The organism is Actinoplanes sp. NPDC051411 (genome assembly GCF_040682075.1).
In the GTDB taxonomy this organism is placed as follows: domain Bacteria; phylum Actinomycetota; class Actinomycetes; order Mycobacteriales; family Micromonosporaceae; genus Actinoplanes.
Genome location: NZ_JBFBAD010000071.1, coordinates 1 through 54,891, shown reverse-complemented (window position 1 = coordinate 54,891; position 54,891 = coordinate 1). Strand labels below are relative to the sequence as shown.

44 protein-coding genes and 1 pseudogene are annotated in these 54,891 nt (G+C 71.7%); 23 read left to right on the top strand and 22 right to left on the bottom strand.

Annotation, left to right across the window (positions count from 1 at the left end; all coding sequences use genetic code 11):
• Window positions 1-92: 92 nt before the first annotated feature.
• Window positions 93-836 carry a trypsin-like serine protease gene (locus tag AB0M88_RS33000; protein ID WP_364109346.1) on the bottom strand — a complete coding sequence of 248 codons (744 nt, stop codon included), beginning with the start codon at window positions 834-836 and terminating at the stop codon, window positions 93-95.
• Between the two features lie 114 nt (window positions 837-950).
• Here AB0M88_RS33000 and AB0M88_RS32995 point away from each other — a divergent pair, with 114 nt between their 5' ends.
• Both AB0M88_RS32995 and AB0M88_RS32990 read left to right on the top strand, forming a co-directional pair.
• Window positions 951-1,610, top strand: a complete 660-nt coding sequence (locus AB0M88_RS32995) for a response regulator transcription factor (RefSeq protein ID WP_364109344.1) — start codon at window positions 951-953, stop codon at window positions 1,608-1,610.
• The gene (locus AB0M88_RS32990) at window positions 1,607-2,689 is read left to right on the top strand and encodes an ATP-binding protein (RefSeq protein ID WP_364109342.1); all 1,083 of its coding nucleotides are present in this window, start codon (window positions 1,607-1,609) and stop codon (window positions 2,687-2,689) included. Before AB0M88_RS32995 ends, AB0M88_RS32990 begins: the two co-directional genes overlap by 4 nt.
• Before the next feature lie 53 nt (window positions 2,690-2,742).
• Here AB0M88_RS32990 and AB0M88_RS32985 read toward each other — a convergent pair whose 3' ends face one another.
• Complete coding sequence (locus AB0M88_RS32985) at window positions 2,743-3,978, bottom strand: nucleotide disphospho-sugar-binding domain-containing protein (RefSeq protein ID WP_364109340.1); 1,236 nt, start codon at window positions 3,976-3,978, stop codon at window positions 2,743-2,745.
• A 714-nt stretch (window positions 3,979-4,692) separates the two neighbouring features.
• Here AB0M88_RS32985 and AB0M88_RS32980 point away from each other — a divergent pair.
• The 3 genes from AB0M88_RS32980 (at window position 4,693) to AB0M88_RS32970 (ending at window position 8,391) form a co-directional block, all read left to right on the top strand.
• Complete coding sequence (locus tag AB0M88_RS32980; RefSeq protein ID WP_364109338.1) at window positions 4,693-6,018, top strand: epoxide hydrolase family protein; 1,326 nt, start codon at window positions 4,693-4,695, stop codon at window positions 6,016-6,018.
• Between the two features lie 405 nt (window positions 6,019-6,423).
• Window positions 6,424-7,113, top strand: a complete 690-nt coding sequence (locus AB0M88_RS32975; protein ID WP_364109336.1) for a hemerythrin domain-containing protein — start codon at window positions 6,424-6,426, stop codon at window positions 7,111-7,113.
• A gap of 579 nt (window positions 7,114-7,692) precedes the next feature.
• A complete protein-coding gene (locus tag AB0M88_RS32970; protein ID WP_364109348.1) occupies window positions 7,693-8,391 on the top strand; it encodes a nicotinamide mononucleotide transporter family protein in 699 nt (232 codons plus the stop codon).
• Between the two features lie 25 nt (window positions 8,392-8,416).
• Here the strand turns inward: AB0M88_RS32970 and AB0M88_RS32965 are convergent, their stop codons facing one another.
• The 7 genes from AB0M88_RS32965 to AB0M88_RS32935 form a co-directional block, all read right to left on the bottom strand.
• Entirely contained in the window at window positions 8,417-9,949 is a 1,533-nt protein-coding gene (locus AB0M88_RS32965; protein ID WP_364109334.1) for a peptide-N4-asparagine amidase, read from the bottom strand.
• Between the two features lie 28 nt (window positions 9,950-9,977).
• Complete coding sequence (locus AB0M88_RS32960; protein ID WP_364109332.1) at window positions 9,978-10,262, bottom strand: hypothetical protein; 285 nt, start codon at window positions 10,260-10,262, stop codon at window positions 9,978-9,980.
• Window positions 10,252-11,142 carry a hypothetical protein gene (locus tag AB0M88_RS32955; protein WP_364109330.1) on the bottom strand — a complete coding sequence of 297 codons (891 nt, stop codon included), beginning with the start codon at window positions 11,140-11,142 and terminating at the stop codon, window positions 10,252-10,254. Before AB0M88_RS32955 ends, AB0M88_RS32960 begins: the two co-directional genes overlap by 11 nt.
• 267 nt (window positions 11,143-11,409) lie before the next feature.
• A complete protein-coding gene (thrS, locus tag AB0M88_RS32950) occupies window positions 11,410-13,386 on the bottom strand; it encodes a threonine--tRNA ligase (protein WP_364109328.1) in 1,977 nt (658 codons plus the stop codon).
• Between the two features lie 80 nt (window positions 13,387-13,466).
• Window positions 13,467-14,396 (bottom strand): hypothetical protein, encoded by a 930-nt coding sequence (locus AB0M88_RS32945; protein ID WP_364109326.1) that lies wholly within the window; start codon window positions 14,394-14,396, stop codon window positions 13,467-13,469.
• The gene (locus AB0M88_RS32940; protein WP_364109324.1) at window positions 14,393-14,734 is read right to left on the bottom strand and encodes a hypothetical protein; all 342 of its coding nucleotides are present in this window, start codon (window positions 14,732-14,734) and stop codon (window positions 14,393-14,395) included. Before AB0M88_RS32940 ends, AB0M88_RS32945 begins: the two co-directional genes overlap by 4 nt.
• A gap of 47 nt (window positions 14,735-14,781) precedes the next feature.
• Window positions 14,782-15,597, bottom strand: a complete 816-nt coding sequence (locus tag AB0M88_RS32935; RefSeq protein ID WP_364109321.1) for an SAM-dependent methyltransferase — start codon at window positions 15,595-15,597, stop codon at window positions 14,782-14,784.
• 237 nt (window positions 15,598-15,834) lie between these two features.
• Between AB0M88_RS32935 and AB0M88_RS32930 the strand changes: the two genes are divergently transcribed.
• Window positions 15,835-17,391 carry an alpha-L-arabinofuranosidase B gene (locus AB0M88_RS32930; protein ID WP_364109316.1) on the top strand — a complete coding sequence of 519 codons (1,557 nt, stop codon included), beginning with the start codon at window positions 15,835-15,837 and terminating at the stop codon, window positions 17,389-17,391.
• Between the two features lie 124 nt (window positions 17,392-17,515).
• Complete coding sequence (locus AB0M88_RS32925; protein WP_364109311.1) at window positions 17,516-18,682, top strand: RtcB family protein; 1,167 nt, start codon at window positions 17,516-17,518, stop codon at window positions 18,680-18,682.
• On the opposite strand, the gene AB0M88_RS32920 is transcribed toward AB0M88_RS32925, so the two are convergent.
• The gene (locus tag AB0M88_RS32920; RefSeq protein ID WP_364109309.1) at window positions 18,669-19,559 is read right to left on the bottom strand and encodes a LysR family transcriptional regulator; all 891 of its coding nucleotides are present in this window, start codon (window positions 19,557-19,559) and stop codon (window positions 18,669-18,671) included. The two genes, AB0M88_RS32925 and AB0M88_RS32920, sit on opposite strands and share 14 nt — an antisense overlap.
• 97 nt (window positions 19,560-19,656) lie before the next feature.
• On the opposite strand from AB0M88_RS32920, the gene AB0M88_RS32915 reads away from it, so the two are divergent.
• The 7 genes from AB0M88_RS32915 to AB0M88_RS32885 all read left to right on the top strand — a co-directional run bounded on the left by AB0M88_RS32915 (window position 19,657) and on the right by AB0M88_RS32885 (window position 32,655).
• Window positions 19,657-20,319, top strand: a complete 663-nt coding sequence (locus AB0M88_RS32915; RefSeq protein ID WP_364109306.1) for an MFS transporter — start codon at window positions 19,657-19,659, stop codon at window positions 20,317-20,319.
• Between the two features lie 41 nt (window positions 20,320-20,360).
• A complete protein-coding gene (locus AB0M88_RS32910) occupies window positions 20,361-20,522 on the top strand; it encodes a hypothetical protein (RefSeq protein WP_364109304.1) in 162 nt (53 codons plus the stop codon).
• Window positions 20,523-20,585: 63 nt separating this feature from the next.
• Window positions 20,586-21,431 carry a DUF4132 domain-containing protein gene (locus tag AB0M88_RS32905; protein ID WP_364109301.1) on the top strand — a complete coding sequence of 282 codons (846 nt, stop codon included), beginning with the start codon at window positions 20,586-20,588 and terminating at the stop codon, window positions 21,429-21,431.
• Window positions 21,428-26,032 (top strand): hypothetical protein, encoded by a 4,605-nt coding sequence (locus tag AB0M88_RS32900; RefSeq protein WP_364109299.1) that lies wholly within the window; start codon window positions 21,428-21,430, stop codon window positions 26,030-26,032. The genes AB0M88_RS32905 and AB0M88_RS32900 overlap by 4 nt, the downstream gene beginning before the upstream one ends.
• Window positions 26,029-27,132, top strand: coding sequence for an AAA family ATPase (locus tag AB0M88_RS32895; RefSeq protein WP_364109296.1), 1,104 nt, complete (start codon window positions 26,029-26,031; stop codon window positions 27,130-27,132). The genes AB0M88_RS32900 and AB0M88_RS32895 overlap by 4 nt, the downstream gene beginning before the upstream one ends.
• A complete protein-coding gene (locus AB0M88_RS32890; RefSeq protein WP_364109294.1) occupies window positions 27,125-30,526 on the top strand; it encodes a DUF5682 family protein in 3,402 nt (1,133 codons plus the stop codon). Before AB0M88_RS32895 ends, AB0M88_RS32890 begins: the two co-directional genes overlap by 8 nt.
• Complete coding sequence (locus AB0M88_RS32885; RefSeq protein WP_364109291.1) at window positions 30,523-32,655, top strand: hypothetical protein; 2,133 nt, start codon at window positions 30,523-30,525, stop codon at window positions 32,653-32,655. The genes AB0M88_RS32890 and AB0M88_RS32885 overlap by 4 nt, the downstream gene beginning before the upstream one ends.
• On the opposite strand, the gene AB0M88_RS32880 is transcribed toward AB0M88_RS32885, so the two are convergent.
• Genes AB0M88_RS32880 through AB0M88_RS32855 form a run of 6 tightly spaced genes read right to left on the bottom strand, consistent with a single transcriptional unit; the run spans window position 32,573 to window position 39,832 of the window.
• Window positions 32,573-33,457, bottom strand: a complete 885-nt coding sequence (locus tag AB0M88_RS32880) for a DMT family transporter (protein WP_364109289.1) — start codon at window positions 33,455-33,457, stop codon at window positions 32,573-32,575. The two genes, AB0M88_RS32885 and AB0M88_RS32880, sit on opposite strands and share 83 nt — an antisense overlap.
• Window positions 33,454-33,864 carry a DUF2000 domain-containing protein gene (locus AB0M88_RS32875; RefSeq protein ID WP_364109287.1) on the bottom strand — a complete coding sequence of 137 codons (411 nt, stop codon included), beginning with the start codon at window positions 33,862-33,864 and terminating at the stop codon, window positions 33,454-33,456. Before AB0M88_RS32875 ends, AB0M88_RS32880 begins: the two co-directional genes overlap by 4 nt.
• Window positions 33,827-34,687, bottom strand: a complete 861-nt coding sequence (locus tag AB0M88_RS32870) for an AraC family transcriptional regulator (RefSeq protein WP_364109284.1) — start codon at window positions 34,685-34,687, stop codon at window positions 33,827-33,829. The genes AB0M88_RS32875 and AB0M88_RS32870 overlap by 38 nt, the downstream gene beginning before the upstream one ends.
• A gap of 2 nt (window positions 34,688-34,689) precedes the next feature.
• Entirely contained in the window at window positions 34,690-36,048 is a 1,359-nt protein-coding gene (locus AB0M88_RS32865) for an FAD-binding oxidoreductase (RefSeq protein ID WP_364109282.1), read from the bottom strand.
• 11 nt (window positions 36,049-36,059) lie between these two features.
• Window positions 36,060-39,149 (bottom strand): BTAD domain-containing putative transcriptional regulator, encoded by a 3,090-nt coding sequence (locus AB0M88_RS32860; RefSeq protein ID WP_364109279.1) that lies wholly within the window; start codon window positions 39,147-39,149, stop codon window positions 36,060-36,062.
• 59 nt (window positions 39,150-39,208) lie between these two features.
• Window positions 39,209-39,832, bottom strand: coding sequence for a hypothetical protein (locus AB0M88_RS32855; RefSeq protein ID WP_364109277.1), 624 nt, complete (start codon window positions 39,830-39,832; stop codon window positions 39,209-39,211).
• 44 nt (window positions 39,833-39,876) lie between these two features.
• Here AB0M88_RS32855 and AB0M88_RS32850 point away from each other — a divergent pair, with 44 nt between their 5' ends.
• Window positions 39,877-40,257 carry a hypothetical protein gene (locus AB0M88_RS32850; RefSeq protein WP_364109275.1) on the top strand — a complete coding sequence of 127 codons (381 nt, stop codon included), beginning with the start codon at window positions 39,877-39,879 and terminating at the stop codon, window positions 40,255-40,257.
• A gap of 42 nt (window positions 40,258-40,299) precedes the next feature.
• Here AB0M88_RS32850 and AB0M88_RS32845 read toward each other — a convergent pair whose 3' ends face one another.
• The 4 genes from AB0M88_RS32845 to AB0M88_RS32830 form a co-directional block, all read right to left on the bottom strand.
• On the bottom strand, window positions 40,300-40,713 hold the full coding sequence (locus AB0M88_RS32845) for an arsenate reductase ArsC (protein ID WP_364109273.1): 414 nt from the start codon (window positions 40,711-40,713) through the stop codon (window positions 40,300-40,302).
• A 31-nt stretch (window positions 40,714-40,744) separates the two neighbouring features.
• Window positions 40,745-41,467, bottom strand: a complete 723-nt coding sequence (locus AB0M88_RS32840; RefSeq protein WP_364109271.1) for an MIP/aquaporin family protein — start codon at window positions 41,465-41,467, stop codon at window positions 40,745-40,747.
• A 93-nt stretch (window positions 41,468-41,560) separates the two neighbouring features.
• Window positions 41,561-42,244 (bottom strand): helix-turn-helix domain-containing protein, encoded by a 684-nt coding sequence (locus AB0M88_RS32835; protein WP_364109268.1) that lies wholly within the window; start codon window positions 42,242-42,244, stop codon window positions 41,561-41,563.
• Window positions 42,245-42,291: 47 nt separating this feature from the next.
• Complete coding sequence (locus AB0M88_RS32830; protein WP_364109266.1) at window positions 42,292-42,648, bottom strand: metalloregulator ArsR/SmtB family transcription factor; 357 nt, start codon at window positions 42,646-42,648, stop codon at window positions 42,292-42,294.
• 492 nt (window positions 42,649-43,140) lie between these two features.
• Here AB0M88_RS32830 and AB0M88_RS32825 point away from each other — a divergent pair, with 492 nt between their 5' ends.
• From AB0M88_RS32825 to AB0M88_RS32795, 7 genes are all read left to right on the top strand, one after another.
• Window positions 43,141-43,470 (top strand): metalloregulator ArsR/SmtB family transcription factor, encoded by a 330-nt coding sequence (locus tag AB0M88_RS32825; protein ID WP_364109264.1) that lies wholly within the window; start codon window positions 43,141-43,143, stop codon window positions 43,468-43,470.
• Window positions 43,471-43,534: 64 nt separating this feature from the next.
• Window positions 43,535-44,782: an FAD-dependent oxidoreductase gene (locus AB0M88_RS32820; protein WP_364109262.1), complete on the top strand. Its 1,248-nt coding sequence runs from the start codon at window positions 43,535-43,537 to the stop codon at window positions 44,780-44,782.
• 225 nt (window positions 44,783-45,007) lie between these two features.
• Entirely contained in the window at window positions 45,008-46,579 is a 1,572-nt protein-coding gene (locus AB0M88_RS32815) for an ABC transporter ATP-binding protein (RefSeq protein ID WP_364109259.1), read from the top strand.
• Window positions 46,576-48,285 carry an ABC transporter ATP-binding protein gene (locus AB0M88_RS32810; RefSeq protein ID WP_364109257.1) on the top strand — a complete coding sequence of 570 codons (1,710 nt, stop codon included), beginning with the start codon at window positions 46,576-46,578 and terminating at the stop codon, window positions 48,283-48,285. The genes AB0M88_RS32815 and AB0M88_RS32810 overlap by 4 nt, the downstream gene beginning before the upstream one ends.
• 113 nt (window positions 48,286-48,398) lie before the next feature.
• A complete protein-coding gene (locus AB0M88_RS32805; protein WP_364109254.1) occupies window positions 48,399-49,925 on the top strand; it encodes a GGDEF domain-containing protein in 1,527 nt (508 codons plus the stop codon).
• Window positions 49,926-50,043: 118 nt separating this feature from the next.
• Window positions 50,044-51,639, top strand: coding sequence for an MFS transporter (locus tag AB0M88_RS32800; RefSeq protein ID WP_364109252.1), 1,596 nt, complete (start codon window positions 50,044-50,046; stop codon window positions 51,637-51,639).
• A 36-nt stretch (window positions 51,640-51,675) separates the two neighbouring features.
• Window positions 51,676-51,942, top strand: a complete 267-nt coding sequence (locus AB0M88_RS32795) for a hypothetical protein (protein ID WP_364109250.1) — start codon at window positions 51,676-51,678, stop codon at window positions 51,940-51,942.
• Window position 51,943: 1 nt separating this feature from the next.
• Here the strand turns inward: AB0M88_RS32795 and AB0M88_RS32790 are convergent, their stop codons facing one another.
• Window positions 51,944-52,768, bottom strand: a complete 825-nt coding sequence (locus tag AB0M88_RS32790; RefSeq protein WP_364109248.1) for an EamA family transporter — start codon at window positions 52,766-52,768, stop codon at window positions 51,944-51,946.
• A gap of 202 nt (window positions 52,769-52,970) precedes the next feature.
• Entirely contained in the window at window positions 52,971-54,056 is a 1,086-nt protein-coding gene (ugpC, locus tag AB0M88_RS32785) for a sn-glycerol-3-phosphate ABC transporter ATP-binding protein UgpC (protein WP_364109246.1), read from the bottom strand.
• 454 nt (window positions 54,057-54,510) lie between these two features.
• Between ugpC and AB0M88_RS32780 the strand changes: the two are divergent.
• Window positions 54,511-54,891, top strand: a pseudogene (locus tag AB0M88_RS32780) (hypothetical protein); the annotation flags it as partial.

Sequence of the window (54,891 nt, the reverse complement as noted above, 5' to 3'; positions counted from 1 at the left end):
AACTCGACAGGGTGAGGAGCAGGCATGACACGACATCCTTCCTGGAAGCCGTCATCCACCTCACCTCAGGTGTCCGGAAAACTGGGGGAAGCTCAGGCCACGTTATCGGTGCGGGCGCTGAAGTCGGGACCCTCGTGCGGGCAGCTTGGCCCGGTGCTGACCACGCCCACCAAGGTCGGCGTTCCGTGCGGTCGCTCGTGAAAATACGGGCCACCCGAGTCGTGTGGGCATGCGCTGGTGTCCTGACGTGGAGCGCGGCCCGAGATGTCGAGAGTTGAAGGGTGGACCTGGTCGACTACGAATTCACCGGTCTGCAGACGTTGCGGGGTCGTGGATCCGGAGTCGGCCAGGCCGTAGCCGGTCAGGCGTACGGTCTCGCCGGTGACCGGCGGCGCATCGCCGACTGACAGGGGTTCGATGTCGGTGATCGGGGTGCGAAGTTCGGCCAGGGAGACGTCGGCGGTCGGCGACTGGCGCACCGCGACGACGTCGACCACGTGGCCGCCCGGCCGGCCGAGATCCGCGCGCCCGACCGTGGCCGTGGTCCGCCGCGCCACCGGCCGGCTAACCCGCTGATCGTCGGCGTCGCGGAAACAGTGGCCGGCCGTGATGACCCAGCGAGGTGCGATCAGCGCGCCGGAACACCAGCTGTCCCGCGTTCCGTGGCCGGCGGTCGGGATGCCGGTCATGGTCAGCCGGACCGAGAAGCGGTAGTCGCCGTCGGGTGCGTTCTCGCCGTAGGCGATCGCCGACGCCGGCCGTGCGGCGATGGGTGCGACGGTCACAGCCAGCACTATCAGCGTGACGGTGAGCACGTTCGTCAGGGCGCGAGGCATAGTGGCATGGTGCGGATCGGGCCGTCTGAGGGCCGTCAACGGCGTACTTATGAAAGCTTTATCCGAGGTTTGTCAGTCTGGCCCCGATGCTCGACACGGAACGGAGGACGCGGCGTGCGGGTGCTGGTGGCCGAGGACGAGCGGATGCTGGCCGACACGGTGGCCGAGGGACTGCGCCGGTTCGCCATGGCGGTCGACGTGGTCTATGACGGTGACAGCGCCGTGGAGCGGCTGGGCGTCAACCGTTACGACGTGGCCGTGCTCGACCGTGACATGCCCGGGCGCAGCGGTGACGACATCTGCCGCCAGATCACCGGCTCGGGTGTCGGCACCCGGGTGCTGATGCTGACCGCCGCGGTCGGCATCCGGGACCGCGTGGAGGGCCTCGGGCTGGGCGCGGACGACTATCTGACCAAGCCGTTCGCCTTCGCCGAGTTGGTGGCGCGCCTGCAGGCGCTGTCCCGGCGTTCGAGCCCGCCGCTGCCGCCGGTGCTGGAACAGGACGGCGTGGTTCTGGACATCACCCGGCACACCGCGGCCCGCGACGGGCTGATGCTGTCGCTGTCGCCCAAGGAGTTCGCCGTCCTGCACGTGCTGTTGCGGGCCGGCGGCCGCGTGGTGAGCGCCGAGGAACTGCTGGAACAGGCCTGGGACGAGAACGCGGATCCGTTCACCAACACGGTCCGGGTGACGATCATGACGTTGCGCCGCAAGCTCGGCGACCCGCCGCTGATCCACACGGTGCCCCGGGTCGGCTACCGGCTCGGCTCATGAGGATCGGCTCCCCGGCCCGACGGATGCTGCTGGTCGGCGCGGTCATCCTGATCGCCGCCCAGTTCGTGCCGTTCCTGGCCGGCCAGGTGGTCATGATGTGGCGCGAGCTCGGGCCGTCCTGGTGCACCGTGCCGGCGCATCGGGCGCCCGACACCGACACCCCGTTCGTCTGCGTGCAGGTGTTCCGGCACCCGAGCATCCCGCGGACACTGACGGAGGCTCTGGTCCTGGCCGTCCTGGTCGCCTGCGCTGTCCCGGCGATCCGCTGGTGCCTGCGGCCGCTTCGCGACCTGGTCCCACTGATCGCGGACGTCGGGCCGCAGAACCTCGGCCACCGGCTGCGGCCGGGGCCGGGCCGCGACGAGCTGGCCACGCTCGGGCGCGCGATCGACGAGATGCTGGACCGCATCGCGGTCGGCTACGAGGCGCAGCGCCGCTTCGCCGCCGACGCGTCGCACGAACTGCGCACGCCGCTCGCCGTGCAGCGCACCCTGATCGAGGTCGGCATGGCCCACACGTTGACCGCCGAACAGCTGTCGCTGCTGACCGCCCAGCTGCTGGCGACCAACGAGCGCAACGAGCGCCTGATCGAAGGGCTGCTGGTGCTCAGTGAGAGTGACCGCGGGCTGATGTCCTGGTCGCGGCTGCGGCTGGATCTCATCACCGAGGCGGTCGTCGATGCCCATCGTAAGCGCGCCGAGGAGGCGGGCCTCACCGTCACCACCGAATTGCAGCCGCGGGTGGTGCTGGGCGAGCAGGTGCTGCTGGAACGCTTGGTCACCAACCTGGTGCAGAACGCGGTCAAATACAACCGCCCGGACGGCACGATCGACGTACGGGTCGGGAACCAGCCCGCCCTGACCGTGGTGAACACCGGCGACGACATCCCGGCCGACGAGATCCCGGCTCTTTTCGAGCCGTTCCGCCGCCGCTCGGCCACCCGGACCGACCACAGTGGAGGCGCCGGCCTCGGCCTGGCGATCGCCCGCTCGATCACCCGCGCCCACGACGGCACCATCGCCGCGTCGTCCACCGGCCGCGACGGCCTGCGGCTCGAGGTCTCCTTACCGGACGCCTAGCTTGTCGGGGGCGTCCCGGACCACCGTGCAGGCCGGGCCTCGGGCTCCCCTGTTCAGCCGGCCTCGACAACCGCCGCGATGGCGTCGAACGGCTGATACTCGCCGAACTCCTTGCGCAGGGCCTGCGCCCGGCTCCGATACCTCGAATCGCCGACGATGGTTCGAACTGCCTCCCGCACCTCGCTGGAGCGTGGGGTACCGGTCCGTAGGTTCATGCCGACGCCACTCCACTCGACCCTCGCGCCGACCTCGGGCTTGTCCTCACCGGCCCCAGCGGCGACAATCGGCACACCATACTGCAGCGCGACCTGCACGCCGCCGTAGCCGCCATTGGTGACCAGTACATCCGACAGCGGCAGCAGCCGGTCGAACGGAACGAACCCAGCAACGCGGACATTGTCCGGCGTCTCACCGACCGCCTGCCGGAGCATTTCCGGGCCATCCTCGCGTGCCGTTGCCGCGACCACCAGGACGTCGAGGTCAGCCAGGCCGCGAATCGCCGGTGCCAACAGTTCGGTGAAGTCCGCGTTGGCGAAGGTGCCCTGGGTCAGTGCGACAACCGGACGCTGCTGAGACAGTTCCGGCCACCAGGGTGGCAACTCGTAGGTGGCCGCCCCGAGAGCCGGTGGGATCGCTCCGATGAAGCGGAAATGCGACGGGGCATCGCTTCGCGGGTATTCGAAACCGGGCACAGTCAGCTGCAGGTAGTAGTCGCTGTGCCTGAGCACCGTGTCGAACAGGTAGCCGTCGAGGTGGCTTCCGGCCGAAGTGAAGGCCGCGTTCGCAACGGCCTGTATCTCGGCGAAGTTGCGCCTGGCTTCAGCGTTCAGGGCAACGTTGCGCATCACTCCGTCCGGCCCGGGCATCGGCGCTGCGGCAGCGCCGTGCGGCGCGGTGTCGACGCTCTGGAACATCGGGCTGAAGATTCCGAGTGTTACCAACCTCGGCCGTACCTCTCGAGACGCCGCCCGGACCGCTGCCAACGGAGCGAAGAAGGTCTGCTCGCTGATGAGCACGTCCGCCGGAAACGCCGCGAGAATTTCCTGGAGACGGCGCACGTGGCTGGGGATCGATTTGATGGCTATTTCCTTGAGCTCGAAGGCCGCGCGAGCCCGTCCCGGTGGCAGCGCCGCCCGCTCGGGGAAATGAGTGTCGAGGTCCCGGAAGTCGAAGTCGACGCTCTCCGGAAACGCGCGGAATCCGACCCCGGTGGCCTGTACCCGTTCCTCGAATTGGGCGCCGCTGTAGAAGATCACTTGATGGCCCCGGCCGGACAGGTCGCGCGCCACTGCGAGCAGGGGCGCCACGTGGCCGCCAACGGGGTTACTGCAGACGAGGACTCTTGGCATTCACTTCTCGATCCTTCGCGGACTGTTCAGGCCCGGTACCTGGGAATGGGTACGAACACCGTCACCACCTGCCGGAGTACGACGACGTGATCGCCCAGATGTGCGATCGGCGCGGCTTCGACACGACGGGAGACTGCCCCGTCGGGTTCTCCACCGTGAGCCGTCTCACAGCCCGAGAACTCGTCAGAGAGATCGGGTGAACGTCTGTCCCGCAGCCCATCTGTGCTGTTCAACGACATCGCGGCCCAGAGAGTTCGTCTGGCGCCATGCTGACAACGGCATCCGAGGCACCTCCGGCGGGCAGATCGCAGATTCGTACAAGACTCCCGTCCGCGGCATCGGCATCATCTCCGGCGCGAAGCGATGCCCATGCAGCGCTAAATCCTCGGCAGTGCCGCGCTCAGGGAGTGCCCGATGCGATCGCTCAGCGCTTCTTGAGAACGGAGTGCGCCGCCGTTGAGCAGGAAGTGCGTAAAACCCGATCGTTCACGGCGAACGCGGTGAGGAGGTCTACGGCTTGCTTCCGCGAGCCCATCAGCCGGCCGCCTGGTGAGCCGGCGACCCCGGGAGTGCTCAACCAGGGACTTACCCGGGGTCATCGGAGGCAGGCGTCTGGGCATACTTCGGGCCAAACGGACCACGGAGGGAAGACCCATGCGCTCATCCTCGGCCTCCGGGCCCACTCGGCGGACTGTGCTGGCCGGCGGTGTCGCCGCGGGCCTCGCGGTCGGCGCCACCGGTGCGCTCGGGGCCACAACGGCCGCCGCAGCCACCGGAATGCCCGGCCGCTCCGGCTCGCGAGGCGGCACGACCACGATCCGCCCGTTCGGGGTGTCGATTCCCAACGCGGAGCTCACCGCGCTGCGCCACCGAGTCGGTGGCACCCGATGGCCCAGCCGGGAACTCGTCACGGACCGCTCGCAGGGCGTACAGCTGGCTGCGGCCAAGGCTCTCGCGAAATACTGGACTACCAGGTACGACTGGCGCCGATTCGAGGAGAAGCTCAACCGGCTGCCGCAGTTCAAGACCGAGATCGACGGTGTCGACATCCACTTCGTCCACGTGCGCTCGCCGCACCGCGATGCGCTCCCGCTGCTCGTGACGCACGGCTGGCCCGGGTCGTTCGTCGAAATGCTCGACGCCGTCGGTCCGCTGACCAACCCAACCGCGCACGGCGGCAAGGCATCCGACGCCTTCCACCTCGTGGTGCCGTCGATACCTGGTTTCGGCTTCTCCGGCGCGCCGACCGAGACCGGCTGGGAAATCACCCGTATCGCGAACGCCTGGATCGAACTGATGCGGCGCCTCGGCTACACCCGCTACGTGGCCCAGGGCGGCGACGTCGGCGCGGGCGTCACCGACTCTCTGGGCCGCCTGGGACCTGACGGGTTGCTCGGCATCCACCTGAACCTGCTCGTCGACGCGTTGCACGGCGCCCCGGTTCCGACCGGCACTGCCGAGGAGAAGGCCGCCGCCGCGGCGCTCGCCACCTTCAACCTCACCGGTAACGCCTATCTACTGGAGCAATCGACCCGGCCGGAGACCATCGGTTACGCGTTGTCCGACTCCCCGGCCGCCCTCGCGGCCTGGATGCTCGACCACGACACAGACAGCTACACGAAGATTTCGCGTACGTTCCTCGGGGGCACCCCGTCAGGCAACCTCACCCGCGACCACATTCTCGACAACATCACGCTCTACTGGCTGACTGGCACCGGTGTCTCGGCCGCCCGGGTGTACTGGGAGAGCTTCCGGGCGCGCGTCGCCGGCGGTAGCGTGCCCGCGCCGCCGGTGAAGCTGCCGGTCGGGTTCAGTGCCTTCCCCGGCGAGATCTTCCAAGCGCCGAAGAGCTGGGTGGAGAGCAGCTACCCGACGCTGAACTACTACAACCAGCCCGCCCGGGGCGGCCACTTCGCCGCCTGGGAGGAGCCCGGCCTGTTCACCGACGAGGTCCGCGCGGCGTTCCGTTACCTGCGCTGACCGTGCCGACGCCCCCGGCCGCCGTGCCGGGGCTGCCGTCTTTCGTGATCATGGCCTTCCGCGCCTTGCGCCGGCGTCGAGCTCACTGTCGGTGCTTACGTCGGCGAGCCAGGCCCAGTGCCTGCCTGAACCCTGCCTCAGCCGGCAGTGTCTCCGCGGTGGCCGCTTGGCTGCCAACCGCAGAACACCCGATCAGTGCCGAGCGGTCTCACCGACAGCGATCAGCCGGCCAAAAACGGCGGTGATTCGCCGTGACGGCATCGCCGCGGAACCGCCCAGCGGCCCGCACGGAGGCGCCGATCTCCACAAAGTTCACCCCGTTGGGTGGCGAATCTCAACCATGTTGAGCGAACTGGGCCGGGGCGATACTTCGCAAGTCTTGAAAGACCAACAACAAGGAAGACCATGGGAACCACGAACACGCGAATGGCCGACAGCCGCGACATGATCGGGGCACATGTTTGTTTCCGGCGAGAGTTCAGAGACTTGCCTCTCGTCGTCCGCCGCGTCACGGCCGGAGACAAGGCCGATGCCGCCACTATCGCCGCGCACGCCGAGTTCCTGGTGGATCTGATGCACCACCACCACCGCGGGGAGGACACCGGCGTCTGGCCGCTGCTGCACAGGCGCTGCCCAGACGAGACGCAGAAGCTCGTGACCACAATGGAAGAGCAACACGCACACCTCGACCGGGCACTCGAAGACATCAAGTCCAGCGCGCGACAGTGGGGGCTCACTGCAACCACCGCCGACCGCGAAGCCGTGGCGAGGCATGCCGAAGCGCTCCTGGTGCCGCTCGCCGAGCATCTGGACCTCGAGGAATCGAAGGTGCTTCCCCTTATCGACACCTACCTCACCGAGGGTGAGTGGAAGGCGGTCGTCGGAGGCGAAGCGGCAACCATCCCGAAAAAGCAGCTACCGCTGGTCTTCGGCATGATGCTCTACGACGCCGACGATGTGACGCAACGGATGATGAGGACGAACGTTCCCGCATTGCTGTGGCCAGTGTTTTCGCACCTCGCCCGACGTAGCTATGCCAAGTACGCACAGGCCGTCCACGGGACGGCAGCACCACGGCACTTCAGGGCCGGATGATTCAGTCGTCGGCCAAGGCGCCCCAGGTCGACTGCGGGTCGGGGCGGCACGAAGGCGAAGTCGCCGGCCGTTTGTCCAGGGTGGCATCGTCGCCATCGAAGCGCTCACCGCGAGTCGCGGCCAGAGAAGGCGCCTTCGGGCGGCGCCGTAGGCGGCACCCGGATCCGACCGAAGTTATCACGGTCGTCGCAGGGCCCATTTCGGGAAGTTCTTCCGCGACCGACTAGGGATCAGGTACACCGGGTTATCGCGCCGACCGCGGCCAGCAGCCACCGCGCACGCGCTGTCGCGCTCTGCGCCACTCGCTTGGCCGCGCTGCATCTGCATGCCGACCACCTCACGGGAGGGCGCGCCGCCGCCCACCGCGCGCTCGCCGCCGCGTCCGGGCTTCGCTGGGCCCAGATCAGCCGCGATCTGTCCACCGTCAAAGCCGCCGCCGGCACACCACCCGGCCGTTGTCGTAGAGCCACGAAGAGCTCTGGCCGTGCGTCACGTCACCATCATGCCCGAGGTGTGACGCGGAGTAACGCGCGAGAAACGTCGGCCGATCTACCATGAACCGTGACTTGGCTCAATCACCTGCTGACGACGTTCTACGCCGCGAAGTGGCAGGTCACCAGCGACCAGGCGATCTACTACCGGGAGATCGTCGGCAACGCGTTCGGCCTCGGGTCGGCGCTGTTCGGCCTGCGCCGCAGCGCCTGGGCGTGGCCGGTCGGCATCCTCGGCAACGTGCTGCTGTTCACCGTGTTCATAGGACAGGCTGCTGGCAATGATCAGGGAACCCCGCTCTACGGCCAGGCGTCCCGGCAGGTGTTCTTCCTGATCACCAGTGTCTACGGCTGGTGGCGGTGGCAGAGCAACCGGCGGCGCAGTCACGGCATCGCGGTCACTCCGCGCTGGGCGACCCATCGGCAGCGCTTGCTGTACGGCCCCCTCGCGCTGGTCGCCGTGGTCATCTGCTATTTCGTGTTCCGGGCCGTCGGGGCGGGCTTCCCGGTGCCCTGGTGGTATTACCTGGCCGACTCGTGGATCTTCGTCGGTTCGATGCTGGCCACGTACGCGATGGCCCGCGGCTGGGTCGAGTTCTGGCTCTGCTGGATCGCCGTCGACCTGGTCGGGGTGCCGGAACTGCTGCACTTCAGCTATTACCCGTCGGCGATCCTCTACGCCGTCTACGCCGCCTTCGTGATCTGGGGCTTCATCGTCTGGCTCGGCATCTCCCGCACGATCGCCCCCCACCGCCTGGCCGACCCGGCCATCGAGACGGTCGCCTAGGATCGCCCGAGCCGGATCTCGTCACCTAATCAGGCTCTACCACAAAACCGTTCCGGGTACGGACGGTCCGGTCGTAGCGGCCCTGCCGGTAGCGCTCCTCCGAGGTGCCGTTCGCCTGGCGCTGGTCGCGGGGAGCGCCGGCCAGATAGCTTGCCGAGCCCCGGTAGATGTCGCTGCGGCCGAGACCCGCGTCGGTCACGGTCAGCGTGGTCGTCAGGCGGTCGCCAGCGTCCACGGTGATGCGGCCGTCGAGGCCGTAGCGGTCGGCCACGCGCGTGACCCCGGCGAACCGGGATCGCCCGGCCACCACGCCGGTGACGTCGTCGGTCCAGGTGGCCGTCAGCGCGTCCGGGTTCTCACCGTCGCCCCAGGAGTGGATGCTGTCGTTGCCGACCCGCTGACTCACCGTCGTGGTGATGAGGCCATGTGACGTGCGCAGATAGCCGCCGGCGACGAAGGTGTGCGAGGCGTGCAGGCCGACGCGGCCGGGCCCGGTCGTGACGTCGTCGGTCAGCGTGCTCAGGTGCGCGCCGACCAGCGCGCCGGTCACCCGCTTGCCGCTCGGGTCGCGCCAGCCGAGGAAGTTGATCGGGGTGTCCCAGCCGCCCTGGCCCGCCGGCACACCGACGACGTGCACCGACACCGCGTGGGCGGCGCCGTCGGTGAGTCGGCCCAGGAACGGGCTGAGGTCATAGGTGATGGGCCGGATGTCGAAGGCCCGCGGCGCGGGCAGGACATACCAGAGGTACGGGTTGGACCAGCCGCCCGTGTAGACGTGCGGGAAGGGTGCCGCGATCCCGGCCACCTGCCCGTCGACCAGCACCTGCACCTCGCGGTAGGGGCCGGGATCGGCCGGGCAGGAGTAGCCGGTGGGTGACGGGGCGGTGAGATACCAGAACTCCTCGCAGCCGCCGCCCGACCCGGTCGCGTACACCTCGGCGAGCAGGCGCTCGGTGTCGCGCGGCACGATCACGGTGCCGGCCAGGTCCTGCCCGTCGGTGTGCTGATCGGCCAGCGGCAGAACATCATCGGCCACGGCCGAAGGACCAACGGCGGCATAGAAGGTCAAGGTCACTTTGACCTTGAGCACGCCGGTGTACGTGTCGTCGACCGTGTTGCCCAGGTACATGTTCACGGTCTGCGGCCGTTCCAGCAGCGCCGAGTACGCCGTGACGTCCTTCTCGACCGACCACTGGATGCCGTCCGGCGACGGTTCGGGCGTCGACGTCTTGAAGATCTCGACACCGCCCATCGTGAGCCAGCCCAACCGGTCGTACTGCCGTCCCGCCACCGAGCCGTCGAGCCGGAGCACCACCTTGGCCCACGGGCCGCGGCAGGGCGCCGCATAGGATTGGGCGTAGACGTCGTAGTTGTCGAAGGCGTGGTCGACGATCGTGGTCGAGCACGACCGGGTCGGCGGCTTGGCGATCGCCGGGGCGGCCGTCCGCGGGTTGTCCCAGTCCGACCCGAACACGGGGACCGGGGCCGCGGCGTGGGCGGCCGGGGCACCGGCCAGCGCCAGCAGGAGTCCGGCCACGACGGCAATCGATCGACGCATGCCGATCAGGATGCCATCCGGAACGGAGTCAGTCGATATCGGCCAGCTGCTCGCGCGGCCGGTCGGCCCGTCGTGCGGCCGGCACGCCTGGCTTGTCGCGGCCCTGCGTATCGACCAGACCGTCCACACGCCGGTCCGCGCGGAGGCACATCATTCCGAGGGTGGTCATGCCGGCCAGAGACATCACGGTGGCCACAAGAACGACGTACGAAAGGCAACCTCTGAGCGCGAGGGCAGTCGGCACTCCTGCGATGGGGGTGAACATCGCGGCGATGAGTACGGGATTGGTGCCCCGGCCGTGCTTAGCGCCCATGCGGCAGTTGCTCCCAGCCGTCACCGAGGGGATACACCGCCGTAATGCGTACGGCGGTCAGGAGATCGAGCAGGTCGGGTCTGGGCCGGCTCGGCACCAGCACGGTCAGGTGATCGGCCTTGGCATAGCGGGCGTAATCCAGCAGTTGACCGACGGCCATCCGCATATGCTCACGGCTCACCGTGGCTTTCGCCTCGATCAGCGTGCGGGTCGTGAGATCCCAGAGGTCGCAGTACAGCGCTCTCGTCTCCCCGGGTGGCAGAAGCCGGAGCCGATACACCTCGTGGCCGAGCCGGAGCAGGTGCTCCCGATATCGATAGATCAAGTTCGACTCGCGGCGTAGCGACTCCTGGGCTTCCCGGTTGAGGGCCAGGAAGTCGCGCTCGGTGTTGCGTTCCTCGACCGGCACGACTTCCGTCCGCGGGGCCAGATCGCGGGTGAAGGGAGTCTTTGGCATCTCTGCGGGGACGGTGCTCATCGGCCGGAGCCGGAACACCACCACTTGCCGCAGTTCGCCATCCCGGTCGGGCGCGTCGGTGAAGTAGTGGTCGACCAACCGGAACTCGCCGAGATAGAGGACCGATGAGCCGTCGGCGAGGAAGCCCTCCAACGACCGGCCGTCCTCGACATGGTTGAGGATGGCCTTGTTGCCCTGGGCGAGACGTTGATCCCCAACCTGGCCCTCGCCGACGTAGTTGAGTAGGCCGTCGTCGTCCCAGCCGTCGCAGTACCCCGGCCGCCGCCTCGCCGATGACGCCACGAAGAACAGGACGGCGGCCACCTTGGACGATGGCCCGATGCCCGCCTGCAACCTGCCGCCATAGCGAGCGTGCAACTCGGGACGTGACAGCCGATCTCCCAGGGTCAGCCCATCGAGCAAGTTAGCCTCCGATTTTTTACCCTAAATCTGGGGGTAAATTATCAGGTCAAGGTAGACTGAGCAATGGTGAGCGCTTGACACGGCACACCGCCGGTGAGGCCTGTCGGCCGGCCGTCATCGACGTCGCGACGAGTAGGCCGCCACGGCCGAGTCGGGGCATGGGCTGATGGCCGCCGATGGCGCGAGTGCAACGTTCGATCGCCGGGCGCGGCTCACCCGCGTACGGGAAAGGCCGGGAGCGCCGAAGCGCTCCCGGCCCGCAGAGCGTCAGGCCGCGGAGGGTCCGGTGTTGACCCGCGAGCGCACGACCTCGACCACGTGGGCGACCGCCTCGTCGATCGAGACGCCGTTGCGCTGGGAGCCGTCGCGGTAGCGGAAGGAGACCGTGCCGCCGTTGACGTCGTCGTCGCCGGCGATCGCCATGAACGGGATCTTCTGCTGCTGGGCGGTGCGGATCTTCTTCTGCATCCGGTCGTCGCCGTGGTCGACCTCGGCGCGGATGCCTTCCTTGCGCAGGCGAGCGACGAACGACGAGAGGTAGTCGGCGTGCTCCTCGCGGATCGGGATGCCGACCACCTGGATCGGGGCCAGCCAGGCCGGGAACGCGCCCGCGTAGTGCTCGACCAGCACGCCGAAGAAGCGCTCGATCGACCCGAACTTGGCCGAGTGGATCATCACCGGCTCCTGCCGGGTGCCGTCGGCGGCCTGGTATTCGAGGCCGAACCGGGCCGGCTGGTTGAAGTCGTATTGGATCGTCGACATCTGCCAGGTGCGGCCGATCGCGTCGCGCGCCTGCACCGAGATCTTGGGGCCGTAGAACGCCGCGCCGCCCGGGTCGGGCACCAGGTCGAGGCCGGACTCGACGGCGACGTCCTCGAGCACCTTGGTGGCGACCGCCCACTGCTCGTCGGAGCCGATGAACTTGTCGCTCTTGGGATCGCGGGTCGACAGCTCGAGGTAGTAGTCGTCGAGGCCGAAGTCGTCCAGCAGCGACCGAACGAAGTCGAGCAGGTGCTTGATCTCGCCCGGGGCCTGCTCGGCGGTCACGTAGGAGTGCGAGTCGTCCTGGGTCAGGCCGCGCACCCGGGTGAGGCCGTGCACCACGCCCGACTTCTCGTAGCGGTAGACCGAGCCGAACTCGAACAGCCGCATCGGCAGCTCACGGTAGGACCGCCCGCGCGAGGAGAAGATCAGGTTGTGCATCGGGCAGTTCATCGCCTTGAGGTAATAGTCGGCCCCCTCCAGCTGCATCGGGGGGAACATCGTGTCCTTGTAGTACGGCAGGTGGCCCGAGGTGTGGAACAGGCCCTCCTTGGTGATGTGCGGGGTGCCCACATATTGGAAGCCCTCCTCGATGTGGCGGGCCCGCACGTAGTCCTCCATCTCCCGCTTGATCACTCCACCCTTCGGGTGGAAGACGACCAGGCCCGAGCCGATCTCGTCCGGGAAGGAGAAAAGATCGAGCTCCGTGCCCAGCTTGCGGTGGTCGCGACGCTCGGCCTCGGCGAGCCGGTTGAGGTACGCCTTGAGCTCGTCCCGCGACGGCCACGCCGTTCCGTAGATGCGCTGGAGCTGCGGGTTTTTCTCGGAGCCACGCCAGTAGGCGGCGGCCGACCGCATCAGCTTGAACGCCGGGATGAACCGGGTGCTGGGCAGGTGGGGGCCGCGGCACAGGTCGCCCCAGACCCGCTTGCCGTCCTTGTCGAGGTTGTCGTAGTGGGTCAGCTCGCCGTGGCCGACCTCCATCACCTCGTTGGCGTCGACGTCGCCCTTGAGGTCGACCAGCTCCAGCTTGTAGGGCTCACTCGCCAGCTCGATCTTCGCTTCATCGAGCGACTTGTATTCGCGCCGGCGGAACGTCTGGCCCGCCTTGACGATCTCCTGCATGCGCTTCTCGAGCTTGCTCAGGTCGTCGGGCTGGAACGGCTTGGGCACGTCGAAGTCGTAGTAGAAGCCGTCGGTGATCGGCGGGCCGATGCCGAGCTTGGCCTCGGGGAACACGTCCTGCACGGCCTGGGCCAGCACGTGGGCGGCCGAGTGGCGCAGCACGTTGAGCCCGTCCGGCTCGCCGATCGCGACCGGGGTCACGTCGGTGTCGAGCTCGGGCTTCCAGTCGAGGTCGCGCAGCCGGCCGGCGGCGTCGCGGACCACGACGACCGCCTTGGGGCCGCTGGTCGGCAGGCCGGCCGCGGCGACCGCGTCGGCCGCCGTGGTCCCGGCCGGGACGACGAGGGGGTCGGACACGGTCGTTCTCCTTAATACGCAGACGAGACCCGGTGACACCAGGGCCGTTGACGATGCTATCCGCCCGCGTATCGGCGCCGTCAGAACACCCAGAGTGCGTCCCACTTCGGGTCGTCGCCGGCGCTGAGCCGGGTGTGCTGCTCCTTGCCGGGCTGGTAGTCGACCAGGTAGCCGTCCGCCTTCCGCAGCCGCTCGGTGGCGACCAGGTCGATCTGCACCCGCTGGAGGCCGGGGCCGTCGGGCAGCTTCCGCTGTTCGGCCAGCAGCTGGGCGTGGCGCTGCTGGAGCAGGATGCGGTTGGCGGCGTCGCGGTAGCGGCTCGGCAGGCCCTCGGCCGCGCCCACCGCGCCGGGGTATTTCTCGACCAGCTGCTCGCGGGTCAGCGGGTCGAGCACCTGCCACCATTTGGCCAGCTCGGCCGGCGTGCCTTGGGCGAAGGACTCGGCGGTGGCGTTGGTGGGCAGCTGGGGCGCGAACGGCACGGTCTGCAGCTCGACCCCGCCCGGGTCGACCTGGGAGAGCTGGTGCCGGGTCCCGGCGTCGCTCTGGTTGGCCTTGGCGAGGAGGTCGGCGAGCAGCTGGGCGTAGTAGTCGGCGCTCGCCTGGGCCGCCTGCAGCCCGATCATGGGCGCGCCCGCGGCGAGCGGGGCGGTGCCGGTGACCGCGCCGGCGGCCAGGTCGATCCGGAAGCCCTTGCCCTCGGCCTCGGCGACCACGCCGTGCACCATCTGGCGGTATTGGTCGAGGTCGTCGGCGAAGCGCCGGATCACCTGGGCACCCCAGTTGACCGGGTCGTACGCCGTGGACAGCCGCCGGCGCAGGTCGGCGGCCGCCGACGAGGCCGCCGCCGAGCCGGGGCCGGCCGACCAGTAGTTCGGCAGGTCGCGGGTGGCCGTGCCGAGGTCGCCGACCGCCTCGTCGATCTGGTGGGCGAGCCGCTCGTAGTGATCGGCGAACGCGCGGATCTTCGGAGTGTCGGCCGCCATCAGGCCGGCCAGCGTCATCGTCATCGGGGCGCGCCCCCGGCCGGCGGCTGAAGGTGCGCGATGGCCCGCCCGATCCGCTCGCCGGCCACCATGTCGGCGCCGCGGTAGTCGGCGGCGGCCTGGTGCAGGCCGCGCCCGTGGTCCTGGATCGCGCGGGCCAGCATCCCGAGCGAGGAGGGCCAGTGGTCGGCCATCAGGCCGAGCTGGACTTCGCAGGTGGCCGAGCCCTCGACCGCGCCGGCGGCCGAGCCGCGCCAGCCTTCGATGTCACTGGCCGCGCGGGCGAGCCGGGCGCCGACCTCGGCCACGTCGTCGCCGAGGGCCATCAGCTGGGGAATCTCGATGCTCGTGCCGTCGTCCACCCGAATCTCCACTGTTCGTAGTCGTCCGGGCACCGAGCGTATGCCCCTCAGGCAATCCGGGCCACTCCGGCATAGACCGCGGCCTCGGCCGGCGACGGGCGGGTGGCCGGGTCGTCGTCGGGGCGCCACTCGACCACCGGGACGATGCCCGGCTCGACCAGTTCGTGCCCGCGGAAGAAGCGGGCGAACTCGTCGCGGGTGCGGGGCGCGGTCGGCTCGCCGCTGCGCGCGAACGCCGCCGCCAGCGTGGCCGCCACGTCGCTCGGGAGCAGGTCGAACGTGCCGTTGGACATCACCAGGTAACTGCCCGGGGGCATCGCGCCGACCAGCTTCTCGACGATGCCGTAGGGATTCATGTCGTCGGTGATGAAGTGCATGACGGCGACCAGCATCAGCGCGATCGGCCGGCTGAAATCGAGCGTGCCCCGCACGTCGGGATCGTCGAGGACGTCCTGTGGACTGCGGAGGTCGGCGTCGACATAGGCCGTGCGGCCGGCCGCCGAACTGGTCAGCAGGGCCCGGGCGTGGACCAGCACTATCGGATCGTTGTCCACATAGACCACCCGGGACTCGGGCGCGACCCCCTGCGCGACCTCGTGCACGTTGGGCCGGGTCGGCAGCCCGGTGCCGATGTCGAGGAACTGCCGGATGCCCGCCTCGGCGGCCAGCATGTGGACGGCCCGGCGCAGGAATCTGCGGTTTTCGACCGCCGTGGTGCGCGCGGCCGGATAGACCTCGGCCAGCATCTCGGCGTTGGCGCGGTCGGCCTCGAAGTTGTCCTTGCCGCCCAGGTAATAGTCGTATCGGCGGGCCGGGTGCATGCGACTGGTGTCGATGCCCGGCGGTGCCCCACGTTCGCCCATTCTGCGTACCCCCGTCCACAAGCGACTGTCGTCACCTTAGCCGACAAACCGCCCGTACGGCAGCGCTCACATGGCGATCGAAGATCGCTCAGCGTTGCCAAATATGACCGTTGCGTTTCAGCGCGGAGGTCGCTATGTTAACGTTCACATAGACGAGCGTTCCCGCGCCATCCACCGGGCGCGGGCCCGTTCGACCGGTCAGTAGTGCCGATCCCCCCTGCACCGGAAAGGTTTGCAATGGCACTTCGAAATCGACGCCTGCGGAGCACCGCTCTCCTCGTCGCCGCCGCGGGCGCCCTCGTCGCCGGAGTCCTCACCGGCTCGGGCACCTCACAGGCGGCGACGTCGCAGCCGTGCGACATCTACGCCTCCGGCGGCACCCCCTGCGTCGCCGCGCACAGCACCACCCGCGCGCTCTACGGCTCCTACAACGGCTCGCTCTACCAGGTGCGCCGCTCGTCCGACAACGCGACGCTGAACATCGGCCCGGTCGCGGCCGGCAGCTACGCCAACTCGGCCGCGCAGGACTCGTTCTGCTCGGGCACCACCTGCGTCATCACGATCATCTACGACCAGTCCGGGCGGGGTAACAACCTCACCCAGGCGCCGGCCGGCGGGGCCGCCGGCGGCCCCGACAACCTCGCCAACGCGACGTCGGCGCCTACGTCGATCAATGGCCACAAGGTGTACGGCGTGTTCGTCGCACCGGGCACCGGCTACCGCAACAACCACACCTCGGGCATCGCGACCGGTGACGCCGCCGAGGGCATGTACGCGATCTTCGACGGCACGCACTACAACGGCGGCTGCTGCTTCGACTACGGCAACGCCGAGACCAGCAGCAACGACACCGGCAACGGCCACATGGAGGCCATCTACTTCGGCAACATCAAGGTCTGGGGCTACGGCTCCGGCAACGGCCCGTGGATCATGGCCGACCTGGAGAACGGCCTGTTCTCCGGCGTCAACCAGCACCTCAACTCGGGCGACCCGACGATCACCAACCGGTACCTGACAGCGATGGTCAAGGGCGGCCCGAACAAGTGGGCGATCCGGGGCGGCAACGCGCAGTCCGGCAGCGTCTCGACGTTCTACAACGGTGTGCGGCCCAACGTGTCGGGCTACAACCCGATGCACAAGGAGGGCGCGATCATCCTCGGCATCGGCGGTGACAACAGCAAGGGCGCGCAGGGCACGTTCTACGAGGGCGTGATGACCTCCGGCTATCCGTCGGACGCGACCGAGAACTCCGTCCAGGCCAACATCGTCGCCACCAAGTACGCCAACGCGACCGGCGGCGGTGGCGGGACCGGCGGCACCACGCTGACCCCGGGCCAGTCCATCTCGCTGCGGGCGACCACCGCGTGCTGCACCACCCGCTACCTCGACCACTCGGGCACCGACGTGGGCACGATCGTGGTCAGCTCGTCGAGCTCGTCGACCGACAAGGGCAACTCGACCTGGGTCGTGCGGGCCGGCCTCGCCAACAGCTCCTGCTATTCGTTCGAGTCGAAGAACACGACGGGCAGCTATCTGCGGCATCAGAACTACGTGCTGCACGCCCAGCCCAACGACGGCAGCTCGCTGTTCGCCCAGGACGCGACGTTCTGCTCGCAGGCCGGCCTGAACGGCCAGGGCAACTCGTTCTCGTCGGTCAACTTTCCCGACCACTTCATCCGGCACTACAACAACATCGGCTACGTAGCGAGTGACGGCGGCTCCAACGCCTGGGACTCGGCGACCTCGTGGACCGACGACGTGAGCTGGGCCGTCAGCTCGCCCTGGACGCCCTGACCTCTCTTCTGATCCCGATTCGGAGACGCTGTGCCCGGCCCCCGGCACAGCGTCTCCTTTATTGCCGGCGCAAGCCCATTTCGAACCGTTAGCGTGGCGCCACCAGTCAACGGAGGAAGGCGCCATGGAAAAGGTCAACAACCGTCTGCTCAACTGGGCGAGCCTGCTCGAGGCCGACACCCGCACCCAGGCGGAGAAGGCCTCACGGCTGCCGTTCATCTTCCCGCACATCGCCCTCATGCCCGACGCGCACCTGGGCAAGGGCGCCACGGTCGGCTCGGTCATCCCGACGCTGCACGCGATCATCCCGGCGGCGGTCGGCGTCGACATCGGCTGCGGCATGGCCGCGGTCCGCACGCAGTACCACCGGGACGAGCTCAAGCACGACCTGGCCCCGCTGCGCGCCGCGATCGAGAACGCGGTTCCGCTCAGCGCCGGGGTCTACAACACCACCGTGAGCGAGACGGCGGGCAAGCGCATCGGTGAGCTCAAGGCCAAGGCCGAGCGCGCGGGGTTCGATCCGGGTCACTACGCCGGCAACTGGGAGCTGCAGCTGGGCACGCTCGGTTCGGGCAACCACTTCATCGAGGTGACCGCGGACGAGAAGGGCGCGGTCTGGCTCTTCCTGCACTCCGGCTCGCGCGGCGTCGGCAACAAGATCGCCTCGCACCACATCAAGGTGGCGCAGGAGGCGGCGAAGCGCTGGTGGATCAGCCTGCCCGATCCCGACCTGGCCTACCTGCCGGAGGGCACCGACGAGTTCTGGACCTACATCCGTCAGCTGCGCTGGGCACAGGACTTCGCGCTGGCCAACCGTGACGAGATGATGGACCGGGTGATCGCGTGCTTCGGCGAGTTCGTGGGCGGCGAGGTGCGCGAGCTCGAGCGGGTGCAGTGCCACCACAACTACACCGAGCAGGAGGAGCACTTCGGGCGCAAGGTGTGGTTGTCCCGCAAGGGTGCGATCAACGCCGAGAAGGGCCGGCCGGGCCTGATCCCGGGCTCGATGGGCGACGCATCCTATGTGGTCGCCGGCAAGGGCAACCCGGTCGCGCTCAACTCGTCGCCGCACGGCGCTGGCCGCCAGTTCTCGCGGTCGAAGGCCCGCAGGACCTTCACCCGCGAGCAGCTGCGCACGGCGATGAAGGGCATCGAATACCGCGACACCGACGCGTTCCTCGACGAGATCCCGCAGGCCTACAAGCCGATCGACGTGGTCATGCGGGACGCCGGTGACCTGGTCGAGATCCGGCACACGCTGCGCCAGCTGATCAACGTCAAGGGCGACTGACCGCTGTCATCAGGTGCTCGGCGAAGGCGCGGGCGGTCGCCGTGAGTTCCTCGCCTCTCGGCAGAGCCAACTGGAGGTCGCGGCGTGGGCGGTGATCGCTCACGTCGCGGCGCACCAGTCCGGCCATCGCGGGATAGTCGAGGCCGGCCGGGACGAAACCGATGCCCAGGCCGGCCGCGATCAGCTCGACCATCAGCAGCCACTCGTTGACCTCGCAGCGGATCCGCCGGCGCAGGCCCTGCGCGGTGAAGGCGGCGTCGTTGTGGCCGCGGGCCGACCAGCCGGGCCGGACCTCGACGAACCACTCGCCGGCCAGGTCTCTCAGTGCGATCTCGGGCCGGGTCGCCAGCGGATGGTCACGCGGGCAGACCAGGGTCAGGGCCTCGCCGGCCAGGTCGATCATCCGGAGCGCGGTCGGGCGCTCCGGCATCGCGGGCACGACCGCGCAGTGCAGGCGGCCGTCCTCGACCTGCTCCACCATGGACACCGCGGAGCTCTGGGCGAGGTGCAGGTCGACGCCCGGGTGCTCGCGGGCGAAGCCGGCCAGCGTCGACGCCAGAGGCACCAGATATTCGGCCGACTGCATGACGCCGACCCGCAGCGAGCCGGTCAGGGCGGCGCTGGTGTCGCGGACGCGGGCCCGGGCGTCGTCGGCCGCGGCCAGGATCTGCCGGGCCGGGCCGAGGAGCGCCTGGCCGGCGTCGGTCAGCCGGATCGGGCGGGTGCCGCGCACGTAGAGCAGCGAGCCGACGCTGCGCTCGAGGGCGTGGATCGAGTTGGAGAGCCCGGACTGCACGATCTGCTCGCGCGACGCGGCCTGGGTGATCGACCCGGTCTCGGCGAGCGCGACGAAGTGCCGGAGCTGGCGTAATTCCATCTCTCACCCGTCCCATCTGCGATGCAGATGGAAATTATCTCACCACGCTGGCGGCGAGATGGTGTCCCGTACGCCGTAGCCGGTGTGTCCTTGCAGCATGTCACTCACCACCGCCGCCCGGCCCGTCGCGCCCGGCCGCCACCTGACCGGGTTCTGGCTGGTCGCGGCCGCGTTCGCGGGGCTGACCGCGTTCGGGACGATCCCGACGCCGCTGTGGCCCCTCTACGCTCTCAGCCCGACCGACGTCACCACCGCGTTCGCCGTCATGGTCGTCGGGGCGGGGGCCGGGCTCTACTTCCTCGGGCACCTGTCGGACCGGTTCGGCCGGCGCCGCGTCATCGCTCCGGCGCTGGCCACCGCGCTCGCCGCCGACATCGTCATCGCAGTCTGGCCGGTGTTCGCCGGGCTGATCGCCGGGCGGGTGCTGACCGGGGTCGCGGTCGGGCTGATGGCGTCGACCGCCACGACGTACCTGAGCGACCTCTATGCGGCGGCCCGCCCGGGTTCGCGGTCCGGCCGGCCGGCGACCGTCGCCACGCTGGCCAACCTGGGCGGGTTCAGCGTGGGGCCGCTGATCTCGGGGGCGCTGGCCGAGTGGGGACCCGGGGACCGGTTGCGTACGCCGTACGTCCTGATGGGCGCCACTTTGGCGCTGGCCCTGGTCGCAGTGGGGTTTTCGCCGGAAACCGTCGACCTCCAGGCGCGCCTCACGCAGTCCCGCCCGGCCCGGTTCCGCCTCCTTCCGGGCCCGCCGGCCTGACCAGCGCGATCGCGGCGGCCGAGCCGACCGCCCGGGCCGGCGTGCTGGCCATCTTCTTCGTGATCAGCTATCTCGGCATGGGCATCCCGCCCGTGCTGCTCGCCGTGGCCGACACGTTCTGGGCCCCCCGGCTGGTTCTGACGGTCTTCGGCGCGATCGTCGTGACCGCCTCCGGGATCGCGGCCCGGGCTCTCCGCCGGTAGCCCCGAAAATGTCGGTGGGCGCTGGCACAATCCGCCTCACGTTTCGGTGAGGGGAAAACGCGGATGGCTTGGGTGCCGGCGGGGGCCGACCATGAGATCAGTGTCGATCGCGGAAAGGTGGTGGCGCGCACCGCGCAGGGCCAACCGCTGCGGAGCGTGCCCAAGGCACTCAAGGAGCACGACGCGGTGGTCGGCCTCCGGCAGACGACCGAGTGGCTGCGCCGGCACGAGCAGTCCTGCCGGGCCGAGGTCGAGCGCTGGATGATCCGCTCGCTGCCGGTGCCGACCGCCGTCATCGCCCAGGTCTGGGCCGACGAGGCGTGGCGGGCGCTGCTGCGTGACGCGGTCGTCGTTCCGGTCGACGGGGACGCCTGTCCAGCCGGTCTCCTGCGCGATGCCGGCACGGCCACCGGCCTCGGCGTGGTCGACCTCGACGGCGAGTCGGCCCGCATCACCGCCGAGACGGTCGCCATTCCGCATCCGGTGCGCCTGCCCGACCTCGACGACCTGCGCGAGTTCGCCGGCGACCTCGGCGTCGAGCAGGGGCTGCTCCAGCTGTTCCGCGAGGTCTGGCACAAACCGCCGGAAGAGGAGGCACAGCGGGCCGAGCTCCGGCGCTACTCGGGGGCCCGGTTCGAGCAGCTGCGGCACGCGCAGTCCAGGGCGACCTCGGCGGGCTATCAGGTGCAGGGCGGCACGGTGGTGTGCCGGCTGTGGGAGGCCGGTTCCCCGATCGTCGCGTCGGTCTGGATCGGCGACGGTGATCCGGGCGTCGAGGGCGAGACCGGTGAGCTGACCTTCTCCGATGCGGGCGGCCAGTCGCTGGCCCCCGCCGCGGTGCCGGCGGTGGCCTGGTCCGAGGGGCTGCGCATGGCCGCGACCCTGCACGCGGCGGGGGTCGTGAAGTGAGCACGCTCATCGAGGCCGGCGCGATCCTTCCCGGGCCGCCCACGGCGGCCGACCTCGACACGGTGACCGCCCGGTCCTATCAGCACCCGGTGCTCGACGGCCGCACAGTGGTCCGGCTGATCGGCGGGACCGTCGGCCCGGCCGAAGACCTCTCGATGGAGTTCCTCGGCTTCGCACCGGCCGCCGAGCCGGTCGAGGTCGGGCACGCCCGCCGGCAGGCCCTCGGCTTCCCGGCCTGGGCGCTGGTGCACGACCCGGCCAACGGGCGGCACGCGCTGGCCCTGGTCAAAGAGATGGAGAAGCTGGCCCGGGTGGCGCGGCAGAAGCCGGGCAACGCCAAGGACGGCTACGACGCGCTGGCCGAGCGGCTCGGGGCGGCGGCGCCGCAGTTCCTGCCCACGTTCTGGGAGCAGGCCGGCCGGGCCTATCTGGCCGCCGGCAACCAGCGCATGGCCGGCACCTGCTTCACCGCCGCCCGGCGGGCCGAGGAGGTGCACGGGCTCACCGTCGACGAGGACCGGGTGCGCGACGTGCACCTCGAGTTCGCGTTCGCGGGCGCGCTGACCGCGGCCATGCTGACGGCTTATGCGCGCGGCGCGGCCGACCGGCGGCCGGCCCCCGAGGCGTACGCGTTGGTGAAGACGCTGGCCCTGCGCCGGGTGGCGGGCGGGTTGCCGCCGCACACCTCGATGGCGACCGACCTGGCCCGGCTGGCCAAGGCGGCCGGGCTCGACGCCGAGCGGGAGGCCGACGAGGTCGCCGGGCGGCTTCTGACCTATCCGGCGATGCTGCGGTCGCACCCGTCGGTCTGGAAGTCCTATCGCAAGGTGCTGGTGCGGCTCGGCAAACGCGACGGCGCCGTGCGGTCCCGTCTGCTCGAGGTTCTCCCGGAGCCACCCGGCTATGGCACCGACATGTCCGAGCAGTGGCTGGAGCTGCTCGACGCGGCCGGCGCCTTCTCCGACGAGGCGGCCTGGCCCGGCGGCTCGGCCGGGGCCTGGCTCCAGCGGTTTCTGCGCGCCCGGCGGGCGCCGCGCAGCGTCCGGCTTCTGCAACTGGTCGAACGCATGCTGCCCCGCCTGGCGGCCGAGGGCGGCGTCTTCGCCGGCGAACACCCGCGCTCGGTCAACCTCGACGTGCTCGACCTGTGCCGGGCGGCCGGCATACCGGTTCCCCTTCAACCGGTTCCCGACTGGTTCCACGTCGCCGGGTGGGCGCGGGACGGCAATCCGGGCCGCCGCGACCTGGCCGCGCTGGCCGCCGACCCGGCGCTGCGTCCCTATCTCGCGCGCGGCGTGCGGCACGCCGTCACCCAACTGCACGGCGACCGGTCGCTGACCGGCACGCCGCTGCCGTCGGCCACGCTGCGCGAGGCCTTCGGCGCGGCGGGCGTACGCGACGTGTTGAGCGAGTTGCTCGCCTCGGTGACCGCCCGGGCCGGCGACAGCACCGTCACCGACCTCGACGAAGACCTGAGTTTCCTGGCCGCGGTGTGGTCGCCGGAGGGGATGGCGTTCGCGCCCGACGGCTTCCGGCGGCTGACCTCGATCGACGTGGCGGCCGTGCTCGCCCGCACGCTGCGCGGCGGGCTCGGGGCCGAACTCGGCTGGCCGGCCTACGACCGGGTCACCGCCCAGCTCAAGAATGTCCGATTCGGAGTGTCGTGGCCGGAGCTGGTCGTGCACGACGAGCGGACCGCGTTCGTCATCCGGCCCGACGGCGAGATCACCGAGCACGTCTTCCGGCTTCCCCCGGCCGGCCATCCGAAGGCACCGACGTCCTACTCGACCACCGGCTGCCTCTACGCCGACGGCGAGCTGCTGGTGGTCTGGCGAAGCGAGGGCGGCACGGTCGGCTACTGGTCGTCCCGGCCCGGCGAACTGATCGAGGGCGACGGGCTCGACACCCTCGCCCAGGCGTCCGGAAATCGGCCTCCGCTGCCGGTGCCGGGCGGTGGTCTCACCACCGGCGACCGGCCGATCCACGCCGGGGATGCCGGCGTCCCGGGCGTGATGCACGAGCTGATCAGCGACGGACAGGCCTACTGGCGGCTGGAGTCCCCGCCCGGAATCGGGTCCGGCCACGACTGGCAGTGGCGGGAATTCGACCCGCGGACCGGTGCGGCCGGACGCCTCAGCCAACCGGCGTTCCTGGCCGCCGGCCCGTCCGAGGCACGCTGGTCCAGCCTGCGCCCGGCCCCGGCCGCGTTCTCCGAGTCGCCCCTGGGCTGGAAGGACGGCCTGGTCGGGTGGCGCGTGTCGGACGAGGACGCCGAGGGCGTGGACGGCCGGCGGGTGACCGTGCCGGGCACCGCGGGCCGGCACGAGGGATGGGCGCGGATCCCCCTCGGCGCGGTCTCGGTCCCGGGAGCCGACCGGCCGCTGCCGATCACGCACGGGCAGACCTATCCGGCCGTGAGCGTGGCCATCTGGACCCCCGACGGCCGGCACGCGCTGGGCCGCGAGGTGGTGCCGAGCTCGACCCTGCCGCCGCTGGACTGGTGGCACGCGCTGAAACCCCGCGACGAGAAGGGCTCCGCGGCTCTGCGCGGGCTTGACGACCGTACGGCCGAGGCCCTGCTCGACGTCTCGGTGAGCGGCACGGCCCAGGTGCGGGCGGCGGTCGAGGCCAACCTCGCGGCGCACCTGCCGGCGGTCACCGATCGCGCGCTGCTGACGCGTCTGGCCGACGTGGTCGCGCGGGCCGTGCGCCTGCGGCGGCGGCTCGCCTCGGTCTCCGAGCATCTCTCGGCGTCGATTCCGGAGCGGCCCGAGACCACGGTCGCCGACGACACGCTGCGCCGGGCCTGGGGAGGCTTGTGCGAGCCCCCGCGGACCTACTACTACGACGGATCGGGTTCCCGGGACGATCTGCTGCAGCAGGTGCGGGCGGTCGCCGCGCAGCTGCCGGACGTTCCCGCGGCCGCTCCGGTGTGGACGGTGCTGCTCGGCGGGCTCGGCGCGGTCGCGCTGCGGGCGGCGTCCCCCGTCACCGAGGAGGCCCATCGCACGGCGCTGTCCGCCTTCCTCGACACGGTCGCCGGCACGCCGCTGTCCGGGGACGGGCCGCCGGCGCGAGCGGTCGAGGTCAGCCAGTCGAGGATGGAAAGCGGCCGGCTCGAACGATTCGGCACCACCGTGGTCTTCCCGCCCAACGACCGATACCTGCACGGCGGGTCGTTCTGGACGCGGACGGCGATCCAGATCGGCTCGTTCGACCTGCCGAGCGGCATGACGCTGGTTTCCGAGACCCGGCCCAGCCCGCGCTGGCCCGGTGAGCGGCTGCGCCTCTTCACCCAGGTGCTCGCCGCGCGCGGCCCGGCGCCCTGGCGGCCCGAGGCGGCCGACGCGCTGGCCGCGGCGACCGGCATGACCCGGGCCGAGGCCGTCCTGTTGCTGGGCGGCCTGCCGGGGATCGCGGGGCGGGAGGCCAACTTCCTCACCCCGGCCCAGCGGGCGGCCCTCGGCATCAACGCCGCCCAGGCCAAGGTGGCCAAGGCGTCGCTGGCCAAGCTCGAGCCGTGGCAACGGATCGAACTGCTCGACGCGGCGATGCCGTCCGACCCGGCCGCCCTCTGGGAGCAGGGGCCCGACGTCGAGGCGGTCGCGGCGGCCTGGATCCGGTTGCGGGGCAAGCGCATCGCCGTACCGGAAGCACTGGTCGCCGACCTCGCCCGGGTGATCGACAAGTCGCTCGCGGCCAGTGTGCTCCAGGCGATCGCCGCGCCGGCCGACGGCGACTGGCTCAGCACCGACGGACGCACCGAGGTCAAGAACTACCACCTGCGGACCACGGCCGACTCCGGGCAGCCGTTCGAGGGGCGGCACCTGGCCGCCGTGGCCGAGGCACTGCCCTGGCTCGGCTACCACCTGCGGTGGGGCGACCCGCTCCGGGCGGCGCTTCCGTCAGCGCTCCGGCTGGTCCGCGAGCGTCTGGCCAATCCGGCACTCATGGTCGGCCAGGGAAATCACCGGGCAGGCGATCGTCCCGACCTCGGACCGGCTCTGGTCGACGGCCACCGGTGGAGCGACCACGTCTACCACCACCTGGTTCCGGCGCATCTGTCCGGGCCCGACGACCCGGCGCTCGGTTTCATCGACGAGGCGACGGCCGACAACCTGCGGGTCGTGCTGTCCGATTGGATCGACGCGGTGGTGTCGGCGCCTTCCGGCTCGACCGGCTCCCCGCATGATCCCGGTGTGAGCGCACCGGCCCTGATCCCTTCCGTCGCTTCGAGGTTCGGCCTGTCCCTCGACGCCGCCGCCTACTACCTCCAGGTGCTCGCGCTGCCCGATCCGACCGACAAGGCGGTCCAGGGCTGGAACGGGTGGAAACCGGCCCGGCTCAAGGCGGCCCAGCAGGAACTGGTCGCGGCCAAGCTGCTCGTGGCGGCCAAGCGCGAACGAGCCGGTCGCGGGGTGTTCCTGCCCGGCGGATGGCAACCCGACCGCGCACCCCGGCTGCCGATGGAGACCTGGAAACAACCGCTCTATCCGGGCCGGCGCGTGACCCGCTCCCTGCCCGAGCTGTTCGCGGCGGCGTGGGCCCGCATCGTCGAGGGCGATGTGCCGCGCTACCGCGATCTGGAGGAGAAGCCGTGACCGTCGCCCCCCGTCAGATCGATCCACCCGAACACCGGTTCGCCGACGAGCTTGCCTTCCTGGCCGCCGCCGACCCGGGGCCCCGGCCGCCCGGCTGGCTGATGACACCGCGGGCCGTGGTGACGTTCATCGCCGGCGGTTCGGTCGAGGGCCGCGTCATCGAACCGAAGTTCATCGGCGACCGGGCCCTGGTCGAGCGCTGCGTGGTCACGCTGGCCGGCGAACGGGGCCTGCTGCTGGTCGGCGAGCCGGGCACGGCCAAGTCGATGCTCTCCGAACTGCTGTCGGCGGCAATCTGCGGCACCAGCGCGCTGGCCGTCCAAGGTACCGCCGGCACCACCGAGGACCAGCTGCGCTACGGCTGGAACTACGCGCTGCTGCTGGCCTCGGGCCCGTCGCCGGACTCCCTGGTGGCGTCCCCGATCCTGACCGCCATGACAACCGGGGCGGTCGCCCGGGTCGAGGAGATCACCCGCTGCCTGCCCGAGATCCAGGACGCGCTGGTCTCGATCATGTCGGAGCGGCGGATCAGCGTGCCCGAGCTGGCCGGGCAGGAGGGTGCGGTGCGGTACGCCACGCCCGGGTTCTGCCTGATCGCGACGGCCAACCTGCGCGACCGCGGGGTGTCCGAGATGTCGGCGGCGCTCAAGCGGCGGTTCAACTTCGAGGTCGTACCGCCGATCGCCGACCTCGACGCCGAGGTCGCGCTGGTCACCCGGCAGGCCCGGGCCGCGGTCGAACGCGGAGGGGCCACGTTCGCGGTCGACGAGGCGGTGATCGACACGCTGGTGACCGCGTTCCGCGACCTGCGGACGGGAGTGAGCGCCGAAGGCTGGGAGGTGGAGCGGCCGTCGTCGGTGATGAGCACCGCCGAGGCGGTCGCGGTCGGTGCCTCGATCGGGCTGGCCGCGGCCTACCTGCCCGGCCCCGACCCGCTGTCACTGCTGCCGGGGCACCTGCTCGGGGTCGTACGCAAGGACGACCCGGCCGATGCGGCCCGCCTGCTCGCCTATTGGGACGGCGCGTTGCGACGCCGGGCCGAAGCGGGCTCGCGCATGTGGCGGCAGCTGTGGGAGCAGCGGGACGTGCTGCGTGACTGATCCCCGGGCAGCGGTCGAACGGCTGGCCTCCGATGATCGGGTGCAGCTGATCGGCGTACGGCATCATTCGCCGACGCTGGCGGCGGCCGTGCCGGCGCTGCTCGACGCTTTCGCCCCGGCGACGCTGCTGGTGGAGCTGCCGCCGGAGATGCAGCCGTGGTGGCGCTGGCTGGCCGACCCGGCGACGGTCGCGCCGGTGGCTCTGGCCGCGGCCTCCCCGGAAGGTTCTCTGGCGTTCTATCCGTTCGCCGACTTCAGCCCCGAGCTGGCGGCACTCCGCTGGGCTCTCCGGCGGGATGTGCCGGTGATCTGCTGCGACCTGCCGCTGGGCCGGGTCGCACGCCGGTCGCCCGACACGCCGGCCCTTTACGGGCGCATCGCGGCCGGCCTGTCCGGGCGCGCGGGCGACGACCTCTGGGACCGCTGGATCGAGGCGACCGCACCCGGCAGCCCGCCGGATGCGGTCCGGCGGGCGGCGCTGGCGGCCGGGTGGGCACTGCGACAGGGCGAGGTCGACCCGCTCGACCTGCGGCGCGAGGCCTGGATGCGGGGACGGCTGGCGGCCACCGAGGGCCGGGTGTCGGTCGTGGTCGGCGCGTTCCACGCTCCCGTCCTGCTGGACGGCCCGGTCCTGTCGGAAGGTGCCGCCTCCGACGCGGTGATCTCCCTCGTGCCCTATACGTTCGACCTGCTCGACGCCCGGTCGGGTTATCCGGCCGGCATCCGCGATCCGCGCTGGCAACAGGCGGTGCACGACTGCGGCGCCGACCCGGCGCGAATGCAGCGGGCCGCCGACCGGTTCGCCGTCGAGGTCACCCGCGAGCTGCGGGCCCAGGGCCAGCCGGCCGGACCGGGCGAGGCGGCCGAGGTGGCGCGGCTCGCCTCCGACCTGGCCCGGCTGCGTTCGCTGCCCGCGCCGGGCCGGGGCGAACTGGTCGAGGCACTGCAGACGGTGCTGGCCCAGGGCGCGCCGGTGGGACGCGGGCGCGGCGTCGCCCGGGCCATGGAGACCGTCCTCATAGGACGGAGCCGGGGGCGGCTCCCGGCCGGGGCGCCGGTGAGCGGGCTACGCCCGGCGGTCGAGGCCGAAATCGCGCGGCTCAAGCTGCCGGGGCCGGGAGCTCCCGCCCGCGTGATGCGGCTCGACCCGCTCCGGTCACCGACCGACCACGCCCGATCGCTGGCGATCCGGCGGCTCAACGCCTGCGGCGCCGCGTACGGCAGCCCGGGCACGGCCGGGCCGGCGCCGGGCGGCGAGGCGCTGACCACGTCGTGGCGACTCGAATGGACGCCGACGACCGACGCCGGACTCGCGGTGGCCGGCCCGCACGGGGTCACGCTGGCGCAGGCGGCCGAGGGTTTGCTCGGGGCCCGGCGGCGCCGCGAGCAACAGGCCGGCGGGCCGACCGCCGAGCAGGCGCTGGCGGGACTCGCCGACGCGGCCGGCTGCTCGTTGCCGGGGCTGGTGGGTTTGCGGCTCGCCGACGTGCGGCAGGCGGTCGGCCACGGCGGCGACATCTCGCAGATCCTGGCCGCGCTGCGGCTGCTGCGCCGCATTGCCGGCGACGCCGCCGCCGGGCGGCCCGACGGGACGGCACGGTCGGCCGAGAGTGACGCGGCGCAGTCTTCCTTGATTGACGGGGTGCGGGATGACCTGCACGCGGCCGCGGTCGGTGCGGTCGGCGGGCTGGCCGGGTCGAACCGGGTCGAGGACGCGCGGGCGCTGCACGACCTGGTCCGGGAGGCCGACGACGCCGGGCGGGCGCTCCGGCTCGAACAGGCCATCCGGACCCTGGCCCGAGACGGGTCACCGCTGATGCGTGGGGCGGCGTCCGCAGTCGGCGTGCTGCTGGGCCACGAGGAGCCGGCGCCGTTCGGACGGCGGCTCGCCTCCTGGGCCGACCTGCCCGACGCCGGGGCGACCGACCGGCTGCGGGGGGCGCTGAGCGCGGCCGGCGGCCTCCTGCAGTCCGGCGGCGAGGCCCTCGAACCGCTGCTGAACGCCGTCGACCGGATGCCGGACGACGACTTCGTCCGGCGGCTGCCGGCGCTGCGGGGCGGCTTCGACGCCCTCAGCCCGGCCGACCGCGACCGGCTGCTCAGCACAATCGCCGACCGCCACGGCACGGTGCAGGAACATCTGCCGACCGACCCCACCACGGCCGCCGACTGGGTCCGCGCCGACCGGGCGGGGTTGGCGGCGCTACGCGCACTTGGCCTCGACTTCGCCGCCACCGACGCCCCGGGCCAAACCACCGACGCCGCAACGAGCCGGCTTCCCGGCAGCGCTGTGGGGGCGATCTTGCCGACTCAGCGGTGGCGGCTGCTGCTCGGGCGGGAGAAGGAGCAACTGCCGGCCGGGCAGCGGCGGCTGGCGACGGCACTCGACGAGCTCTACGGGGCCGGGCGGGGCGAGGGCGCCTACGCCGTCGGCGGCGGACGCGGTGGGCGGGAACCGGCGTACCCGGAGATCCGGGACTGGCTCGACGATCTCGAGGCGCTGTTCGGCTCCGGCGTACGGGATGAGGTTGTCGCCCGCGCGGCCGAGCGCGGCCGTCTCGACGCCGTGACCGCGGTCGACCCGGCGCGGGTGCGGCCGTCGATCGACCTGCTGCATGCGGTGTTGTCGCTGGCCGGCGGCTTGCCGGAGGGGCGCCTGGCGAAGCTGCGGCCGCTCGTGGCCCGGCTGACCGCCGAGCTCACCGCGCAGCTGGCCCGCCGGATCCGGCCCGCGCTGACCGGCCTCGGCACGCCGAGGCCGACCCGGCGGCCCACCGGGCGGCTCGATCTGGCCGGCACGGTGCGGCAAAACCTTCATACCGTACGCGTCGACCACTCCGGCCGGCCCCGCATCGTGCCCGAGCGGCCGGTGTTCCGCAGTCCCGGCCGGCGAAGCGTCGACTGGCAGGTCATTCTGCTCGTCGACGTGTCCGGTTCGATGGAGGTGTCGACGATCTGGGCCGCGCTGACCGCGTCGGTGCTGGCCGGAGTGCCCGCCTTGCGGACGCACTTCGTCACCTTCTCGACCGAGGTCGTCGACCTCACCGACCGGGTAACCGATCCGCTGTCGCTGCTGCTGGAGATCCGCGTCGGCGGCGGCACCCACATCGCGGCCGGGCTGCGCTACGCCCGCCAGATCACCACCGTCCCGGCCCGCACGCTGGTCGTCGTGATCAGCGACTTCGAGGAGGGCTACCCGATCGGTGACCTGTTGACGGCCGTACGCACCACAGTGGACGACGGCACCACCCTGCTCGGTTGCGCCAGCCTCGACGATCGGGGCCGGGCCCGATACAGCGCCGGGATCGCGCAGCAACTGGTCGCGGCCGGCATGCCGGTCGCGGCCTTGAGCCCGACCGAGTTGGCCCGCTGGATCGGAGAACAGGTCCGATGAGCCTTCCTCCGGTCGCGGCCGACGTCACCGCCGAAGCGGTGGCCGCGCTGCCGGCCCGGCTGCGCGGGCGGCTCGACGCGGCGGTCGAACAGGCCCGGGCCTGGGCCGTCGACCGCTCCGGCAACGTGGTCACGGTGCGCCCGGACGACCAGGTGGCGGTTACGCTGACGCTCCCGGTGGTCCAGGCCGGGAACGCCGTCTGCAGTTGCCTTCTGGCCCCGCGCTGCCTACATCGCGCAGCCGTCCTCAGCGCCGCCCCGATCCTCAAGGATGCGCCCGACCCAGCCGGCGACCGGGACGACGACCCAGCCCTCGACAGCCCAGCCCCCGACAGCCCAGCCTCCGACAGCCCAACCCCCAACAGCCCAGCCTCCGACAGCCCAGCCCCCGGCGGGCCAGCCCCCGGCGGGCCAGCCCCCAACCCGACCGACGGCCCAACCGCCGACCCGGCCGACGACTCCGCGGCCGTCCCGAATGGGGCGTCTGCGCCGAGCGCCGCGACGTCGCCCGCCGCCGGGCTCCGATCTCATGTGGAGAGTCGCGTCGGTGAGGCGCAGATGGAGGCGGAAAACCGCGCCGACAAGGCACGAGCCAAGCGGCAGAACCGCGCCGTTGAGGCGCAGGCGGAGGCGGAAAACCGCGCCAACAAGGCGCAAGCCAAGCGGCAGAACCGCGCCAACGAGGCCCCCGTCAACCAGGCACGAGCAAAGGCGGAAAACGGCGTCAGCGAGGCGCAGGTGGCGGCGGCCGAACTGCTCTGGGGCGCCGCGGCCCGGCTGCTCGGGGTAGGGGTTCCGGGTGGCGGCGCGGTGGCGCAGGCCGACCTGCTGCGGGCTGGTCACGAGGCGCGGGCGGTGGGTTTGCACGCGGCTTCGGCGGCGGCGATCAGGGTTGTCGAGCTGCTGCGGGCGCTCCGGCGGGAGGAGCCGGGCGCCCGCCTGGGCGAGCTCACCGACGACCTGCGGGAGCTGCTCACCACCTGCCATCGGCTGGCCGGGCGGGATGCGGCCGCGATCGGGGTGGCGCGGCGCGGGTACGCCCCGGTGGGGGACCTCCGGCTCTACGGGTTGTTCTGCGAGCCGGTGCAGGCGGCTACCGGGCATGCCGGGGCGGTCACCTATCTGGCCGACGAGCGCGGGCGGATCTGGACGGTCTCCGACGTAAAACCGGCCGATCCCCCGGTCGCCAGGGGCGCGACCCGGGCGTCCGTGCAGCTGGGTGAGGTGCGGCTCAGCCATCACGACCTGGCGCGGGCCGGGCTACGGGCGATCAACGCGCACGCCTCGGACGCCGGGCGGCTCAGTCATGGCCGGGCCCGTCAGGCGGTCGCCGCGGAGGGGGCCGGCTGGTTCGAGGCGCCGCTCGACGCGCTCTGGCAGGTGGATCCGGCCGACCAGGTCGAGCGCTGGCTGGCCACCGCCCAACGGCCGCATCGCGATCGAAGAGCTGGCGGTCCCGCTGCGGCCCACGACCTGGCTTTCCTCGACGGCACGATCGCCGGCCTCGGCCACGACGGGCTGAGACTCCACCAGTCGAGCCCCGACCGGCCCGGGGGTGTCGTCACGGTCACGCCGCCGATCGAGGATCCGGCTTTTCCGTACGTCACGAACCTGCGCCTGCTCGCGGAATACGCCCGCGGCCACCGCGTGCGCCTGGTCGGCCGCTTCACCGGGCCGCGCCAGGTCGCCGCCCTGGCGATCGCCGCCCCGTGGTTGCGTGACCACCACGTCGATCTGGGTGCCCAGACCCTCACCCGCGCCGACCTGCCCGGCGCCCGGACGACGGATGTCACCGAGCCGCCGATGCCGCCCTCTCCCCCGCTTCACCTGCTGCGCCACCTGCTCGAACGTGTGGTGGCGACCGGCCGGCCCGCGCTCCTGTCGGGCACTGCCGACGATGCACGGGTGCTCGCCTCGGCTCAGCTTGGTGCGGCCGCCGCCCTGGTCACCGGGCTCGGCGCGGCCGGCGTCCGGCGGACGCGGGACGTGTTCGGCCGGCTCGACCCGCACGACCCGGGCCGGCTCGCGCTGGCCTGGCTGGCCGCCGCTATCTACGAGCGAGGCGCCACCGGCGAGGTGACTCGGACGGCCTGGCGCCGGCCACGGCCAGGATCGCCCCCGGGAGCATGAGCGCCGCCCCGGCGAGTTGGGTGGCGGTGAAGGATTCGTGGAGCAGCAGGGCCGAGCAGGTGACGCCGAAGAGCGGGACGGTGAACATCATGATGGTCGCGGTGGACGGGCTCACCTTGGCCAGGCCGCGGTAGTAGAGGAGGTAGGCGAGCGCGGTCGGTCCGGCGGCCAGGTAGGCGAGCGCGGCCCACGCCGTACCGGAAACCGCGCCCCAATGGGCGGCCGGGAGTGCCGGCACCGCCGGGATGAGCAGGGCGATCGCGCCGACCCCGGTGGCGATCGTGGTGGCGCGCAACGGGTCCACGCCGGCCAGGACGCGTTTCGACGTGATGCTGTATGCCGCCCACGCGCCCGCGCCGAGCAGGAAGAGCAGGTCGCCCAGCAGGCGCGGGCCGCCGAGGCGGGCGCCGGTGAAGAAGACCACCGCGCCGGTGAGCCCGAAAAGCAGGCCGGCGATGCGGAACGGCGTGGTGCGTTCGGGCCGGGCGAGGACGACCAGGATCGGGCTCATGACCGGCACGATGACGCTGCCGTCGATCGAGGGGGCCAGTGACAGCGCCCAGAAGAAGAACACGTTGTAGGCGAAGACGCCGAGCAGTCCGACCAGGCCGCACCGGATGATCTGGGCGCGGGTCAGCCGGGCGCCCCGCCGGCGGGCGAAGACGACCGTGAGCAGGATGAGGGCGGCACCTCCGAAGCGGAGTACGGCCGCGACCTGGTGCGGAAGCTGTTCGACCACCACCTTCGAGCCGGCGAACGCGCTGCCGAAGAGGGCCATCGTGACGAGAAGCGAAGGGTTCACGGGTGCATCCGGGCGCCCTTGAGAACCTTGTCGACGGCGTTCTTCGGGCCGTGGACGGCCAGCCCGACCAGGTCGAGTTTCTCGGTCGCCACGGCGCGTACGGCGGCCCGGTTGTCGTGGTCGTTGCCGGTGGCGAACAGGTCGGCGGTGAAGATCGCGGTCGGCAGATGCCGGGCGACGGCCCGGGAGTGGGCGGCCTGAAGTACCGCGGAGGCGCCCTCGAAGACCAGCACCGGCTGGCCGAACATGGCGAGGTAGCGCACGCCGCTGCCGTCCTCGTAGGGCGCGCCGACGAGCGCGGGCTGGGCCGAGCCCAGGCCACTGACCAGGAAGGCGGTGACGTTCAGGCGTTGCCAGGTCAGCAGATCGTCACGGAGCAGGACGGCGATCTTGGTGTCGAATTCCATGGGACCGACGATCCGCCGGGAAGGGGCGCCGGGTCTTGTACGAAGTTGACGCGAACGCGCCCGGGCTGACGCCGAGGATCCGCTTGAAGTGGCGGGCCAGGTGCGGCTGGTCGTAGAAGCCGCTGCTGCGGGCGACCGAGCTCAGCGGCTCCCCGGAGAGGATCAGCCGGCGCGCCTCGTCGACCCGGCGTGATGTCAGATATTGGTGGGGCGACATGCCGAATTCGCGGCTGAACGCCCGCACCAGGTGCGACGGGTTGAAGTGCAGCACGCGCCCGGCCTCGTAGAGCGACACCCCGTCGAGAATGTGCGCCTCGAGCAGGTCGCGCAGCAGGTAGGCCGCCGTCTGATCGCCGGCGAAGGGACGCACCTGGTCGCCCAGGTGCGCCCGCACGCCGTCGGTGAGCAGCGCGAGCAGCGACTCGGCCCGCAACAGCTCGAGGGGCTGCCGGAGCACCCCGTGCAGGGCCGAGATCGTCTGCCGCAGGGACCGGTCGGGGAAGCACGGCCCGTCGACCGCCCGGCCGATCAGACTGCCCGACAGATGCCCGCTTTCCAGGTAGATGACCCGCTTGCGGAAGCCACCCGGCGTGGCCGGGGCACCGTCGTGCGGCACGTGAGGCGGCAGGATCGTGACCAGGTCCCGCGAGGCGAAACGCTCGTGGTGATGCAGGTCGTAGCGGACCGCGCCGTCGTCGACGATCAGCAGCGTCCACGTGTCGTGGGCGTGCATCGGGTACGCATGATCGGTGAAGTGGGCGTGCAGCACCTCGGCCACTCCGGGCAGCGAGGGCCGCCACGCCTGCATCTCCGGAGCGGTCATGCCTACGAGCGTATGCCCGACGGCCGGATGTTCTGGTTGAGCTGGAACAGGTTGGTCGGGTCGTACCGGTCCTTGACCGCGACCAGCCGGTCGTAGGTGTCCTTCGGGTAGGACGGCCCCTCCCCGCCGAAGTTCACGTACGCCGCCGCGTCCGGCCCGACCGCGCGAGCCGCCTCGCGCGCCCACGACACCGCCGACGGGTAGCCGGAGGCGTCGGCCGAGCGGGCCACCACGTTCAGCAGGAACGGATGGTTCCGGTTGCCGAACGCGGTCGCGTCGGCCGGCACCCGGCCCATCGCCCCGCCGAGATGGTGGATGTGCAGCTCGGACATGGCGTTGGGCAGCCGCGAGTAGGCCTCGACCAGGGGTGCCGGGTCGAGGTCGTCGAAGAACGCCGACCGGAAGTAGTTCCAGACTCCGCGCGGATACAGCGGGTCGAGCATGCTCTGCATCGCCGAGTAGGGCATCGGGCCGAACAGGTCGGTGACGACCGGCGCCAGCGACCGGAACGGCCGGGTCGCGGCGTCCCCGTCGGCCAGGTTGCCCGACCAGACCCCGAGCACCGCCACTACCGGTTTTCCGTGCACCTCGGCCGGCAGGAACGGCAGGGGCGGCGCGGTGGTCAGGTTGACCGCCAGGGACAGGTCGTCGGACGCGGAGAGAGAGGAGAATCCTTCCAGCACCCGCGCGGCATCCGAGCCGTGGTAGAAGACCAGCCCGGCGAAGACCGTCGGCCCGACCTCGTGCAGCCGGAACTCGAACGACGTGACGACGCCGAAGTTGCCCCCGCCACCCCGCAGGGCCCACAGCAGCTCGGGATGCGATTCCTCGCTGACGTGCAGGTATTGCCCGTCCGCCGTCACGACGTCGGCGCCGATCAGGTTGTCGCAGGTCAGGCCGCATCGGCGGACCAGCCATCCGATGCCGCCGCCGAGCGTGAACCCGGCGATGCCGGTGGTCGAGATCAGGCCGCCGGTCACGGCCAGCCCGAACGCCTGGGCCTCCGCGTCGACGTCGCTCCACAGGCAGCCACCCTGCGCGATCAGCGAATGCCGGGAGGGCGAGACGCGGACACCGCGCATGAGACTCAGGTCGAGGACGATCCCGTCGTCCACAGTAGAGAATCCCGGAATGCTGTGCCCGCCGCCGCGAACCGCGAGCGGCAGACCTTCACTTCGCGCGAACTCCACGGTCCGCAACACGTCCGCCACCCCGCGGCAGCGGACGATCAGCGCCGGCCGGCGGTCGTGGGCGCCGTTCCAGATGGCTCGCGCCTCGTCATAGCCCGGGTCGTCGGGCCGGATCAGATCGCCGCGCAGAACCGAGGCGAGTTCGCCGAGTGTGGCTTCTCCAGTAGTCATGGCAGACGACGCTAGGAAGGCGGCCTTTGCATCGCCTTAGCGCGCGCATAACCGAGCCGGCAGCCGAGGCGGCCGAACAACTCCAGGGCCACCCGGCCATGGCGTTCCGACGCCGGGTCGTCCGGCGCCAGCTCGCGGGCCAGCAACCGGGTCCACGCCTCCAACCGCAGGTATCCCTGCGGAACGAACGCCTCCACGGCCTGCGAGGTCAACGAACGGGCCCGGCCGCGATCCCCCGCGAACAGCTCGACCACGGCAAGATCGAGCAAGGCCCCGGCGACCCCGGGTCCGTCGTCCACCGACTCTCCGTGTTCCCATGCCGTACGCGCGAGCCGCCGCCCCTCAGCGAAGTCGCCGGCCGCCGCGGACAGCAGACCGAGGTTGGCCAGACTCAGGTTTTCGCCCCGCCGGTCCCCGAGTCGCTGCCGCAGCCGCAACGCCTCGCGCAGATGCGAGAACGCCGGATCGAACAGCCGCGCGTCCCGCTCGACGCAGCCCAGATGGTTGAGCGCGTGGGCCAGCCCGGCCGGGTCGTCGATCCGCGCGAACTCGTCGACCGCCTGCGCCGTCGTCGACCGGGCCGCGTCCAGATCACCGGCCAGCCGATGGACGTAACCGAGCGCCGACAACACGTAGCCGCGGCCCTGCACGGCACCGACCCGGCGACCGAGCAGCCACGACTCCTCGAACACCGGCACCATGGCGTCGCCGACCGGCGCCAGCGGCAGGCAGAACGTCACCGCCGGCAGAAACGGCGGCGCGCCGGGGTCAACGGATTTCAAACTGGTCAGACAGTCGTCGAATCGGCGCGCTGACGTGCGTACGTCCTCCCGGAAGAGCGCCGCCAGCGCGGCCAGGAAATGGGCCGTCGCGGCGACCGCCGCGGGCGGGTCGCCCTCGCTCTCGGCGAGAGCCACCCGCTCCACCTCGTCGATCTCGGCCACCCCGACCAGCAGCACGCCGCGCATGAGCCGGGCCCAGGCGAGACCGGGGCGATCGGCGGCCTTGACGGCCTCATCGGCCAGGATCGGCAGCCGGGCGCTGAGCCCCCGGCGGGCCTCCAGGACCGCCAGAGCGAACAGCGCCCGCGTACGGTCGGCCGACGGTTCCGTCCGCACCGCCAGAACCCGTTCCAGCCATCCCGCGCCCTCGGCGAAATGGCCGCGGGCCAGCCAGTAACGCCAGAGGCTGACGCCCAGTGACAGGGCCCGGGCCGGGTCGTGCCGGACCGCCCAGCCGAGCGCGGCCCGCATGTTGTCGTGGTCGACGTCGAGCTGTTGCGGCCGCTCGGCGACGATCCCGGACCCGCGATCGGGATCGCTGTCGACGGCCAGCTTCAGGAAGTGGCGGCAGTGGGCGGCGTCGAACGCGTCGGTCTCGCCGGCCTCGGCCAGCCGTTCGCGCCCGAGCTGGCGGATCGTCTCGAGCAGGCGGTAGCGCGAGCGGTCGCCGGTGCGCTCGATCTGCACCAGCGACTTGTCGACGATCCGGCCGAGGCAGTCGAGCACGTCGCCCCGCCCGAGCCGTCGATCGGCGCGGCCCTCCTCATCCGGCGGCGCGGAGCCGTCGGCGCAGACCTCCTCGGCCGACTGTAAGGAAAAACCGCCGGCGAAGACCGACAGCCGGCGCAGCAGGATCTGCTCGTCGGGGGCGAGCAGCGCGTGGCTCCACTCGAGGGCCGCCCGCAGCGTCGCGTGCCGGGTGATCTGGCCTCGGCGCCCGAGCAGCGAAAGCGCCTCGTGCAACCGCTCGGCGATCTCCACCGGCTCGAGGTGGGACGTGCGGGCGGCGGCCAGTTCCAGCGCGAGCGGGATGCCGTCGAGGCGCCGGCAGATCTCGGCGACCGCGGCCAAGTTCCCGTCGTCGACCACGAAATCGGGGCGCACCTCGCGAGCCCGGTCCGTGAACAGCCGGACCGACGCGGTCTCCCGCAGCGACGGCACGCGGAAGGTGATCTCGCCCGGCGCGTGCAACGGTTCCCGGCTGGTCGCCAGCAAAGCCACTCCCGGGCAGGCGCGCCGGACCGCGCTCGCCAGCTCCGCGCACGCGCCGAGCAGGTGCTCGCAGTTGTCCAGGATCAGCAGCAGATTTCGGGACACCAGCCGGCCGACCAGGGTCCGCAGCGGGCGCGAACCGGCCGCCGGGTCGAGGCCGAGCGCGGCCGCCACCGCGTCCGGCACCAGCCGCGGCTCGGCCACCCGGGCGAGATCGGCGAACCAGACACCGTCCGGGTAGGAGTCGAGCAGGCGCCGGGCCGCCTCCTCGGCCAGCCGGGTCTTGCCCGCGCCGCCGACCCCGGTCAGGGTCAGCAGGCCACCCGCGGCCAGGAGGCGGTGCACCTCGGCGATCTCGCGCTCCCGGCCGACGAAGCTGGTCAGGGCCGGGGCCAGATTGTCGCGGGCCGGCCGCGGTTCGCCGCCGCCGGTCAGAAGATCCCGGTAGAGACGCTTGGACTCCGGGTCCGGGTCGCTTCCGTACGCCGCGAGCAGATCGTCCCGGAGCCGCTCATAACGAGCCAGCGCCTCGGACCGGCGACCGGCGTCCGCGAGCTGCCGCATCAGGCCGCGTACCGCCCGCTCGTGCAGCGGATCGATCTCGAGCGCCCGCTGCAGCGACGCCACATCACCGAGGTCGACGAGCAGCTCGCACAACAGCCCCCGCAGTTCGGCCCGCGGGCCGGCCGCCCAGTCCTCGAAACGATCCTCCGGCAGCAGGTCGCCGGTGTAGGCCGCGACCGCCTCCCGCCGGGCCGCCGGACCACCGGCCGCCAACTCCCGGAACCGGCTGACATCGACCTCGACCGGCGCGTCCACCCGCAGCACCACCAGGTCGTTCTGCAACTCCATCAGCCCCGCCCGGGCACCGTCACCGGCGAGCACCCGCCGCGCCACATGCAGGGCCTGATGGAGGTTGTTGAGCGCCGGCCCGGCCGGCTTGCCCGGCCACAACAGGTCGAGCAGCACGTCGCGGTGCAGCCGCTGACCGGGCGCCAGCGCCAGCAGTTTGACCAGCGTGCGGGCCTTGCGCAGCCGCCACTCACGGGGGTCGACGGGTGCCTCGTCCCGATCGATCCCGAACTCACCGAGCAGCCTGATCCGCACGCGCCCCATCACAGCAGGGGACGCCCCGCCGATCGAGGGCCCGCCAGCAAACCCGACAGTCAGAAATCCTGGCTGCCGCGGCGCCGCTCGATGTCGTCGAGAACCTCCGGGTCCCACTTCGAGGCGTTCCAGTCGTCGCCGCTGACCTGCATCGTGCGGTGGCCGGACGGAATCTCCAGGCCGGTCTCGCCCCGGATCTCGGACCGCACCACGATCACGCCCACGACCAGGACGGCGACGGCGGCGATCCGCATCGCGGCGTCGGTGACGATCGCCGCGTTCACCGTCGGCACCAGCGACGGCAGAACGTACGCCAGTCCGATCAGCAGCAGGCTGGTCGACATCAGCACGTAGCCGAGAACGCCCGGCCCGGCCGGTCGCAGCCCGTGGGCGCTGACGATCCAGACGATGGCGGAGATCAGCAGGCCGATGACGCAGACCAGCCCGACCAGCCCGGTGAGCGTGGTGCCGAGCACGACCGACACCTGCGTGCCGACCGAAACCGGATCGGCCGCCCCGCTGCGGATCGCCGCATAACCGGCCAGACCGAGCGCCGCGACCGCCACGACCACGAACGCGTAGCCCGCCGCGAACCGGATCACCCGCCGGCTGGCCACGGCAAACGTCTCCTCCGCCGCCCCCGGCGGCCGCCGGCTCACCGAGTGCCCCCGCACATCTCGCATAGCATGCCCGGCAAGATACCCGTCCTCGCGAGGGAGTCCGAAGGATGCGTACGTGGAAAGTGCTCGCGATCCTCGCCCTGATCGTGGTCGCCGCGGGCGGATACTGGCTCGGCCGCTCAACCTCTCCCGAGCCGGCCGCGGCTGACCAAAGCTACGCGGCGGGCGTACGCGACGGCCGGGCCGAGCAGGGCACCCTCAGCCTCCCGGCGACCGACAAGCAGATCTTCGACGCCGGCTACGAGGCCGGCGCGACCGACGCCTTCGCCGGCTTCGACGGCGGCTGGGACCACAAGATCCCGTACGCGATCGTCCTCACCCCAGGCGACGGCATCACCTACCAGATCGCCTCCCGCGTCGAGTTCACCCCCGGCGTCGCCTACTACCTCTGCCCCGACGGCCACTCGGTCTGCCACCAGCCCCGCTGAACCGCCCGGAACCGCGCCCAGGGGACGCCGGGGCCTTGCGGATCAAGCGGGGGCAGCGGGGAGAAGCTCGCCGAGGAGGGTCTCGACGCGACCCTTGATCTCGTCGCGGATCGGGCGTACGGCCTCGACGCCCTTGCCGGCCGGGTCCTCCAGTTCCCAGTCCTCGTAGCGTTTACCGGGGAAGACCGGGCAGGCGTCGCCGCAGCCCATCGTGATGATCACGTCGGAGTCCCGCGCGGTCTCGTATTCCAGGCGCTTCGGGCTCTGGCCGGTGATGTCGATGCCGACCTCCCGCATCGCCTCGACCGCGGCCGGGTTGATCTGATCGGCCGGTTCGGAACCGGCCGAGCGGACCTCCACCGCATCACCGGCCAGATGCCGAAGCCAGCCCGCGGCCATCTGCGAACGGCCGGCGTTGTGCACACAGACGAACAGGACGCTGGGCTTGTCGGTCATCACGAACATCCTCTTGTCGGAGACGGGGCAGTCACGGGGTCGTGGTGACGACGACCTCGTCGGCCGCCACACCAACATGTGGGTAGAGCGCCGCCAGCAGGCCGACGCCGACGAACAGACCGACGATTTGGGCCAGGAGGAACCCGGGAATCGATGCCGGGGCGATCCCGGCGAACGTGTCGGTGAAGGCGCGGCCGATCGTCACCGCCGGGTTGGCGAAGCTGGTCGACGAGGTGAACCAGTACGCCGCGCCGATGTAGGCGCCGACCGCCGCCGGAGCGGCCGGTGCCCGGCCGGACCGGGCCAGCGCGAAGATCAGCATCAGCAGGCCGGCGGTCGCGACGACCTCGCCGATCCACAGATGCGGTGCGCTGCGGTCCTTGTGCGAGAACGTGACCGCGTCGAGGGCGAACATCAGATTCGCCAGCACGGATCCGGCGATCGCCCCGGCGATCTGGGCAACCGCGTAGCCCGCCAGGTCAGCGCCGGTCAGACCGGTTCCGGTGCGGCGGCCGAGGAACCAGTCCGCTGCCGACACCACCGGGTTGAAATGCGCTCCCGAGACCGGGCCGAACGTCAGGATCAGGGCACCGAGCGCCAACGCGGTCGCGACCGAGTTCTCCAACAGCTGGAGGCCGACGTCGTGGGGCGAAAGGGTGGTGGCCATGATGCCGGAGCCGACGACGGCCGTGACCAGGAGTGCGGTGCCGGCGAACTCGGCGAGCAGCCGACGCCACGGGGCGATGTGGGGCATGACGAGCGGACTCCGGTCTGTTCGGGGCGGCCGCGTGGAACCGGCCCGCGGGTCGTCGGGCATGCGGTCCGCGCGGCAGGGGACGATCGGTGGTCAGTCTCGGGGCGGACCTTCGACGGTGGGTGCGATCCGGTTGATGCGGTTTTCCAGGTCTGTGTAGGCGGCCTCGAACGCCTCGTCGGTGTCGACGCGGACGGGGTCGGGAATCGACCAGTGCAGTTGGGGCCGCACGGGGCCGGCGAGGTCTTCGTGGGCGTTGTCGCAGACGGCGATGACCAGGTCGCCGTCGTGCACCACGTCCGCGACGTGGGCGGTGTGAGCCGGGTCGAGGGCGAGGCCGTGCCGGTGGGCGACCTTCACCGCCCGGGGGTGGACGCGGGCCGCGGGACGGGTGCCGGCCGAGGTGACCGCCCCGCCGACCCGGTCGCGCCACAGGGCGGCGGCCAGCTGGGAGCGGGCGGAGTTGTGGGTGCAGACGAAAACGACCCGCTCCCCGGCGTGCAAAGGGGGCGGGGTCAGAGAGGCGAGAACGGCCGGGTCGAGGCGCAGGTAGGTGCGGCGGCGGTCGCCTTCGGAACGGCTCCGCCCGACCAGGCCGGCCTCGTGCAGGACCTTGACGTGGTGGGCGACCAGATTGGTCGGCATGCCGAGGTCGGCGCCGATCTCCCCGGGTGAGGCGTCACCGAGCGTCAGCGCGTCGACGATCGCCAGCCGGGCCGGGTCGCCGAGCGCGGCGTGCACCCGGGCCCGCGCCAGGAGAGAAGGGTCAGCGTTCATTGAGTCAATGGTGGCTGGCCTATCCGGTCCGCGTCAAGCCGTGGGGGTCAGGCATCCGGGGTCAACAGCGTCGCCAGCCGGCGCATCAGGCCAGGCCGGGGCCAGTAGTAGACCCAGCTCGCACGGCGCTCCGAGCCGACCAGGCCGGCGGTGCGCAGGACCTTCAGGTGGTGCGAGATCGTCGACTCGGACACCTCGAACGCCGGGGTCAGGTCGCAGACGCAGATCTCCCCGCCGGGCGCCGACGCGATCATCGACATCAGTTGGAGCCGCACCGGGTCGCCGAGGGCTTTGAAGGCGGCCGACAGCGACGCGGCGGCCTCGGCATCCACCTTCTGCTGGGCCATCGGCGGGCAGCACGGCGCCTCGGCGGCCTGATCGAGGAGGGGACCCGGATTCGACATAGGTCGACCTTGACATGAGTCGAATCCGCGTGCAAGTGTCGGATTCGACAGTCATCGGATCCAATAACTATCAAATCCATGGGTCCGTGTTCGAGAGGAGACGACGATGACCGAAGACAGGGCCGCGCAGGGTGGTTTCGCTACGGATCCGGCGGCCGCGCCCGCCGTGTCCAGCGCAGGCGGCTGTTGCGGCAGCACCGCGGTGGCCACCACGCCGGGGCCCCAGGCGGCGAATTCCAGCCCGTGCTGTGGCAGCAGCGCCGAGGCGTCGGCCGAAAACTCGTGTTGTGCGAGCGTGGCGAAGACGGAGGCGGTCGCGGCCGGTCAGGGCTGTTGCGGATGACCACCCCAGCCGAACTCTACGCGGCGCCCGAGTCGACGTGGCAGGACGCCACCGGCCACAGGCGGCTGGCGTTCGGACGGCAGGTGATGCCACACCTGGCGCCGGCTACAGTTTCATCGTTGATCGGCGATAGACGATGAAGTTGGTGGATGATGGCCGACCTGCTCGACCGTACGACCGCGGAGACGTACGCCTCCTGGTTCCGGGCCCTCGCCGACCCGTCCCGGGTGCAGATCGTCGAATATCTCGCCCGGCAGAACCGGCCGATGGCGGTGGGCGAGATCGTCACCGCGGCCGGCCTGGCCCAGTCGACCGTCTCGCAGCACCTCAAGATTCTCGCCGACGTGCGATTCGTGCTGGTCGAAGCGGTCGGCACGGCCCGGCACTATCGCATCAACAGTCGCTGCGTCGATGGCTTCCCGTCCGCCGCCGACATCGTCATGGGCCATCCCGCCCCGAGCCTGATCGGGAGCTGCTGATCAGGGTGCGCCCGAAGCCAACCGCGGACGCCGAAGCCTCATCGTCCTCTGAAGGAGTCTCTCCGTGAACGCCACCTTGACGGTCGCCGTGATCGGTGCCGGACCTGTCGGCCTGGCCGCCGCGGCGCATCTCGCCGAACGCCGTCTGCCGTTCGTCGTCCTGGAAGCCGGCGACAGCCCGGCCGCCGCGATCCGGGAGTGGGGACACGTACGCCTGTTCTCGCCCTGGCGATTCGACATCGACGCCGCGGCAGCACGGCTGCTCGCCGACACCGGCTGGGCCCGCCCCGGCGACGACAGGCTGCCCACCGGCGCCCAACTGGCCGACGACTACCTGCAGCCGCTGGCCGACCTGCCGGTCCTGAAGGACAACATCCGGTACGGAACGCGGGTCGCCGCGGTCACCCGGCTCGGGCTGGACCGGCTGCGCGGCACCGGCCGGGACGAGACGCCGTTCCTGATCCGGCTTGCCGACGGCGAGGACCTGGTCGCCCGCGCGGTCATCGACGCCTCCGGAACCTGGCGGACGCCCAACGTTCTCGGCGCCTCCGGCATCCCGGCACACGGCGAAACCGCCGCCGCCGCGTACGTCGAAAGCTCTTTGCCGGACGTCCTGGGCCGCGACCGTGACCGATTCACGGGGTCGCGGGTTCTTGTCGTCGGCGCCGGGCACTCGGCCGCGAATACCTTGCTCGCGCTCGCCGAGCTGGGTTCAGGAACCACGGTGACCTGGGCGATCCGGGCGGCGAGCCCGGCCCGGGCCTACGGCGGCGGGACCGGCGACGCGCTGCCCGCCCGCGGCGCCCTGGGAACCCGGCTGCGAGAGAGCGTCGAGTCCGGCGCGATCGAGCTGATGACCGGATTCGGCATCCAGCGCGTCAGCCCTGGGCCGGACGGCGTCGTGGTCTCCGACGGCACCCGCGAGATCACCGTCGACCGGATCGTCTCGGCCACCGGTTTCCGGCCCGACCACACGCTCGCCTCCGAGCTGCGCCTCGACCTCGACCCGATCGTCGGTTCGACCCGTGCTCTGGCCCCGCTCATCGACCCGAACGAGCACTCCTGCGGGACGGTGCCGCCGCACGGCGTCGCCGAACTCACCCATCCGGAATCGCACTACTACGCGATCGGCGTCAAGAGCTACGGGCGGGCGCCGACCTTCCTGCTGGCTACCGGGTACGAGCAGGCCCGCTCGGTCGTCGCCGCGCTGGCCGGCGACTGGGAAGCCGCCCGGGAGGTTCGCCTCGACCTGCCCGAGACCGGTGTCTGCGACAGCAACCCGATCGGGAGTGGCGACGGCTGCTGTAGCTGACGGTGCCGGCGCGCCGAGGCCGACCAAACGCCGGCCCGACCAGGAATGACCGCCTTCCGCACAACGAGATCCTCCTGTGGGCCGGCGAATAACCGGGTCGAGGACGGCTCGCTCATCGGACATGATGGGCGGATGTGGACACGGGGGCCGTGGCGATATCTAGGTTGGCTGGCGTGGCGACAGAAGGGACGGATCGGTCTCGGCTCGCTCTGGAGTTCCCTTTGGATGATCAGTCTCGCCGTCACGCCGTACCTGATCTCGCAGGCGATCGACCGCGGCCTGCGGCCGCGGCACCCGGGCCCGCTGGTCGCCTGGGCCGGCGCGATCTTCGTGGTCGGCATGGCCAACGCGGTGCTCGGCATCATGCGGCACCGCACGATGACCCGGATCCGGCTGGACGGTGCGCTGCGCACGGCCGACGCGGTGATGGCGCACGCGGTCGGGCTGGGGTCGGCGCTCCCCCGGCGGATCACCGCCGGTGAGGTGGTCACCATCGGCATCGGGGACGTGTGGCTGGTCGCGCGGGCCTTGACGGTGACGGGTCCGGGGGTGGGCGCGCTGGTCGCGTACGTGGTCGTGCTGGCTCTCCTGCTGCACATCTCCGGCGTGATCGCCCTGGTCACCTCCGGTGGAGTGGTGGTGCTCGGGGTGCTGCTCGGGCCCCTGATGAGCCGGCTGAACAACGCCGGCGGCGAATACCGGGAGCGCCAGGGCCGGCTCGCCACCCGCCTGGTCGACGTGCTCGGCGGGCTGCGCATCCTCAACGGCCTCGGCGGCAAACCGGCCCATCTGCGCCGCTACACCGCCGAGTCGGAGACCGTGCGGGCCGAGGGCTACCGGGTCGGCGGCGTGCTGAGCTGGATCTCCGCGCTGGGTGACGGCCTGCCGACCATCTTCCTGGCCGCGGTCACCTGGCTCGCCGCGCGGCTCACGGTGCGGGGTGACCTCACGGTCGGGGAACTGGTCGCGGTTTACGGGTACGTGGCGATCCTCGTCGTTCCCACGTGGATGTTCATTTTCAGCGCCGGCGACGTGAGCCGTGGCGTGGTCGCGGCCCGCCGGATCGTCACGTTCCTGCGGCTGCCGCTGGAGCCGCCGGGCGACGGCCCAGCCCCCGATTCGCCGGCCGTCCTGCGCGACCCGGAGTCCGGTGTGGTCGCCGAGCCGGGCCGGCTGACCGTGCTCGCCTCGGCCCGTCCGCAGGACACGGCGGCGATCCTCGACCGGCTCGGCCGCTACGGCGAGACCGAAGCCACCTGGGGCCCCTACCCGCTGGCCGGGGTGGCGAAGGCCCCGGTCCGCGCGCGGATCCTGGTCGCCGACCACGAGGCCGACCTGTTCTCGGGCACGCTGCGCGACGTCGTCGCGGGTCGCACCGCGGCGGGCGACGAGGCGATCCAGCGGGCGATCACCGCCGCGGTCGCCGGCGACGTGGCCGGTCTCGACCACCACATCGAGCGGGACGGCCGCAACCTCTCGGGCGGGCAGCGGCAGCGGGTCCGGCTGGCCCGGGCGCTGCTCGCCGACCCCGAGATGCTGCTCGCGGCCGAGCCCACCTCGGCGGTCGACGCGCACACCGAGGCCGCGATCGCCGAGCGGCTGACCACCGCCCGGGCCGGGCGCGGCACGGTGCTGGCCACCACGTCACCGGTGCTGCTCGACCGGGCCGACGTCGTGCACTACGTGGTCGACGGGCGGATCGCGGCCTCCGGCACCCATCGGGACCTGCTGGAACACGACTCGGGCTATCGCGACCTGGTCAGCCGTACGTTCTCGGCGGCCGAGGAGGCGCGATGAGCGCGACCACCCTCCCGATCGCCGCCACCCGGGAGGTGGCGAGGGCCGCCGGCCGCCTGCTCGCCGCCGACCGGCGGGCCGTCGGTTTCACGCTGCTGCTCAACGTGCTGTCCGCGCTGGCCGCCCTCGGTGCGCCCTATCTTCTCGGCCGGATCATCGACGACGTCACCGGCCCGAACCGCGGCGACCGCATCGATCTGCTGGCCGGGGCCGTGCTGGCGTGCGCGTTCGCCCAGACGCTACTCGCGCGGTGGGCCTTGCTGCTCGGCTACCGGTTCGGTGAGCGCTCGGCGGCCCGCATCCGCACCGGTTTCCTGTCCCGCGCGCTGGCGCTGCCGGCCTCGGTGGTCGAGCGGGTGCCGCCGGGTGACCTGGCCGCCCGCGGCACGACCGACGTGGACGCGGTCGCGGGCACGCTGCGCGACGTGCTGCCCACCGTCTTCGTGGCCGGCATGCAGGGGTTGTTCCTGGTCGGCGCCGTGCTCGTGCTCGATCCGCTGCTCGGCCTGGCCGGCCTGCTCGGGCTCTCCGGCATCATCCTGGTCGGCCGCTGGTACCTGCGCCGGGCGCGCGACGCCTACCTCGAAGAGGGCGCGGCCAACTCGGAACTGGCCGAGGAGTTGGCCGCGACCACGGCCGGGGCGCGCACGATCGAGGCGTTCCGGCTGCACGAGTCGCGGCTGGCGGTGGGGCGGGCGGCGATCGCGCGGACCAAGCGCAGCCGGCTGGCCACGCTCCGGCTGCGGTCGGTCTATTTCCCGGTGACCGAGGGGTCGTACAACGTCCCGGTCGTGTTCGTGCTGCTGGTCGGCGGGCTGCTCTACTTCGACGGGCGGGTCACGCTGGGCACGGTCGCCGCGGCCACGCTCTATCTGCGCCAACTGGTCGGCCCGATGGACACCATGCTGATCTGGCTCGAGCAGCTGCAGAGCAGCAGCGCCTCGTTCGCCCGGATCGAGGGGCTCGCCGCGGTGCCGCCCGGCCCCGTTTCCTCCTCTTCCCTCCCGGCCGACGACCGCATTTCGGTGGAGGGCGTCCGATATGCGTACCCGGGTGGCCCGGATGTGCTGCACGACGTGAACCTGACCGTGCAGCCGGGTGAGCGGCTGGCGATCGTCGGGCTCTCCGGGGCCGGCAAGTCGACCCTCGGCCGGCTGCTGGCCGGGATCGACCGCCCGCCGGCCGGCACGGTGACCGTGGGCGGTGTCGCGGTGGCCGACCTTCCCCCGGACCTGCTGCGCCGGCAGGTCGTGCTGGTCACCCAGGAGCACCACGTGTTCCGGGAGTCGCTGCGCGACAACCTGATGGTGGCGGCGCCCGACGATCGCCTACGCGAGGCTTTGCGTACGGTCGGCGCGGATTGGGCGTCCGACCTCGACGCCGACCTGGGGGAAAACCCGCCGACCGGTGCCCAGGCGCAGCAGCTGGCGCTCGCCCGGGTGCTGCTCGCCGACCCGCACACGGTGATCCTCGACGAGGCGACCGCGCTGCTCGACCCGCGGGCGGCCCGGGCGGCGGAACGGGCGCTGGCGGCGGTGCTGCACAACCGTACGGTCATCGCCATCGCCCACCGCCTGCAGACCGCCCACGACGCCGACCGGATCGCGGTGATGGACGCCGGCCGCATCATCGAGCTGGGCACCCACGACGACCTGATCACGCGCGACGGGCCGTACGCGGCCCTCTGGCGGCAGTGGCACGGCTGAGCCGGGCGCTACGGTGGGTGGCAACTCGACCGCAACCGCGTTGTCCCCCGGGTGGGACCCGTCGTGCGGGATGATCGAGACGCGCCTCGGCTCGGAAGCGCAGGGAGGTGCGAATGACGGCGGACGTGGCAGTTCGCGACGACCGCGCGCTCCTGGTCGAACTCGAGGGCGGCCGGTGGATCGACGAGTTCGCCGAGATCCGGCTGCGGGCGGCCGAGTTGCGGGTGCGCGCCGCCCAGGCCGGCGACGAGGAGGCGGTGCGCCGCTGCGACATGCTCGTCGCCGACGTGCTGCTGCGCGAGGGGCACCTCGGGCCGGGCGGGCACAGCGCGCACCAGACCCAGGAGTGGGCGGAGAAACACGGCCGGCCCTATGTGGAGGCGCGCGCCCACCGCGTGCTGGCCAACTTCTACCGCCTGCTCGGGGACTTCCCGGAAGCGCTGGTCCACGGCGTACAGGGGGTGGCGAAGCTGCCGCCGGAGGCGGCGCCGGCGGTCCGTGGCCGGCACCTGATCATGCTGGCCTGCACCCTGGACGACATCGGTTCGTTCGACGAGGGCGAGTCGCGCTACCGCGAGGTGCTGCGCATCGCGGCCGAGATCGGCGACGACGGGCTCGCCCTGCGGGCGCTCAACAACATGACCTTCAACGCGTACGAGGCGGGCGACGAACCGGCGGCGAGCGTGCTGGCGGCGCGGATGCGCGAGGTGGCCGCCCGCGGCCGTGCGCTGACCGCGAAGGAGCTCGACACGATCGCGCGGGTCGAGCTGATGTCCGGGCGATACACCACGCTCGAGGCCACGCTCGCCGGGGTGCTCGACGGCACGGTCCTCGACGCGGACGGAGACGGCGCGGCGGAGTGCCTACTCACGCTGGCCGAGGCCCGCCGGCTCAGCGACCGGCCGGCGGCGGCCCAGGTCGCGCTCGACCGGGCGGTCGAGGTGTGCGAGCGCAGCGGCCTGGCCCGGGCGCGCGCGCAGGTCCGCCGGGAACAGGCGGCGCTGTTCGCGGCGGCCGGCCGGTACAAGGACGCCTACGAGGAGCAGTTGCGCTACCAGGACAGCCTGTCGACGCTGCAGAGCACCCAGCGGGAGGCCCGCGCCCGCGCGATGCAGGCGATCTTCGAGGCCAACGAGGCCCGCCAGGCCACCGAGCAGTTCCGCGAGATGGCCCACCGGGACGCGCTGACCGGCCTCTACAACCGCCGCTACGTCGACGAGCAGCTCCCGAAGATCCTCGCGCGCGGCGACACCCTGTCGGTGGCGATCCTCGACCTCGACCACTTCAAACAGATCAACGACACGCTGTCCCACGCGACCGGCGACGCGGTGCTCCAGCAGCTCGGCCGGCTCCTGCAGGACCGCACGACCGGCCCCGCGGTGGCGGCCCGGCTGGGCGGGGAGGAGTTCCTGCTGATCCTGCCCGGTCTCGACGCGCCCGCCGCCGCGCTCCACTGCGAGCACGTGCGGCGGGTGATCCACGACTTCCCGTGGGCGACGATCACCGGCGTGCTGCCGGTGACGAGCAGCGTCGGCGTCACCACCGCGGCCGGCGGCACGACCGCGCGGGCGCTTCTCGCCGCGGCCGACCACAACCTCTACGTGGCCAAACGCACCGGCCGCGACCGCGTGGTGGCGTAGGCCGGGCGGCCCCCGCCGGTCGGCCACCTGTGCTAATTCGTTCGGGTACGCGCTTGGATCCGGCGGCCGGGGCTGATTGGATGGGCGTGGGCCGTCCTGATCGGATCGAGGGGTGGCGATGATCTTGTCGAAGGGGCCGCGTGCGATGGTCACGCTGCTGCTCGTGACCATCGGCCTGGGGTTGAATCTGAGAGCCTCGATACTTCTCGGTCCGCACCTGCACGAGCGGTTCGGCGTCACGCCCGATCGATACGTCGTCCTGATCGCGCTGCCGGTGCTGGTGGCGGCGCTGGTGCGGTTGCCGGTGGGCGTCCTCACCGACCGGTACGGCGTACGCGTGATGTTTCCCGCCATCAGCCTGGTGGCCGCCGCGTCGGCGGCCGGTCTCGGCCTGGCCGGCTCGTTGCCGTTGGCCGTCGTCGCCGGCACCGCGGCCGGAACGGCGAGCTCCGCGTTCGTCGTGGGGGCCGCCCTCGTCGCGCGGATGTCTCCGTACGGCCGGCGCGGCCGCGACCTGGGGGTGTTCGGGCTCGGGGTGGCACTCGCCGTGATCTTGTCCGCCGTCTCCTGGCTCGTCGACCGCGACGGGCGGCTGACCGCCCTGGTGCTCGCCGGGTTGCTGGTGACCTTCGCCGGGCTGGTGGCGACGCTGATCCGGGAGCCCGCCGGGGTCGATCGCACGAGTTCGCCGCTGCGGGAGTGCGCGGCGCTGACCCGGCTCGCCTCGACCTCGTCGGTAACGCTGCTCTACGTTCTCGCGCTGAGCGGCATGCTGTCGATCTCGGTGTTCCTCCCGGTCTATCTGGCCACCGCGCTGCACATCGGATGGACCCCCGCCTTGGCGATCACCGGAGCGGTGGTCACTCTGGCCGCCGCCGCCCGGCTGGTCGGCGGATGGCGGGCCGATCGCCACCCGACCGCCCGGCGGCTGGTGATCTGGTACGGCATCGCCGCGGTCCTGTGCCTGGTCGTCGCGCCGGCGCCACCGTCGTGGCTCGCGGTCACGGCGATCACCGGGATCGCCGTCTGCGACGGCCTGGCCGGTGGCGCCCTGCTCGCGCTGATCGGCAAGGCCGCGCGGCCCTACAGCGTCGGCGCGGTGATGGGCGCGACCGGCGCCGCCGGTGCCCTCGGCGCGCTCGTCCCGCCGCTGCTGTTCGCCGGCCTGCAGGGGCTGACCCACTCGTACGCCCCGGGCTGGGTCGTGGTGGCGGCGGCGCTGCTCGTGGCGGCCCGGTACGTCCAGACCCGTGACCTCCGCGTCGGCCTGGGTCTCGCGGTCGGGTTCCGCCCCGCTCTCAGCCCGACCGCGACGACCGTGGCGGTCCTCGGCGAGGCGGACACCCGGGTCGGTGCCGCGGCGGTGGTGGCCGGGCTCGCCGAGCTGGCCACCAGCGACGAACTGGTCGTCGTCTACGGGGTCGACGACCTGGGAATGCTCGGCCTCAGCGCGGCCGGCCTGGCCGCCGGTCTCCGCGCCCGCCTGCCCCGATACCGGGTCGTCGCGGTGCCGGTCGACGAACACCCCGACCGGCTCGGCCGCGATGCGCTCGTCCTCGGCGAATACGTCGATGCCGGCGCGCTGACCATCGCGGTCACCCGGACGGCGAGCCAGCACCACGTGGCCGCCGACCTGTCGATCTATCTGCAGGCCGACCGGATCCTCGCCGTCGGTTACGACCCGGCCGAGGGCGCCGACCTGCGCCCGGCCTGAGACTCCGCGGAGCTTGCGCCGCGGATCCATGCAGGCGTGGACACCTCTCTCCGGCCGGGCGAACGCATCCTCTGGAGGGCCGGCCGTCGCGGCCACCGGTCGTCGCCGAGCGGCCGGACGGCTCGGGCAGCCTGGCGTTCGCCCACGTTTCCCGGCTTCGCCGACGTCTTCACCGTCGGCCGCCGACAGAGCCGGCACGTCTGGGCCGACGAGCCGTCCACGACCCCGATCCTGCGGGAAGTCCCGGACGTCCGCCGGCTCCGTGACTACGTCGCCTACGCCCAGACCCAGTCGCCGGCCTGAGTCATCGGGCCAGACACGCCACCGAGAGGACGGCCGCGATCACGCCGTAGAGGTGGACGGTGTGCAGGCGCTCGCGGAGAAACGACCGGTTGAGCATCAGCGTGACCGCCGGATAGAGCGACGCCACGACGGCCGCGGGAGTGAGCGCCTCCGCGGCCGAGGCGACAAAGGCCGCGTCGGCCAGCACATCGGACACGCCGACGGCCAGGACCGGAACCCGGAGCCGCAACTTGGGCCGGATCAGCACCGCCAGAACCAGTCCGATGAGGCCCTCGGTGATCCGCGCGAAGGTGATCGCCCACAGCTGGTCGGCCGCGCCCGCCTCGTGCAACAGGACGAAATAGGCTCCGAACCCGAGCGCCGCCCCGAGCGCGCACAGGTTGGCCAGCCGCTGCGTACGCGGTCTCTGCCCACCCGGCACCGGCCAGCTCGCCAGGGTGACCCCGGCCAGCCCGCACGCCACCCCGAGCCCGGCCCCCAGCCCGAGCCGCTCGCCGTGCAGCAGACCCCAGCCGACCGGCACCAGAGCGGCGACCGCGGCGACCGGTGCCACCACCGCCGCCGAGCCGTCCCGCATCGCCCGATAGAGCAGGCCCATCGCCGGCAGCCCCAGGAACCCGGCCACGACCGCGGGCCAGACCCGCCCGTCCCACACCGGCGCGACCCCGCGCACCGCGACGACCAGCAGCGCCAGCACCATGGCGGCCAGGTTCGACCCGATCAGGATCGTCAGCACCGGCATCCGCCGGCCGAGCACCCCGGCCAGGAAGTCCGACGTCCCCCATCCGGCGGCGGCCCCGAGGGCCGCCGCCAACACCCATCCCACGCCGCTCAGCGGCTTCCGCCGTCAGCACCCATACGGCCGATCATGCCGACGGCGAAGGGCCCGGTCAGTCGCCCGTAAGCGGCCCTCCGACCGGCCTAATCCGCCCGGCGCTCAGAAGTTGTCCGCCGGTGCCGGCGCTGTATCAGACGCGCTCGCCGGTGCCGGCGCTGTTTCAGACGCGCTCGCCGGTGCCGACATTGCTTCAGATGCGCTCGCCGGTGCCGGCGTTGAAGAGGTGCACCTCGCCGGTCTGCGGCTTGACGTAGACGGTCTCGCCGAGGTTCGGCTGGTGGTGCCGGGTGGTCCGGACGACGAACCGCTCGTCGGAGCCCTCCAGCAGCGTGTGACCGTAGACGTTGACGTCCGAGCCGAGGTCCTCGACCAGGTCGACCTCGAGCGGCAGCCCGGCATCACCCTCGGTGACCAGGTCGGTCTCCTCGGGCCGGAAGCCGACCGTGATCTTGCCGTCGCCACCCTCGGCCGCGGCGACCTGCTCCCGCGTCAGAGGTACGGCCAGCGGGCCGAAGTCGGCCCCGGTCTCGGTGATCAGCACGGTCTTGAGGTTCATCGCCGGCGAGCCGATGAAGCCGGCGACGAAGACGTTGCCCGGGGTGTCGTACAGGGTGCGCGGGGTGTCGACCTGCTGCAGCAAGCCGTCGCGCAGAACCGCCACCCGGTGACCCATCGTCATGGCCTCGACCTGGTCGTGCGTCACGTAAACCGTGGTGACACCGAGCTTGGCCTGCAGGGTCGCGATCTGCGAACGGGTCTGCACCCGCAGCTTCGCATCGAGGTTGGAGAGCGGCTCGTCCATGAGGAAGACCTGCGGCTCACGTACGATCGCCCGGCCCATCGCGACCCGCTGACGCTGGCCACCCGAGAGCGCCTTCGGCTTGCGCTGCAGATATTCCTCCAGCTGCAGAAGCGCCGCCGCCTCCTTGACCCGGCGGTCGATGTCGGCCTTGCTGGTGTGGCGCAGCTTGAGGGCGAACGCCATGTTCTCGTACACCGTCATGTGCGGGTAGAGCGCGTAGTTCTGGAACACCATCGCGATGTCCCGCGCCTTCGGAGGCAGGTTGGTGACGTCGTTGCCGCCGATCAGGATGCGACCACGGTCGACATCCTCCAGACCGGCGAGCATGCGCAGGGCGGTCGACTTGCCGGAACCGGAGGGGCCGACCAGAACAAGAAACTCACCCTCCTCGATGTCCAGGGTGAGTTCGTCGACCGCGGGGCGCTCGGTTCCGGCATAGATCCGGGAGGCGTGGTCGTAAGCGACAGTGGCCATGTGCGCGACTTCCTTTCGTCCGCTACCTGAACCGTAGGAACGAGATCACCCCGGCGACCAGAAGAGATGTCATGGATCACACAACGGCCCCGGCCACGGGGATCAGCCGGACCCTACGGGGAGCGAGGCATCCGTCACCTGCCGCACCAGACATCCCGGTTTGCGTGCAGGCGTCACGCCGATCATCGCTCCAGGAATGGGCTCGTCGTCGCCGGCCCAAGAGGTCGATTCTCGGCGGCTCTCCCCGGCAGTGTGACCCATGCCACACGGCTCGGCGGCAACCCTTTCCGATGGTTGTCACCGTCTAGGCACCATGCAACCGACTCGCCCCGCCGGCGACAGCGATCCGGGGTCCGCGCGGGCCCGGGCCCGGGTGCCCCGCCCTATGCCCGAGCCCGCTCCCGCTCGACATTCGGGGCCGCCGGCCGGGGGTGGTGCGGTCGGCAGCGCATCAGTGGGCGCCACCCGACCGGCCGGCCGCGCCCCGGTCGGCGGCGGCGCCGGCGGCCGGCCAGCGGCGGCCCGCGCGGCGGTGCGCCCCAGCGGCGGCGCACCCGGCCCGGGTGGATCAGGCAGCTTCGGCGGGCCGGGCGGTTCCGGCGAGCCCGGCGAATCCAGCCGGCCGGGCGGGCCGGGCGGTTCCGGCGAGCCCGGCGAATCCGGCCGGCCGGGCGGCTCCGGCGGCCCGGGCGGTTCCTGCGGTAAGAAGCTGGCCAAGCGGCGTCGGCGGACCAACATTCTGACCGCGGCCGCGGCGGTGGTGGTCATCTTGTTGGGTGCCGGGGTGGTGGGTGGCACGTATTTCTTCGACAGTGTGGAGTTGCCGCAGCCGGTC

Excerpts from the sequence above, each read along its gene's own strand:
- AB0M88_RS32865 (WP_364109282.1), bottom strand. The coding sequence starts at position 36,048 with ATGACTACTGGAGAAGCCACACTCGGCGAACTCGCCTCGGTTCTGCGC.
- AB0M88_RS32980 (WP_364109338.1), top strand. The coding sequence starts at position 4,693 with ATGCGCTCATCCTCGGCCTCCGGGCCCACTCGGCGGACTGTGCTGGCC.
- AB0M88_RS32810 (WP_364109257.1), top strand. The coding sequence starts at position 46,576 with ATGAGCGCGACCACCCTCCCGATCGCCGCCACCCGGGAGGTGGCGAGG.
- AB0M88_RS32845 (WP_364109273.1), bottom strand. The coding sequence starts at position 40,713 with ATGACCGACAAGCCCAGCGTCCTGTTCGTCTGTGTGCACAACGCCGGC.
- AB0M88_RS32915 (WP_364109306.1), top strand. The coding sequence starts at position 19,657 with ATGTCACTCACCACCGCCGCCCGGCCCGTCGCGCCCGGCCGCCACCTG.
- ugpC (WP_364109246.1), bottom strand. The coding sequence starts at position 54,056 with ATGGCCACTGTCGCTTACGACCACGCCTCCCGGATCTATGCCGGAACC.
- AB0M88_RS32800 (WP_364109252.1), top strand. The coding sequence starts at position 50,044 with ATGATCTTGTCGAAGGGGCCGCGTGCGATGGTCACGCTGCTGCTCGTG.
- AB0M88_RS32835 (WP_364109268.1), bottom strand. The coding sequence starts at position 42,244 with ATGAACGCTGACCCTTCTCTCCTGGCGCGGGCCCGGGTGCACGCCGCG.
- AB0M88_RS32840 (WP_364109271.1), bottom strand. The coding sequence starts at position 41,467 with ATGCCCCACATCGCCCCGTGGCGTCGGCTGCTCGCCGAGTTCGCCGGC.
- AB0M88_RS32815 (WP_364109259.1), top strand. The coding sequence starts at position 45,008 with ATGATCAGTCTCGCCGTCACGCCGTACCTGATCTCGCAGGCGATCGAC.
- AB0M88_RS32850 (WP_364109275.1), top strand. The coding sequence starts at position 39,877 with ATGCGTACGTGGAAAGTGCTCGCGATCCTCGCCCTGATCGTGGTCGCC.
- AB0M88_RS32925 (WP_364109311.1), top strand. The coding sequence starts at position 17,516 with ATGGAAAAGGTCAACAACCGTCTGCTCAACTGGGCGAGCCTGCTCGAG.
- AB0M88_RS32885 (WP_364109291.1), top strand. The coding sequence starts at position 30,523 with ATGAGCCTTCCTCCGGTCGCGGCCGACGTCACCGCCGAAGCGGTGGCC.
- AB0M88_RS32870 (WP_364109284.1), bottom strand. The coding sequence starts at position 34,687 with ATGACCGCTCCGGAGATGCAGGCGTGGCGGCCCTCGCTGCCCGGAGTG.
- AB0M88_RS32960 (WP_364109332.1), bottom strand. The coding sequence starts at position 10,262 with ATGGGCGCTAAGCACGGCCGGGGCACCAATCCCGTACTCATCGCCGCG.
- AB0M88_RS32805 (WP_364109254.1), top strand. The coding sequence starts at position 48,399 with ATGACGGCGGACGTGGCAGTTCGCGACGACCGCGCGCTCCTGGTCGAA.
- AB0M88_RS32855 (WP_364109277.1), bottom strand. The coding sequence starts at position 39,832 with ATGCGAGATGTGCGGGGGCACTCGGTGAGCCGGCGGCCGCCGGGGGCG.
- AB0M88_RS32830 (WP_364109266.1), bottom strand. The coding sequence starts at position 42,648 with ATGTCGAATCCGGGTCCCCTCCTCGATCAGGCCGCCGAGGCGCCGTGC.
- AB0M88_RS32935 (WP_364109321.1), bottom strand. The coding sequence starts at position 15,597 with ATGGGCGAACGTGGGGCACCGCCGGGCATCGACACCAGTCGCATGCAC.
- AB0M88_RS32965 (WP_364109334.1), bottom strand. The coding sequence starts at position 9,949 with ATGCGTCGATCGATTGCCGTCGTGGCCGGACTCCTGCTGGCGCTGGCC.
- AB0M88_RS32930 (WP_364109316.1), top strand. The coding sequence starts at position 15,835 with ATGGCACTTCGAAATCGACGCCTGCGGAGCACCGCTCTCCTCGTCGCC.
- AB0M88_RS32990 (WP_364109342.1), top strand. The coding sequence starts at position 1,607 with ATGAGGATCGGCTCCCCGGCCCGACGGATGCTGCTGGTCGGCGCGGTC.
- AB0M88_RS32975 (WP_364109336.1), top strand. The coding sequence starts at position 6,424 with ATGGGAACCACGAACACGCGAATGGCCGACAGCCGCGACATGATCGGG.
- AB0M88_RS32875 (WP_364109287.1), bottom strand. The coding sequence starts at position 33,864 with ATGGAATTCGACACCAAGATCGCCGTCCTGCTCCGTGACGATCTGCTG.
- AB0M88_RS33000 (WP_364109346.1), bottom strand. The coding sequence starts at position 836 with ATGCCTCGCGCCCTGACGAACGTGCTCACCGTCACGCTGATAGTGCTG.
- AB0M88_RS32825 (WP_364109264.1), top strand. The coding sequence starts at position 43,141 with ATGATGGCCGACCTGCTCGACCGTACGACCGCGGAGACGTACGCCTCC.
- AB0M88_RS32945 (WP_364109326.1), bottom strand. The coding sequence starts at position 14,396 with ATGACGATGACGCTGGCCGGCCTGATGGCGGCCGACACTCCGAAGATC.
- AB0M88_RS32920 (WP_364109309.1), bottom strand. The coding sequence starts at position 19,559 with ATGGAATTACGCCAGCTCCGGCACTTCGTCGCGCTCGCCGAGACCGGG.
- AB0M88_RS32905 (WP_364109301.1), top strand. The coding sequence starts at position 20,586 with ATGGCTTGGGTGCCGGCGGGGGCCGACCATGAGATCAGTGTCGATCGC.